The sequence below is a fragment of the Streptomyces sp. NPDC057271 genome, from assembly GCF_042668715.1.
Taxonomy (GTDB): domain Bacteria; phylum Actinomycetota; class Actinomycetes; order Streptomycetales; family Streptomycetaceae; genus Streptomyces.
Genome location: NZ_JBHUYJ010000021.1, coordinates 18520 through 76190, shown reverse-complemented (window position 1 = coordinate 76190; position 57671 = coordinate 18520). Strand labels below are relative to the sequence as shown.

General features: G+C 70.4%; 39 protein-coding genes and 2 pseudogenes (1 of these 41 running past the window's edge). 11 read left to right on the top strand and 30 right to left on the bottom strand.

Features of this window, described 5'->3' with window-relative positions:
- The 3 genes from ACFUJR_RS13135 to ACFUJR_RS13125 all read right to left on the bottom strand — a co-directional run.
- On the bottom strand, positions 1–2827 hold the 5' portion of the coding sequence (locus ACFUJR_RS13135) for a glycosyltransferase (RefSeq protein WP_383176488.1). Its footprint begins 1610 nt before the window's first position; only the first 2827 of its 4437 coding nucleotides appear in the window; its start codon is at positions 2825–2827; its stop codon lies off the left edge, out of view.
- A complete protein-coding gene (locus ACFUJR_RS13130) occupies positions 2824–4047 on the bottom strand; it encodes a CDP-alcohol phosphatidyltransferase family protein (protein WP_383176485.1) in 1224 nt (407 codons plus the stop codon). Before ACFUJR_RS13130 ends, ACFUJR_RS13135 begins: the two co-directional genes overlap by 4 nt.
- A 191-nt stretch (positions 4048–4238) precedes the next feature.
- Positions 4239–5864 carry a hypothetical protein gene (locus ACFUJR_RS13125; protein WP_383176482.1) on the bottom strand — a complete coding sequence of 542 codons (1626 nt, stop codon included), beginning with the start codon at positions 5862–5864 and terminating at the stop codon, positions 4239–4241.
- Positions 5865–6114: 250 nt separating this feature from the next.
- Between ACFUJR_RS13125 and ACFUJR_RS13120 the strand changes: the two genes are divergently transcribed.
- A complete protein-coding gene (locus ACFUJR_RS13120; protein ID WP_383176479.1) occupies positions 6115–7203 on the top strand; it encodes an LCP family protein in 1089 nt (362 codons plus the stop codon).
- A 92-nt stretch (positions 7204–7295) separates the two neighbouring features.
- Here the strand turns inward: ACFUJR_RS13120 and ACFUJR_RS13115 are convergent, their stop codons facing one another.
- The 9 genes from ACFUJR_RS13115 to ngcE form a co-directional block, all read right to left on the bottom strand.
- Entirely contained in the window at positions 7296–8774 is a 1479-nt protein-coding gene (locus ACFUJR_RS13115; RefSeq protein WP_383172063.1) for an amino acid permease, read from the bottom strand.
- A gap of 188 nt (positions 8775–8962) precedes the next feature.
- Positions 8963–10882, bottom strand: coding sequence for a 1-deoxy-D-xylulose-5-phosphate synthase (gene dxs / locus ACFUJR_RS13110; protein WP_383172065.1), 1920 nt, complete (start codon positions 10880–10882; stop codon positions 8963–8965).
- Between the two features lie 210 nt (positions 10883–11092).
- On the bottom strand, positions 11093–12388 hold the full coding sequence (locus ACFUJR_RS13105) for a sugar ABC transporter permease (RefSeq protein WP_383172067.1): 1296 nt from the start codon (positions 12386–12388) through the stop codon (positions 11093–11095).
- Positions 12385–13179: an ATP-binding cassette domain-containing protein gene (locus ACFUJR_RS13100; protein ID WP_383172069.1), complete on the bottom strand. Its 795-nt coding sequence runs from the start codon at positions 13177–13179 to the stop codon at positions 12385–12387. Before ACFUJR_RS13100 ends, ACFUJR_RS13105 begins: the two co-directional genes overlap by 4 nt.
- A gap of 189 nt (positions 13180–13368) precedes the next feature.
- A complete protein-coding gene (locus ACFUJR_RS13095) occupies positions 13369–14484 on the bottom strand; it encodes a substrate-binding domain-containing protein (RefSeq protein ID WP_383172071.1) in 1116 nt (371 codons plus the stop codon).
- Between the two features lie 122 nt (positions 14485–14606).
- Positions 14607–15818 (bottom strand): ROK family protein, encoded by a 1212-nt coding sequence (locus tag ACFUJR_RS13090; protein ID WP_383172073.1) that lies wholly within the window; start codon positions 15816–15818, stop codon positions 14607–14609.
- 438 nt (positions 15819–16256) lie between these two features.
- Positions 16257–17195 carry a carbohydrate ABC transporter permease gene (locus tag ACFUJR_RS13085; RefSeq protein WP_383172075.1) on the bottom strand — a complete coding sequence of 313 codons (939 nt, stop codon included), beginning with the start codon at positions 17193–17195 and terminating at the stop codon, positions 16257–16259.
- A gap of 91 nt (positions 17196–17286) precedes the next feature.
- Positions 17287–18216, bottom strand: a complete 930-nt coding sequence (locus ACFUJR_RS13080; protein WP_383172077.1) for a carbohydrate ABC transporter permease — start codon at positions 18214–18216, stop codon at positions 17287–17289.
- Between the two features lie 115 nt (positions 18217–18331).
- Entirely contained in the window at positions 18332–19780 is a 1449-nt protein-coding gene (gene ngcE / locus ACFUJR_RS13075; protein ID WP_383172079.1) for an N-acetylglucosamine/diacetylchitobiose ABC transporter substrate-binding protein, read from the bottom strand.
- Positions 19781–20168: 388 nt separating this feature from the next.
- On the opposite strand from ngcE, the gene ACFUJR_RS13070 reads away from it, so the two are divergent.
- Entirely contained in the window at positions 20169–23987 is a 3819-nt protein-coding gene (locus tag ACFUJR_RS13070) for a GH92 family glycosyl hydrolase (RefSeq protein ID WP_383172081.1), read from the top strand.
- Positions 23988–24137: 150 nt separating this feature from the next.
- Positions 24138–25067: an FG-GAP repeat domain-containing protein gene (locus ACFUJR_RS13065; RefSeq protein ID WP_383172083.1), complete on the top strand. Its 930-nt coding sequence runs from the start codon at positions 24138–24140 to the stop codon at positions 25065–25067.
- Positions 25068–25158: 91 nt separating this feature from the next.
- Here ACFUJR_RS13065 and acnA read toward each other — a convergent pair whose 3' ends face one another.
- On the bottom strand, positions 25159–27876 hold the full coding sequence (acnA, locus tag ACFUJR_RS13060; protein WP_383172085.1) for an aconitate hydratase AcnA: 2718 nt from the start codon (positions 27874–27876) through the stop codon (positions 25159–25161).
- Between the two features lie 302 nt (positions 27877–28178).
- Positions 28179–29114, bottom strand: coding sequence for a helix-turn-helix domain-containing protein (locus ACFUJR_RS13055; RefSeq protein ID WP_383172087.1), 936 nt, complete (start codon positions 29112–29114; stop codon positions 28179–28181).
- A gap of 109 nt (positions 29115–29223) precedes the next feature.
- On the opposite strand from ACFUJR_RS13055, the pseudogene ACFUJR_RS13050 reads away from it, so the two are divergent.
- Together ACFUJR_RS13050 and ACFUJR_RS13045 are read left to right on the top strand one after the other, a co-directional pair.
- Positions 29224–29953: pseudogene (locus ACFUJR_RS13050) on the top strand (saccharopine dehydrogenase NADP-binding domain-containing protein); the annotation flags it as partial.
- A 123-nt stretch (positions 29954–30076) separates the two neighbouring features.
- A pseudogene (locus ACFUJR_RS13045) lies at positions 30077–30376 on the top strand (saccharopine dehydrogenase); the annotation flags it as partial.
- A 71-nt stretch (positions 30377–30447) separates the two neighbouring features.
- Here the strand turns inward: ACFUJR_RS13045 and ACFUJR_RS13040 are convergent.
- Positions 30448–31281 (bottom strand): NAD(P)H-binding protein, encoded by an 834-nt coding sequence (locus ACFUJR_RS13040; RefSeq protein WP_383172091.1) that lies wholly within the window; start codon positions 31279–31281, stop codon positions 30448–30450.
- A 174-nt stretch (positions 31282–31455) separates the two neighbouring features.
- Here ACFUJR_RS13040 and ACFUJR_RS13035 point away from each other — a divergent pair, with 174 nt between their 5' ends.
- From ACFUJR_RS13035 to ACFUJR_RS13025, 3 genes are all read left to right on the top strand, one after another.
- Complete coding sequence (locus tag ACFUJR_RS13035; RefSeq protein ID WP_383172093.1) at positions 31456–32412, top strand: cupin domain-containing protein; 957 nt, start codon at positions 31456–31458, stop codon at positions 32410–32412.
- Positions 32413–32480: 68 nt separating this feature from the next.
- Complete coding sequence (locus ACFUJR_RS13030; RefSeq protein ID WP_383172095.1) at positions 32481–32834, top strand: VOC family protein; 354 nt, start codon at positions 32481–32483, stop codon at positions 32832–32834.
- 51 nt (positions 32835–32885) lie between these two features.
- Positions 32886–34415 (top strand): helix-turn-helix domain-containing protein, encoded by a 1530-nt coding sequence (locus ACFUJR_RS13025; protein ID WP_383172097.1) that lies wholly within the window; start codon positions 32886–32888, stop codon positions 34413–34415.
- Positions 34416–34811: 396 nt separating this feature from the next.
- Here the strand turns inward: ACFUJR_RS13025 and ACFUJR_RS13020 are convergent, their stop codons facing one another.
- The 8 genes from ACFUJR_RS13020 to ACFUJR_RS12985 all read right to left on the bottom strand — a co-directional run bounded on the left by ACFUJR_RS13020 (position 34812) and on the right by ACFUJR_RS12985 (position 43064).
- Positions 34812–35348 carry a TetR family transcriptional regulator gene (locus tag ACFUJR_RS13020; RefSeq protein ID WP_383172099.1) on the bottom strand — a complete coding sequence of 179 codons (537 nt, stop codon included), beginning with the start codon at positions 35346–35348 and terminating at the stop codon, positions 34812–34814.
- A 257-nt stretch (positions 35349–35605) separates the two neighbouring features.
- Positions 35606–37219 (bottom strand): right-handed parallel beta-helix repeat-containing protein, encoded by a 1614-nt coding sequence (locus ACFUJR_RS13015; protein ID WP_383172101.1) that lies wholly within the window; start codon positions 37217–37219, stop codon positions 35606–35608.
- Between the two features lie 368 nt (positions 37220–37587).
- Entirely contained in the window at positions 37588–37731 is a 144-nt protein-coding gene (locus tag ACFUJR_RS13010; protein ID WP_383172103.1) for a hypothetical protein, read from the bottom strand.
- A gap of 278 nt (positions 37732–38009) precedes the next feature.
- Positions 38010–38945, bottom strand: coding sequence for a hypothetical protein (locus tag ACFUJR_RS13005; protein ID WP_383172105.1), 936 nt, complete (start codon positions 38943–38945; stop codon positions 38010–38012).
- Positions 38946–39137: 192 nt separating this feature from the next.
- Positions 39138–39638 (bottom strand): thiol peroxidase, encoded by a 501-nt coding sequence (gene tpx / locus ACFUJR_RS13000; protein WP_383170417.1) that lies wholly within the window; start codon positions 39636–39638, stop codon positions 39138–39140.
- A gap of 132 nt (positions 39639–39770) precedes the next feature.
- Positions 39771–41324 (bottom strand): MFS transporter, encoded by a 1554-nt coding sequence (locus ACFUJR_RS12995; RefSeq protein ID WP_383170415.1) that lies wholly within the window; start codon positions 41322–41324, stop codon positions 39771–39773.
- Positions 41325–41427: 103 nt separating this feature from the next.
- Positions 41428–41826, bottom strand: a complete 399-nt coding sequence (locus ACFUJR_RS12990) for a RidA family protein (protein ID WP_383170413.1) — start codon at positions 41824–41826, stop codon at positions 41428–41430.
- A complete protein-coding gene (locus ACFUJR_RS12985; RefSeq protein ID WP_383170411.1) occupies positions 41823–43064 on the bottom strand; it encodes an acyl-CoA dehydrogenase family protein in 1242 nt (413 codons plus the stop codon). Before ACFUJR_RS12985 ends, ACFUJR_RS12990 begins: the two co-directional genes overlap by 4 nt.
- Before the next feature lie 109 nt (positions 43065–43173).
- Between ACFUJR_RS12985 and ACFUJR_RS12980 the strand changes: the two genes are divergently transcribed.
- Positions 43174–44823, top strand: coding sequence for an AMP-binding protein (locus ACFUJR_RS12980; RefSeq protein WP_383170410.1), 1650 nt, complete (start codon positions 43174–43176; stop codon positions 44821–44823).
- Positions 44824–44832: 9 nt separating this feature from the next.
- Positions 44833–45663, top strand: coding sequence for a PaaX family transcriptional regulator C-terminal domain-containing protein (locus ACFUJR_RS12975; protein WP_383170408.1), 831 nt, complete (start codon positions 44833–44835; stop codon positions 45661–45663).
- A gap of 183 nt (positions 45664–45846) precedes the next feature.
- Here the strand turns inward: ACFUJR_RS12975 and ACFUJR_RS12970 are convergent, their stop codons facing one another.
- Together ACFUJR_RS12970 and ACFUJR_RS12965 are read right to left on the bottom strand one after the other, a co-directional pair.
- Entirely contained in the window at positions 45847–48198 is a 2352-nt protein-coding gene (locus tag ACFUJR_RS12970) for a bifunctional salicylyl-CoA 5-hydroxylase/oxidoreductase (protein ID WP_383170406.1), read from the bottom strand.
- 2 nt (positions 48199–48200) lie between these two features.
- The gene (locus ACFUJR_RS12965) at positions 48201–49028 is read right to left on the bottom strand and encodes an enoyl-CoA hydratase family protein (protein ID WP_383170404.1); all 828 of its coding nucleotides are present in this window, start codon (positions 49026–49028) and stop codon (positions 48201–48203) included.
- 276 nt (positions 49029–49304) lie between these two features.
- Between ACFUJR_RS12965 and ACFUJR_RS12960 the strand changes: the two genes are divergently transcribed.
- Positions 49305–49691, top strand: a complete 387-nt coding sequence (locus tag ACFUJR_RS12960; RefSeq protein WP_383170402.1) for an ATP-binding protein — start codon at positions 49305–49307, stop codon at positions 49689–49691.
- A 205-nt stretch (positions 49692–49896) separates the two neighbouring features.
- Here ACFUJR_RS12960 and ACFUJR_RS12955 read toward each other — a convergent pair whose 3' ends face one another.
- The 5 genes from ACFUJR_RS12955 to ACFUJR_RS12935 form a co-directional block, all read right to left on the bottom strand.
- The gene (locus ACFUJR_RS12955; protein ID WP_383170400.1) at positions 49897–51540 is read right to left on the bottom strand and encodes an amino acid permease; all 1644 of its coding nucleotides are present in this window, start codon (positions 51538–51540) and stop codon (positions 49897–49899) included.
- 138 nt (positions 51541–51678) lie between these two features.
- On the bottom strand, positions 51679–52686 hold the full coding sequence (gene argF, locus ACFUJR_RS12950; RefSeq protein WP_383170421.1) for an ornithine carbamoyltransferase: 1008 nt from the start codon (positions 52684–52686) through the stop codon (positions 51679–51681).
- 125 nt (positions 52687–52811) lie between these two features.
- Positions 52812–54044: an arginine deiminase gene (locus ACFUJR_RS12945; protein ID WP_383170398.1), complete on the bottom strand. Its 1233-nt coding sequence runs from the start codon at positions 54042–54044 to the stop codon at positions 52812–52814.
- Between the two features lie 60 nt (positions 54045–54104).
- Positions 54105–56489 (bottom strand): hypothetical protein, encoded by a 2385-nt coding sequence (locus tag ACFUJR_RS12940; protein ID WP_383170396.1) that lies wholly within the window; start codon positions 56487–56489, stop codon positions 54105–54107.
- The coding region (locus ACFUJR_RS12935; protein WP_383450384.1) for an ATP-binding protein at positions 56489–57671 on the bottom strand (1183 nt) is incomplete at its 5' end. The genes ACFUJR_RS12935 and ACFUJR_RS12940, both read right to left, overlap by 1 nt.

Below are 57671 nucleotides of genomic sequence, written 5' to 3'. Positions count from 1 at the left end.
TGGTGAACAGCGCGTCGATGTCCGTCGACGAGAAGACCAGCAGACCCTCGAACTCGATCTCCCCGCCGGACCAGCTGAAGGTCTCGAGCACGACGCCGGTCCTCGGGACACGCAGCAGAGAGGTCTCGACCGAGTCGACCGCGAGCCGTCGGAAGACGCCCTCGTCGTCGATGTGCAGTGTCGGAAGGTACGCCTGCTTGCTCAGCGGCTCCGCGAACAGTTCGACGTTGCCGGTGACGATCGCGTGATGCTGGAGTCGGGCCAGGGGCTGGACGGCGTACTGGAGGATCAGCTCGTCGGGCACCTGCGTGTAGATCGAGTGGAGCATGGGGAAGACCGCGCCGATCTCCGGCTTGCTCATGATCCGGTGCATGTTGCGCACATACGGCTGGAGCGTGCGGACCACGAAACGCTGGGCCAGCCGGACCGTGCGTTCGGACGCGCCGTGCACCGCCTTCAGTACGTGCGCGGCGAGCCGGACCAGTTCCTGGGTCTTGACGGGGTCGTTCCAGGGGCGGTCGAAGAGCGAGTCCTCCTGCTGCTCGTCGCGCGCGTAGAAGCGGGCGCCACGGGCCACCGCGAGGCGGCGACTGCGCAGGATGGCCGGAACGGTGAACCAGTCGTCCTCGAAGCCGGGCCCATGACCGCAGCGGAAGTGGCGGTCGCGTACGTACGAGGTCTTGAAGAGCTTCCCGCCGAGTGCGGTGGAGAAGACGAGGTAGGGCGCGTCGTCGAGACGGTGCACCGGCGCGGTCTCCTCGAAGTACCGGCGCCAGGGCGCGTCGTCGGTGCGTCGCGGGCCGGGGAAGTTGTCCTCCTCTCCGACGACGACGTCGACGCCGCCCGGGACCTTGCGCGCCGCCGCGAGCAGCCGTGCGAGCGCGGACTCGCCGAGGATGTCCCGGGCGCGCGCGAACATCACGTACGGCGCGGTGACGTACCGCAGGCCGTGGTCGAAGGAGGAGCGCAAGCCGAGGACGGCCTGGGTGAGGACGCTCGCGTTGGGGTAGTACGCCGCGAAGGCGGCCAGCCGTCGGGCGGTGGCATCGCTCGATCCGTCGTCGACGAGGACGACCTGGGTCCCGGCGAATCCGGCCTGGGCGGCCAGCGAGGAGAGGAACTCCCCGATGTTGTACTCGTCGTTGCGGCAGTGGACCACGATCGCCGCCGACCAGCTGTTCGGCGGCGCCACGGGCTCGGGCGCGGTGGTGCCCTGCCACCACAGCCAGGAGGTGTCGCGCGGTTCGGCCTTCTTCTGGGCCGCGCTGGTCTCCGGGCGGAGGCCGAGGTTGCCGCTGACGGTCTCGTAGAACTCGTGGACCCCGGCCCCGCCGGTGTACCGCAGCTCGGTCACGTCGATGTGGGGGACGGCGAGGGCGGTCGAGGCGCGCTCGCCGTCGTGACGGAGCTGGACGAAGAAGTTCCAGTGGCCCGCGCGGTCGGCCCGTCCCAGGGTGTCGGCGAGATCGACGGTGGCGTGGTAGCGGATCCACTGGTCGTCGATCTCGACGCCCGAGACGGGGAAGCGGTGGTCGGCCTTGGTGCTCCGACGGCGCAGCACCGCCAGGAGCTCGACCTTGTCCCCAGGGTCGATCCGGCCGAACTGGTTGCGTATCGCGCCGGCGATGTGCAGCCGGTCGCCGTGGATCTCGACCCGGGACGCCTCGTTGTAGAGCCGGGCGTCGGCCAGCTTGGTGCCGGTCAGTTCCAGTTCGGTGACGTCGAGGAACATCTCCGCGCCGGGTCTGCCGAGCAGTGAGCCGGACCAGTACACACGGCCGTCGCGCTCGACGATGTCGGAGCTGATCACGCTGCGGCGGCGCATGAAGTCCGCGGCGGAGATGGCGATGTCGACCCGGTCGTGCATGAGCCCGAAGGCGCGGACGCGCTCCATGGGGCCGCACAGCTCGTAGGCGCGCTCGTCCAGGGCGTGCAGATAGGGGGCGACGGTCCGCACGAAGGCGCTGCGGTACGCCTGGTCGCCGGTACGGAGCTCGGAGGTGTAGAGGCGCAGGTCGTGGGAGAGGAACTTGGCACCCTTGTGGGCGAGCAGGTCCGGGCGGCCGACGGCGGTCAGGAACCGGTCGGTGTACCGGTGGACCAGGACGCGGTCGCTGATGCTGCGCCGCTCGTGGCGCCGGTTCGTGATGGACGGCTGGTCCGTGTCGCGATCCCACATCCACCGGTAGACCGGGGTGGTGAGGAGCGTGAGCGAGCGCGCGTGGAAGTTGGCGACCGTCGAGAAGTAGGTGTCCTCGAAGAAGACGCCTTCGGGGAAGCGGATGCCGAAGTCGTCGAGGAAGGCGCGACTGTAGAGCTTTCCGGCGGCGATCGGGTCGTCGAACAGCTCCGGCACGGCCCCGAGGCCACCGGTGGTCCGGTCGACCGCGTAGAGCTGCGGCTGCCAGACGGTGTTCTCGTCCTTGACCGGATTGATGCGCAGCACACGGCCCGCGGTGACCTCCGATCCGGTGGTGAGGGCGGAGGCGAGCAGTTCCTCGACGGCCTTGAGCGGCAGCTCGTCGTCGGCGTCGAGGAACATCACGTACTGGCCGGAGGCGGCGTCGATGCCGTTGTTGCGGGGCGCTCCGCAGCCCCCGCTGTTCTGCGGTCGCTCGATGACACGGACGCGACGGTCCGCGGCGGCGAACTGACGGGCCACCAGGAGCGAGCCGTCGGCGGAGCAGTCGTCGACGACGAGAACCTCGACCGCGCGGTGGGTCTGGGCGAGTGCGGACTGCAGCGCCCGGGCGAGCGTGGCGCTCGCGTTGTACACCGGGACGACGATGCTGACGAGGTACCGGGGGGCGTTGAGCGGGTGGTTCATCTGCTGTGCCGCTCCTCTTCGGCGCGACCGTACCGGGCAGAGGGCTGCGCCGGGATGTGCGTGATCCGGTGGAGCTGCATGGTGTCGTGAGGGCGGGATCCGCGCAGGTCGTCGTAGGGACGGGGGTACGGCTGGAATCCCGGGTCCTCGTCGGGCTCCGGTGCGGGGAACCGCTGGTCGGCGAGGAGCGCGGTGGCGGCCTGCGCGGTGGAGACGGCGTCGGCGTCGACGGGGTCGTATCCGCGGCGGCGGTGGCGGCCGGCCTGGAGATGCGGGGCGATGGAACCGGCCCGGGTCGGCACGTTCTCGGGGGCGAGGCGCTCCATGGTGCGGGTGAAGTCGCGGGTGGAGAGCCAGAACTTGAACATGATGACGAGCTCGAAGGCGCCCATCAGCACCGCGGAGACAGCGGTGGTCAGGAGTACGTGGCCGATCAGCGGGCCGACGATGAAGATGAACATCTGGAACTCGATGCCGCTGATCAGATGCGGCCGGATCCGGCTGCGCAGCAGGGCGTGACGGACGCGCGCGTACCAGGGGAAGCTCTTGCGGAACCCCTGGTGCAGGTCGATGACCTCGGAGTGTCCCGTCTCCGCGGCCGCCGCCTTGTGGACGTCGGCCTCCATCAGCGGATTCTCGCGCAGCAGGTCCTCCATGAAGACGACCTTCTGGTCCTCCTCCCGGACCCCCGCCTCGGCCTGCCGGGCGAGGGTGACGGCCTCGATCTTGGACCGCATGGACATGCGCATCTTGTAGATCTGGAGGGCGTCGACGTAGCGGAGCATGTCGAGGAAGACGACGACGAGGGCGGCGAGGAGGTAGATGGGCTTGTCCGTGCGGAGGAACTGACCGCCCATCAGGGCCAGGGCGCAGAACAGGACGCGGATGCGGTCGAAGACGTAGTCGAGCCAGCCGCCGAAGACGGAGCCGTTGCCCTTGAGCCGGGCGAGCTTTCCGTCGATGCAGTCGAGGATGAAGCTGATGTGGTAGAGCCCGGCGCCGATGGCGAGTGACGTGTAGTCGCCCTTGAGGAAGAGGGCCGCCGAGCCGAGTCCCACGAACAGCGCGGCCCAGGTGACCCGGTTCGGCGTGATGAAGTTGAACCGGGCGAACCAGCAGACCAGACGCGTCGCGACGGGGTCCACGAGGAGGACCGTCCACCAGGCGTCGCGCTTCTTGCACGTCAGCTTCTGGACGGCTCTGACTGAGAGCTTGTGCATGGTCCCTCGTGCTAGGCGTGGAATGTCTGAAGCGTCAGAACCCCCGTTGGTTCACACGCCTGAGCCCCGTCGAGAGGGCCGGGTACTTCGCATCCACAGAACTTTCACCTGTGGTTCACATAAAGACCCTGGACGACCCTAGCAAACGTGATCGACGATCTCGCGTTCGATTTCTGTTGTCCGGGACACGCTCAGAGCGCCTCCAACGGGCCGAACTCCAGGCCCTGTACGCCCCTGCGCTGCCGGGACACACGCGGGGCCCCGTCCTCTCCGACTATGACGATCACCACACGTCCGAGACCGTCGAGCGCGACGGCGGGCGGGACGAGGGACCTGCCGCCCTGTGGCGACCACCACACACCCAGGTCGGGGCGGCCGTCCGCGTGGGCCCCGACCGCGGTCACACCGTCGTGCCCCGCGCGGACCAGCACCGTACAGCTCCAGGCGTCGACGTCGGCGCCCGCGACGCCCGCGACCGGCCCGCTTCCGTCGGCGCCGCCCAGGCCGATCGGCGCGGGCGCGCCCGGCTGCCAGACGCAGACCTCGTTGGTCGCCGCGTACCGGAAGCGCAGCGACCCCGCTTCGGGCGCCGCCGACAGGCTGCCGGGCACGGCGCTCACCGGGATGTCGTCGAACTCCGCCCACGTCCGGGAGGCGCGATCGTAGTGCCAGTGCACCGCGGCCACGCCCTCGCGCCTGCGGGCCACCAGCTCGACACCGCCGTCCCAGCCGGGGAACACGGCCAGCTCGTCCGCCACCCGGCAGCCCCTGAGGTGCTGCCAGGCGGACCAGTGACCGTTCGCGTCCTGCCGTCGGGTGCTGATGCTCGCCCCGACGTTGCGCACGAAGACATGGAGCGTGCCGTCACCGTCGAACGCGGCCACCGGGAACCCGACCCGGCGCGCCTTGTGCCACTCACGCGCGTTGGGGTTGCCCAGCTCCGCCCACGGGCCGAGCGCGCGCCCGCTCTGGTACTGGACGGCCGTCACCACCTCCAGCGCGCCCTCGTCCTCCTCCGCGCCCTCGGTACGGCGCAGCCCGAAGAGCCGTACATAGCCGTCGGCACCCTGCAGCACGGTGAGTCCCGGCATGAGTTCGGGCGTCTCCAGCAGCACGGGGCCGGTCCACCGCGGGCCGCCCGAGGCGACCTCGGTCCAGCGCAGCACACCCGCGGCGGAGAGCAGATGGAGGGAGAGCCGGCCGTCCGCGCCCCTGGTGAGCCAGTGGGCCGGGCGGGGGTAACGGGACGCGAGGTCGAGCGGGGTCCCCGGGTCGGCGGCCGCCCGACGGCACTCCACGAACACCGGTCTTCCGGTGCGGTGCTGATACCAGCGCGCCGCGCGTACCGCCGCCCGGGCGGCACGGCCGCGCGCGGGCGGCTCGACGACGGCGAACTTCCGGCCCCCGCGAGGACCGTCCTCGTCCACGGCCGTACTCGCGGGATCGGGGTCCAGCGTGGCCACTCGCGTCGGCCCGAGTTCGAGGAAGACCTCGCGGAGCGAGGCGTCGACGTCCTTGTCCCGGACGCGCAGGACGCGGGGCTCACCCGCGATCCGGTGCCCCCGCTGCCGCGCCTCGGCCAGGGCGCGCCCGAGCGCTTCGGACTCCCCGTCCGCTCCGGCCTGGAGACAGACCACGGCGATCGGGGCACCGGGAGGTTCCGTGCCGACCAGCGCGATCGCGTCGGCAGGCGTGGCGACGACGACGGCGAGGAATCCCGCGGATCGGGACGGATGGGGGCCGTCGGGCCGTTCGGTGACGGACGGGGAATCACCGGCCGGACGACTCGTCCGCGTACGGCGCCCGGCTCTTCGCACCACGCCCTCCCCCTCTCCCCGGAACCGTGGTTCGACCGTGGTTCACACCAGGTTCATCAACGCTCGATCGAGTAGACGATAAACGTTTCTCTGTTCGAGTGGAAAATCCGGGATGACCCGAAGTCATACACCAGTACGAGGTCGGCCTATAATTCACGCTTCACAGGAGCTTGAGCTGATCCTGATGCCCCGGGGGGGTGCCGGGTCGCCGTAACCCGCAGCGGGTTCAGAATTCGAGGATGCACGCGCGATGAGTCAGGACATACGTACGCCGGACGCCGGAACCGACGGGACCTCCGGCGGCCGCTCCCGCAAGGCACCCCGGCGCAAGCGCAGGACCGGGCGGATCGTCCTGCTGGTGCTGCTCGTTCTCGTGCTGGCCGCGGGCGGAACCGCGTACTGGATGTACAGCAGCCTCGACGGCAACATCAAGGCCGTCGACGTCGACAAGGCGCTCGGCGACGACCGCCCGCAGAAGCTGCCCACCACCGGACAGAACCTGCTGGTCCTCGGTTCCGACTCGCGCGCCGGGGACAACGCGGACCTGGACGGCGGGAAGGTCAGCGGCGCCCGCTCGGACACCGCCCTGGTGGTCCACATACCGGAGGGCCGCACCCAGGCGGTCGCGGTCAGCATCCCCCGCGACACCCTCGTCACCCGGCCCGAGTGCCAGAAGTCCGGAGGCGGCACGGCGCCCGCCGCGCAGCGCGTGATGTTCAACTCCGTGTTCGCGCAGTACGGACCGGCCTGTGTGATGAAGACCGTCGAGAAGATGAGCGGCGTACGGCTCGACCACTACCTGGAGATCGACTTCGCGGGCTTCAAGGACCTGGTCGACGCCATCGGCGGCGTCACCGTCGACATCGACGAGCCCATCAAGGACGGCGCTGCGGGCCTCGATCTCGCCGCCGGCCCGCAGCGGCTCGACGGCACGCAGTCCCTGGCCTTCGTACGGACGCGGTACGGCGTCGGCGACGGCAGCGACCTCGGCCGCATCGGCAACCAGCAGAAGTTCCTCACCGCGCTCCTCACCGAGGTCCGCAAGCAGGATCTGCTGAGCAGCCCCACCAAGACCTACGAGGTCGCCGACTCGGCGACCAAGGCGCTGACCACCGACTCCGGGCTCGCCTCGCTCACCGCGCTCAGCGAGTTCGCCCGGTCCCTCAACGGCGTCGACCCGAGCAGCATGGAGACCATCATGCTGCCGGTCGCGTACGACAAGAAGGACCCGAACCGGGTCGTCGCGTACGAGCCCAACGCCTCCCGGCTGTGGAAGGCCATCCGCGAGGACACCCGGATCCCCGAGTCGGCGAAGAAGTCACCCGCCACCGGCGGCTGACGCAGCGGCACACACGACGCACGGAAGGGGTGTGAACCGTCCTCCCACCGGTTCGCACCCCTTCCGCCGTCACGGCACGTGGGTACGGCGCGTCAGTACAGCGCGTTCTGCCCCGCCTTGCCCAGGCGGCTGTGGGAGCGGCCGTACAGGAAGTACACGACGATGCCGACGGCCATCCAGACCGCGAAGCGGAACCAGGTCTCGCCCGGCAGGTTGAGCATCAGCCAGACCGAGGCGGCGATGGAGAGGATGGGGAGGAACGGCACCCACGGCGTACGGAAGGCACGGTGCAGGTCGGGGCGCGTGCGGCGGAGCACCATCACACCGATGGCGACGACGACGAAGGCGAAGAGCGTGCCGATGTTCACCAGGGTCGCCAGCTCGTTGATGCTGGTGAAGCCGGCCACGATCGCGATGACGACGCCGAGCAGGATGGTCGGGCGGTACGGGGTCCGGAACCGCGGGTGCGTGACGGAGAAGAAGCGCGGCAGCAGCCCGTCGCGGCTCATCGCGAAGAAGACGCGCGTCTGGCCGAGCAGGAGGATCAGACAGACGGTCGTGAGACCGACGGCGGCGCCGAAGCTGATCACACCCGCGTAGAAGGGGTGTCCGACCGCCTTGAAGGCGTCGGCGAGCGGTGCGCTGACGGAGAGTTCCGTGTAGTGCTGCATGCCGGTCACGACCAGGGCCACGGCGACGTAGAGCACGGTGCAGATGAACAGCGAGCCCAGGATGCCGCGCGGCATGTCGCGCTGCGGAAGCTTCGTCTCCTCGGCGGCGGTGGCGACCACGTCGAAGCCGATGAAGGCGAAGAAGACGACGGAGGCGGCGGTGAAGATGCCCATGACGCCGAAGTTGGTGGGCTCGTACCCGAAGATCGTCTGGACCAGCGGGGCGTCCCAGGCGGAGCCTCCGCCGGGCGGGGTGACCGCGTCGGGGATGAAGGGGTCGTAGTTGTCGCCCACGATGAAGAAGAGACCCGCGATGATCACGATCATGACGACCGTGACCTTGATGGCCACGACGATCGCGGTGATGCGGGCGGAGAGCTTCATGCCGAGGACGAGGACCACGGTCAGCACCAGGACCAGCAGGAAGGCCAGGATGTCGAAGGTACCGCCCGCCGCGTCGGGCCCTTCCAGCGCGGCCGGCAGATGCCAGTCCACGTTGTCCATCAGGGACCGTACGTAGCCGGACCAGCCCACCGCGACGACGGCCGTGCCGAGCGCGAACTCCAGGACGAGGTCCCAGCCGATGATCCAGGCCGGCAGTTCGCCGATCGAGGCGTACGCGAAGGTGTACGCCGATCCGGCGACGGGGACCGTCGAGGCGAACTCGGCGTAGCACAGGGCAGCGAGCGCGCAGACGATGCCGGCGGCGACGAAGGCCAGGGCCGTGGCGGGACCGGCGTTCTCCTTGGCCACCTTGCCGGTGAGCACGAAGATGCCGGTGCCGATGATGACGCCGACGCCGAACACCATCAGGTCCCAGGCGGAGAGCGACTTCCTGAGCGCGTGCTCGGGCTCTTCGGTGTCCCGGATCGACTGCTCGACCGTCTTCGTCCGGAACATCCCGGAACTGGCTCGTGGTGGTTGCTGGTCCGTACTCACCGTCGTACCTCCGTACCGTCGGTCCCGACACCCATGATCGAGACCCCGAAGGGGTAGCGCCTGTCGAGGCAACAGGTTTCACACGAACGGGCCGGTCGGCAACCCCGCGGGGTGGTCCGACCGGCCCAATGTCGACGGTGTGACGGAGGTCAGTCGCGGACGGGCTCCACGGCTCGGCCGCTGTCCTCGTACCTGCCGTCCAGACGCGAGACGAGGCCGGTGACCTGACGGGCGATGTCCGGGGCCGTCAGACCGATCTCCGCCATCACCTCGGCGCGGGAGGCGTGGTCGAGGAAGCGCGGCGGGATGCCGAAGTCGCGCAGCGGCACGTCCACGCCGGCGTCGCGCAGGGCCTGCGAGACGGCCGAGCCGACACCGCCCACCCGGCTGTTGTCCTCGACGGTGACGACGACCCGGTGCTGCTCGGCGAGCGGGGCGAGCGCCTCGTCGACCGGCTTGACCCAGCGGGGGTCGACGACGGTCGTGGAGATGCCCTGCTTGTCGAGCAGGTCGGCGATCTCCAGGCACATCGGCGCGAGCGCGCCGACGGAGACCAGGAGGACGTCGGGCGTGTCGGTACCCGGCTCGCGGAGCACGTCCATGCCGCCGACGCGGCGCAGGGCCGGTACGGCGGGGCCGACGGCGCCCTTGGAGAAGCGGACGACGGTCGGCGCGTCGGTGACGTCGACGGCCTCGCGCAGCTGGGCGCGGACCTGGTCGGCGTCGCGCGGCGCGGCGAGCCGCAGACCGGGGACGACCTGGAGGATCGACATGTCCCACATGCCGTTGTGGGAGGCGCCGTCGGTGCCGGTGACGCCGGCCCGGTCCAGGACGAACGTGACACCGCACTTGTGCAGGGCCACGTCCATCAGGACCTGGTCGAAGGCGCGGTTGAGGAACGTCGCGTAGACCGCGAAGACGGGGTGGAGGCCGCCGGTGGCGAGGCCGGCCGCGGAGACCGCGCCGTGCTGCTCGGCGATGCCGACGTCGTACACCCGCTCGGGGAAGGCCTTGGCGAACTTGTCGAGGCCGACGGGCTGGAGCATGGCCGCGGTGATGGCGACGATGTCCTGGCGCTCCTTGCCGAGCTCGACCATCTCCTGGGCGAAGACGCCGGTCCAGTCGGCGCCGGAGGAGGCGATCGGCAGACCGGTGTCGGGGTGGATCTTGCCGACGGCGTGGAAGCGGTCGGCCTCGTCCTGGAGCGCGGGCTGGTAGCCGCGGCCCTTCTCGGTGAGGCAGTGGACGATGACCGGGCCGCCGAAGCGCTTGGCGCGCGTCAGGGCGGACTCCAGCGCCTCGATGTCGTGGCCGTCGATGGGACCGACGTACTTCAGGCCGAGGTCCTCGAACATGCCCTGCGGGGCGATGAAGTCCTTCAGGCCCTTCTTCGCGCCGTGCAGCGTCTCGTAGAGCGGCTTCCCGACGACGGGGGTGCGCTCCAGGATGTCCTTGCCGCGGGCGAGGAAGCGCTCGTAGCCGTCGGTCGTACGGAGCGTGGCCAGGTGGTTGGCGAGGCCGCCGATCGTGGGCGCGTACGAGCGCTCGTTGTCGTTCACGACGATGACGAGCGGGCGGTCCTTGGCGGCGGCGATGTTGTTCAGCGCCTCCCAGGCCATGCCGCCGGTGAGGGCTCCGTCCCCGATGACGGCGACGACGTGGTCGTCCTTCTTCAGCACCTCGTTGGCCTTGGCCAGGCCGTCGGCCCAGCCGAGGACCGTGGAGGCGTGCGAGTTCTCGATCACGTCGTGCTCGGACTCCGCCTGCGAGGGGTAGCCGGACAGACCGCCCTTCATCTTCAGTTTCGAGAAGTCCTGACGGCCGGTGAGCAGCTTGTGGACGTAGCTCTGGTGGCCGGTGTCGAAGAGGACCTTGTCCTTCGGGGAGTCGAAGACACGGTGCAGGGCGATGGTCAGCTCGACCACGCCGAGGTTCGGGCCGAGGTGGCCCCCGGTCTTGGAGACGGCGTCCACGAGAAACGTCCGGATCTCCTCGGCCAGCTGGTCCAGCTGTTCCGGGGAGAGCCGGTCCAGATCGCGCGGTCCCCTGATACGGGTCAGCAATGCCACCCGTGCCTCCTTGCCATTGAGCTGGTCGAGCTTGCCGATTTGTCGAGTCTAATGTTCCGCCCCCGGCCTTGGTCATCGGGCGGCAGGTTGTGCGTCACGCTGATGGCCGACACACCGCTGAGCCTACGGGCGGTGTACAGGGCCAGACGCAGCAGTGCCCGGCACCGGTTCTCCGGTGCCGGACACTGTGGGCTTGGTAACGCCGAAACGTTACGCGCGGCCTGCGGTCTTCTGCGTACGACGCGAGACCGAGTCGATCACGACGGCGGCGAGGAGCACCGCGCCGGTGATCATGTTCTGGATGGAGTTGGACATACCGATCATGTTCAGCCCCTGCTGGATCGACTGGATCACGATCATCCCCAGGAGTGCCGACCAGACCTTGCCCCGGCCGCCGAAGAGGCTGGTGCCACCGATGACAGCGGCCGCGATGACCAGCATCAGCGTGTTGCCGCCACCCAGGCTCTTGGTAGCGCCGCCGGAGAGGCTCGCGATGAAGAGCCCGCCGAAGGCAGCGAGAGTGCCGGAGATCGCGAAGACTGCGATACGAACACCATCGACGTTGATACCCGCTCGGCGGGCGGCCTCGGCGTTGCCGCCGACCGCGAAGACCTTGCGGCCGAAGAGGGTGCGACGGGCGACAAAGTCCGCGAGCACCAGCACCGCCAGGAAGAGGACCAGGGCGAGCGGCAGGCCGCGGGCGCCCTCGGGCTCGTTCATGACGAAGGCGACGACGAAGACGAGGACCGCGACGACGGCCGTGCGCAGCACGATCTCGCTGACCGGCCGGGAGGGCAGGAGCGCTGCCTTGCGGCGGCTGCTGTCCCGCAGAAGCGAACCGAGGTAGACGAGGACCGCGACCATTGCGAGGCCGTAGGCGGCGGCCTTGTCGGCGAAGAAGTAGTTGGTGAGGTTCTCCACCACACTGCCCGAGGGCGTGTTGATGGAGCCCTCGCCGCCCATCAGCCACTCCTGGAAGCCCATCCAGCCGAGGAAGCCGGCGAGGGTGACCACGAAGGCCGGGACGCCGATCTTGGCGAAGAAGAAGCCGTGCAGCGCACCGATGAGCGTGCCCGTGAGTACGGCCAGCACGATGGCGAGCCACTCGTTCATGCCGTTGCTGACCTGGAAGCCGGCCCAGACCGCCGCGCCGACACCGGCCACCGAGCCCAACGACAGGTCGATCTCGCCCAGGAGGAGGACGAAGACGATGCCGACGGCCATGATGCCGAGGCCGGACGAGTAGACCGCGATGTTGGCGACGGAGCTCGCGGAGAGGAAGTTGCTGTTCTGGACCTGGAAGACGATCGCGATGACGATCAGGCCCAGGACGACGGGCAGGGAGCCCAGCTCGCCGCCGCGGATCTTGCGGCTGAACTCGGTCCAGTAACCCTTCATGCCCTCTTCGCGGACCAGCAGGCGCGGGTCGACGGCGGGGATCGGGGCGGCGGAGGCCGCCGGGGCCTCCGGGGAGCGGGGCTGGGGGGTCTTGGCGAGGTCGCTCACTTCGCGTCCTCCTTCGTGGCCTGGCGCGCCTGGCGACGGGTCACGGCGTTGTCCGTGGCACCCGTGATGGCCGCGATGATCGTCTCGTGGCTGGTCTCGGCGACGGGGAAGTCGCCGTTGTTGCGGCCCAGGCGCAGGACCGCGACGCGGTCCGCGACGGCGCGGACGTCGGCCATGTTGTGGCTGATGAGGATGACTCCGTGGCCGCGCTCGCGCAGCCGCTCCACGAGGTCGAGCACCTGTGCGGTCTGCTCGACGCCCAGGGCGGCGGTGGGCTCGTCCAGGATGACGATCTTCGGGTCGCCGATCAGGGCGCGGGCGATGGCCACGACCTGACGCTGACCGCCGGAGAGCGCCGCGACCGGGATGCGCACGCTCGGGATCCGGATGGACAGGGTGTCGAGGAGTTCCTTGGCGCGCTTCTCCATGGCGATCTCGTCGAGGACGGAGCCGGAGCTCAGCTCGCTGCCGAGGAAGAGGTTGGCGACGACGTCGAGGTTGTCGCAGAGCGCCAGGTCCTGGTAGACGGTGGCGACCCCGAGGTTCTGGGCGTCGTGCGGCCTGGTGATCTGGACGGGGCGGCCGTCCCACTCGATGACGCCCTCGTCGATCGGGTGAACACCCGAGATCGTCTTGACGAGGGTCGACTTGCCGGCGCCGTTGTCGCCGACCAGGGCGACGACCTCACCGGCGTGGATCTCCAGTTCTACGTCGGTGAGCACCTGGACGGCGCCGAACCGCTTGGAGATTCCGCGCAACGCCAGCACGGGCGTAGCGGACACGTGAATCATCTCCTTCGCCGCCTGACCGGCGGGGATGGTGGTGCGAGAGAGCACAGAGGGGGGCTGTGAGGGGCTGTGAGAGGAGTCCGGCGCCCCCCCCCCCGCTTGCGGGGCGTTGAACGGGGCGGGGGCGCCGGACCGGACCGGGGGCCGTTCGGAGGAGGTCAGTGGGTCCGAAGGGCGTTCCGGCAGCGGGTGTTACTTGATGCCCGCCGCGTCGCAGGCCGCCTTGTACTCGCCGGCGCAGAGGGCCGCGGCCTCGTAGACGCCGTCGGCGATGATCGTGGAGCCGATGTTCTCCTTGGTCACGACCTGCGCGTCGTACAGCTTCGCCGGGATGTCCTTGAACTCACCGGTGAGGCTGGTGACCTTGGTGGGGACCAGGTCGTCGATCTTCTCGCCCTTGAGCAGGCGGACGGCGATCTCGGCGGTGGTCTCGGCCTCGGGCTTGATCTGCTTGTAGATCGTGAAGGCCTGGTCGCCCTTCAGGATGCGCTGCAGACCGGCGAGCTCGGCGTCCTGGCCGCCGACCGGGACCTTGATGCCCTGCTTGGAGAGGGCGGTGATGATGCCGCCGGCCATGCCGTCGTTGGCCGAGTAGACGCCCTGGAAGCCGTCCTTGCCCAGCGAGTCGATGGCGGCACCCATCTTCTTGTTGGCCTCGTCGGGGGACCAGTCCGGGATGTCCTGCTCGTAGACGACCTTCTTGACGGCCGAGTCGAGGACGCTGTGGGCGCCCTTCTTGAACAGCGGGGCGTTCGGGTCGGTCGGCGAGCCGTTGATCATGACAACGTTGGCGTCCTTCGCACCGTCGCCGAGCGCCTTGACCAGGCCCTCGCCCTGCAGACGGCCGATCTTCTCGTTGTCGTAGCTGACGTACGCGGAGATCGGGCCCTCGGCCAGGCGGTCGTACGCGACGACGGAGACGCCCTGCTCCTTGGCGTGCTGGACCCAGGACTTGGTGGCCTTGTAATCGACCGAGTCCAGGATGATGACCTTCACACCCTGGGTGACCAGCGCGTCGAACTGCTTCTTCTGCGTCTCGGTGTCCTGCGCGGCGTTGTTGTACTTGACCTCGCAGTCCGAGCAGAGGGCCTTGATCTTCGCCTCGATGATCGGGCGGTCGAAGGTCTCGTAACGCGTGGTCTTGTTCTCCGGCAGCAGCAGACCGATGGTCTTGCCGTCGCCGCCCTGCCCACCGGTGCTGCCGTCCGAGCCCGAGCCACTGTCGCCCGCCTTGCCACAGGCGGCGAGCGAGAGGGCCATGGAAACCGCGGCCGTACCTATGACGACGCGTCGCGTCACTGCGTTCATGTGGGTGTGCCTCCCTGACGAGGCCGCGACTTTGCGGCCGAGGTGGCTGGAAGTCAACTCGGCCGCCGGGTCGTCGTCAAGGAGTAAATCCTTAACGAGATGACAACGGTGCCATCCGTTATCTAAGTGAAGGCAGGCGTGGAGACCTGCGCGGCACCGGGCGGCGCACTCTCAAGAAGGGTCGAATCGCCCATCTCGCTCAGGGCGAGAGCCAGCGCGCCAAGCACCTCGGCGCGTCCGCCGAGCGCCCCTGGGGCAAGCGAGAGCTGGCGGGCGGCGCTCGGGATGGCGTACCGCGAGACGGAGTCGCGGATGGGGGCGAGCACCAGCTCGCCGGCCTCGGCCAGGTCGCCGCCGAGGACCACCCGGCTGGGGTTGAGCAGATTGCAGAGGTTGGCGACACCGCTGCCGATATGACGGCCGACGTCGGCGATGACCCGGCGGCAGCCGGGGTCGCCCTCGCGGGCGAGCTGGACGACCCGCTCCATGGTCAGATCGGGGCCGTGGCCGGGCTGGAGCAGCGGCAGGACGTACCGGGCGGCCGTGAAGGTCTCCAGGCAGCCGCGGTTGCCGCAGCGGCAGACCGGACCGGACTCGTCGAGCGTGATGTGTCCGATCTCGCCGGCGGTGCCGCCGGGCCCGCGGTAGACCCGTCCGTCTATGACCAGACCCGCGCCGACGCCGCTGGCGACCTTGATGTAGGCGAGGTCCTTCACCCCGCGGCCGCTGCCCCAGACGAGCTCGCCGAGCGCGCCGAGGTTGGCGTCGTTGTCGACGTACACGGGGACGCCCAGACGGCCCGAGAGCTCGTCGGCCGGGTTGATACCGCTCCAGCCCGGGAGGATCGAGGTGGAGCCCAGCGTGCCCGAGGAGACGTCGATCGGCCCCGGGACGCCGAGGCCGACGCCGACGACCTTGTCGCGGCCGATGCCGGTGGCCGCGATCAGCCGCCTGACCAGGCGTTCCGCCCGGTCGAAGCCCTCGGCGGAGGAGGCGTCGACGTCCAGCGGCTCGGACTCCTCGGCGAGCACCTGATGGGCGAGGTTGCCCACGGCGACCCGTAGGTGGGTATGGCCGAAGTCGACACCGATGACGATCCCGGCGTCGCCGGAGAGCGAGACGCTGCGGGCCCTGCGGCCTCCCGCGGAGGTGGGCGTGACCTCGACGGTTCCGCCGTCTTTCAGCTCCCGCACGATGTTGGAGACCGTGGCGGCGGACAGCCCGGTGGACCGGGCGATCTCCGCCTGGGTGAGCGAGCCCGCCATGCGTACCGCACGGACGACCCGTTCCAGATTGGCCTTGTGCAGAGATGTCTGCGACCCCGGAGTCTCCATCGACTCATCCACTCCCGCCTGCGCCGGACGGTGCGATCACCGCCCCCGGGCCGGGGTCGCGCCTGTTGAGACCCCGGCTTGTTCTCCAACTTGTGAACTCTAAGCTGAGCCTTTGGGGTTGCCCCCCGTCAAGACCTTGAGCCACAGGATGCTCGAATGAGCCCGCTGGCTGCACGGGCCCCGGCCTCGCCGGGAACGGGCCCGGACCGACGCGCCCGGGAGCACCGTGGATCACCTGACGTCACGGGTGAACCCGCAGGTCAGCGCGGGGTACGGAGGTCGTGGGCGGGACCTGCGGCGGGGCGCACGGGCCGGGCGGGCGGGCGCGGTCCGCGTGAGGTTCGAGATGTCACCGTGACCCGGCTTGTCCGTCTTGTCACACACCGCGCAGGAGGGCGGCCCCTTGACGTGGGGCCGCCCTCCTGGATGTCGAGGCTGCTACTTCACCGCACCGGCCGTCAGTCCGGCGACCACCTGGCGCTGGAAGACGATGTACGCGGCGAGGACGGGGAGCATCGCCATGACCAGGCCGGCGAAGAGGCCCGACCAGTCACCCTTGTAGCCCTGGCTGACGGCGAGCTGCACCAGGCCCTGAGAGAGCACCTTCTGGTCCTGCTCGGTGTTGAGCACGGTGGGCAGCAGGTACTGGTTCCACTGGCCGAGGAAGTTGAAGATGCCCACGCTGATCAGGCCGGGCTTGGCCATCGGCAGCATCACCTGGAAGAACGTCCGGGTGTGCGAGGCGCCGTCCATGAACGCCGCCTCCGCCACCGAGGTCGGCAGCGTGCGGAAGAAGGCGGTGAGGAAGAAGACCGTGAACGGCAGCGAGTACGCGATGTAGACCAGGACGAGGCCGTGCAGCGTGTTGAGCAGGGCCATGTTCTGCAACACGTAGAACAGCGGCACGAGCGCCAGGATGATCGGGAAGCTCATCCCGCCGATGAAGAGGAAGTAGATGAAGCGGTTGCCCGGGAAATCGAAGCGGGCCAGCACGTAGGCCGCCATCGAACCGAAGAGCAGCGTGCCGATCAGCGACCCGCCCACCACCAGGATGGTGTTCAGGAAGTAGTCGCTCATGTGCGCCTCGGTCCAGGCGCGCGACCAGTTCTCGAAGTGCAGCCTGTCCGGCAGCGACCAGGGGGAGGTGAAGATCGCCCGGTCGGTCTTGAAGGAGGTCATGACCGCCCACAGCAGCGGCATGACCACCATGATCGCCCAGATGATCAGGATGCCGTGGGAGAAGACGTTGAGGGTCGCTCCCTCCGTCTTGCCGGACCTGCCGGGACCGGGGGGCGTGCTCTTCGTCTCCTTCGTGACGCCGGTCTCGGGCGGCTCGGGCAGGGCCGCGCCGGCGGGAGGGGTGTCGATGGCTTTCACCGGAGGTCACCTCGTGCTGTCGTGCCGGCCACCGCGACCGAGCTGCTTTCCTGCTGGGGGTCCGGGGGCTGTCCCCCGGGAAGACACCGCATCAGTACTCCAGCCGCTCGCGCCGGCCGAGCCGCATCACGACCGCGGCGAAGAGCAGCGTGACGACGAGCAGCGCGACACCGATCGTGGTCGCGTAGGCGGCCTGACCGTCACGGAAGGCCTTCTGGTACACGTACAGCGGCAGCACGATGGTGGAGTAGTCCGGTCCGCCGCCGTTGGGTCCGACCGTCATGATCTGGACGACGGCGAAGGACTCGGCGCCGAGCGCCAGGATGCCCATGTAGATCCAGCCGGACTGCACGGTGTCCCAGAGCAACGGCAGGGTGATCTTGAAGAAGGTGGTGAAACGGTTCGCGCCGTCGAGCAGCGCCGCCTCGTAGAAGTCCTTGGGGATCGAGGCCATGCCCGCCGAGAAGAGGACCACGAAGAAGCCGACCGTGGACCAGACGAGGACGACCATCACACAGATGAGGGCCAGGTTCGGGTCACCCAGCCAGTCGGGCTGGATGCTGCCGAGCCCGACTCCCTTGAGGACCGAGTTGATCGCTCCGCTGTTGGGGTTGTACGCGAACTGGAACAGGAGCGCCACGATCGCGATGGACAGCACCTGCGGGAAGAAGTACACGATCTTGTAGAAGGACGAACCGCGCACACCGGCGACGGCCGCCCCTCGGCGGCGCCGACCGCCGACATTGAGCATGAACGCGAAGAACAGCGCCAGGCCGACGGTGACCAGAGGCAGCACGACCGCGAAGGTCAGGCTGTGCTGGAGCGATTTCCAGAACACCTCGTCGTCGAGCATGCGGCTGTAGTTGTCGAACCCGACCATCCGGAACTCGGGGCTGAGACCGCTCCAGTCCGTGAACGAGTAGTAGATGGACTGGACGAAGGGCCAGATGACGAACAACGCGTACATGGCCAGGGGAACCGCCAGGAACCCCACGATGAAACGGTACTTGCCGTGCTGCATTCCTACCGACCCCGATCTTCCCGCGGAGTAGCCGCTGGTGCCGTGCGTGGCGCGCGTGCCGTACGCAAGGAGCCGGGGCCCGCTCCCGGTCGGCGGGAAGGGGCCCCGGCACAGCTCACTGGTGCTTGTAGTGCTTGATGGAGGAGTCCTTGGCCGCCTCGTCGGCGAACTTCTGGATCTTCTTGATCGTCTCGGCCGGGGTCGCCCGGCCCGCCATCATCTCGCCGATGCCGGCGACACCGATCTTCTCCTTCTGCAGCGCCACGTACCAGTCCTGCAGACGCGGGTTGACGACATTCTGTCCGGCCTTGTCCAGGGCGGCGACGCCGGACTTCAGACCCGGGGTCAGCTCGATTCCGTCGGTGCCGCCGTTGAACGCGGTCAGCGACTTCACGGACTTGGTGAAGTTCTTCGAGGAGGCCTCGCTGAGCATGATGCGCAGCTGTTCCATGCCGCCCTCGATGTTCTTCGCCTTGGCCGGGACGATGAAGGGCTCACCTCCGGAGGCCCAGATCGTGCCGAACGGCATCTTGTCGGAGGAGTCGATGCCGGTCGGGGCGGAGACGGCGAGGTCGAAGTCCGCCGGCATGGTCTTCGCCGCCTCGTTCTCCACCCATGAGCCGTTCGGGATGAAGAGCGCCTTGCCCTCGGTCCAGGCCGTCTGCGACTGGATGTGGTCGAGGCCCGGGGTGCCCTGGAGGATGTAGCCCTTCCGCTGAAGCTCGTAGTACGCCTCGAAACAGGCCTTGACGGCCGGGTGCTCCCAGGCCTTCGGCTCCAGGTTGTCGATCGCGTCGAGGACCTCGCGGCCGCCGACCTTGCCGATCATCGGGTAGAGCGAGAACGGGACGTAGTAGGGGTGCTTGCCGGCGTACGTCCAGCCCGCGATGCCCTTCTTCTTGGCCTTCTCGCAGACGGCGAGCATCTCGTCCCAGGTCTCGGGATACTTCGCGTCGAGCGAGTCCAGCAGCTTCTGGGAGTACCAGACGCCGTAGATCGTGTAGGCGTAGTAGAGGACCCAGACCGGGGCGCCGTCGAACTGGCCCATCTCCACGATTCCCGGGCGCAGGGTGTCGCGGACCTTCTTGCCGGGATCGTCGATCGAGGCGGCGTCGAGCAGCGCGGTGAGGTCCGCCAGCTGCTTCTGGCCGACGAGGACACCCATGTCCATCTGCTCGGCGCCGGAGTTGTCGATGAGGTCCGGCGGGTTGCCGCCGTTGAACCGCGGCTGAAGCTCGGTGGTGATCTTCTGGGTGGCGGTGAACTTGACCTTGGCCTGCGGATAGGTGCTCTCGTAGATCTTCACCGCGTCCCTGGCGTACTGCTGGCCGAAGCCTCCGTCGAAGAGGACGAAGTCGAGCGGTGCCGACCCGTTGACGGCGAGCGGGTTCTTCTCGGTCTTGGTGCCCTTCTCGACCTTGTCTGCGCCGTCGGCGGTGCCGCCGCTGGCGCAGGCGGAAAGGAAACTCATCGTCGGCACCGAGATCAGACCGAGAGCGGCGGAGCGCTTGATCAGATCGCGGCGGCCGAGGCCCTCTTCGTTGTGCGCGGAGGTGGATCCCATGCTCAAGTCCTCGCCTTCATTCAGGACTCAGGCGGTGTACCGGTCGCCCGTTATCTGCTCGCCACAGGCGAAGGGCCCCGCCACCGCATTCGAATGCAGCTTGGGTCGTACACGTGCAGGCGTCGTGCCGTCGATCGAGTGGTACGACGGTCCGGACGCCGACAGGTATAGTCCACTTCCCTTCTCCTGAGCAAGATCGAAAGCAGGTTTCCGCGGCAGTCTTTCCCGAGTTGAGACCTCGCGGATTATCCAGGCGTATCTATGCCGTTTCATCCCCCGACTTGCCGTCAACACCCTTGACACCACCCCTCACTTGACTCCCTACTGGAGCCTGCGTCCTCGGTTTGACAACGTTGTCCAAATCCAGTGGCAGGAGCGGCGACACGGCATGGAGCCCAGAATTCGCACCCGATCACGGTCCCGGAACCCTCGCCTCCGAGCCGCCGCGCTCGTCGCGTCGACGGCCTTGGTACTGGGCTCGGCGCCCTCGGCGGCACAGGCACTTCCCGGCCAAAGCGACATACCCTCCGGGACATTCACCACCTCCTTCGAATCGGACGAAACTCAGCCCACCTGGCGTAATACGGTGGACGTCGGCCCGGACGGCGCCCAGCGTGCGTCGGGGGTCGACGGCGGCTTCACCAGTGGAATACCGGGCAATGTCACCGACAAGGTGGTGGCGCTGCGCGCCAGCGGCGAGAACGCGGGAGCGGGAGAGACCAAGGAAAACCTGGTCGACCTTCAGCCCTCCACGAAATGGCTGGTCTTCGAGCCCACCGCCTGGATCGAGTTCGACCTGGACGAGCCGGTCAAGGTGGCCACGTACGCGCTGACGTCGGCGAACGACGCGGTCGAGCGCGACCCGCGCGACTGGACGCTGAAGGGCTCGGCCGACGGCAAGGAGTGGAAGGTCCTCGACACCCGCGAGGGCCAGAGCTTCGCCAAGCGCTTCGAGACGAGGACGTTCGATGTCGCCGCCGGCACGGCGTACGCCCACTACCGGCTCGACTTCACGAAGAACGCCGGCGCGGGCCTCACCCAGCTGGCCGACGTTCAGTTCTCGAACGGGGACACCTCCACCCCCGTACCCGAGGAGATGCGCAGCCATGTGGACCGCGGCCCCGGCGGCTCGCCGACCGCCAAGGCGAACGCCGGCTTCACCGGCACCCGGGCCCTGCGCTACGCCGGCACGCACAAGCCGGACGGCCGGGCGTACTCGTACAACAAGATCTTCGACGTCGACGCCCGGGTGGCCCGGGACACCGAGCTGTCGTACCGGATCTTCCCGTCCCTCCCCGAGACGGACCTCGACTACCCCGCCACGAACGTGTCGGTGGACCTGGCCTTCACCGACGGCACCTATCTGAGTGACCTCGGGGCGACCGACTCCCACGGCGGGCTCCTCTCCCCCCGGGGCCAGGGCGCGGCCAAGCGTCTCTACGTCAACCAGTGGAACCAGGTGACCTCGCGGATCGGCGCGGTCGCGGCCGGCAGGACCGTCGACCGGATCCTGGTGGCGTACGACTCCGCCAAGGGTCCGGCGAAGTTCCAGGGCTGGATCGACGACATCGCGCTCCGGGCCAAGCCCCCGGAGAAGCGGCTCGACCGGCTCTCCGACTACGCCTCCACCACCCGGGGCACGAACTCCAGCGGCTCGTTCTCGCGCGGCAACACCTTCCCGGCGACCGCCGTCCCGCACGGCTTCAACTTCTGGACGCCGGTGACCAACGCGGCGTCCAAGAGCTGGCTGTACGAGTACGCGCGCGGCAACAACGCGGACAACCTGCCCACGGTGCAGGCGTTCGCCGCGAGCCATGAGCCCAGCCCCTGGATGGGTGACCGGCAGACCTTCCAGGTGATGCCGTCGGCCGCGACCGGGACCCCCGCGACGGACCGGGTCGGACGGGCGCTCGCGTTCCGGCACGAGGAGGAGACGGCCCGGCCGCACTACTACGGCGTCACCTTCGAGAACGGCCTGAAGGCCGAGATCACCCCGACCGACCACGCGGCGCTGATGCGCTTCACCTATCCGGGCGACGACGCGAGCGTCGTCCTCGACAACGTCACGGCGGAGGGCGGTCTGACCCTCGACCCGGCGAGCAGCTCCTTCACCGGCTTCTCGGACGTCAGGAGCGGTCTGTCGACGGGGGCCACCCGGATGTTCGTGTACGGCGTCTTCGACGCGCCGGTCACCTCCTCCACGGCCGAGGGCGTCAGGGGTCTGCTCCGCTTCGACGCGGGCGCGGACCGCACGGTCGGCCTGCGCATCGCGACCTCGCTCATCTCCGTGGACCAGGCCAAGGCCAACCTCGCGGACGAGCTTCCTGCGGGCAGCCGCTTCGAGAGCGTGCGGGAGCGGGCGCAGGACGCCTGGGACGAGATCCTGGGCCGGGTCGAGGTCGAGGGGGCCACCCACGACCAGCTGGTGACCCTGTACTCCAGCCTCTACCGGCTCTACCTCTACCCGAACTCCGGATTCGAGAAGGTCGGTTCGAAGCACCGGTACGCCAGCCCGTTCTCCCCGATGACCGGTCCGGACACTCCCACCCACACCGGGGCGAAGGTCGTGGACGGAAAGGTGTACGTCAACAACGGCTTCTGGGACACCTATCGCACGACCTGGCCGGCCTACTCCTTCCTCACGCCGGACAAGGCGGGCGAGCTGGTCGACGGTTTCGTGCAGCAGTACAAGGACGGGGGCTGGATATCCCGATGGTCCTCCCCCGGCTACGCCGATCTGATGACCGGCACCTCCTCGGACGTGGCGTTCGCCGACGCGTTCGTCAAGGGCGTGGACTTCGACGCGGAGGCGGCGTACGAGGCGGCGCTGAAGAACGCCACCGTCGTGGCGCCGAGCCGGGGCGTGGGCCGCAAGGGGATGGAGACCTCTCCCTTCCTCGGCTACGCGTCGACCGAGACCCACGAGGGTCTCTCCTGGTCCCTGGAGGGCTGTCTGAACGACTACGGCATCGCGAAGATGGCGCAGGCCCTGCACAAGAAGACCGGGAAGAAGCGGTACCGGGAGGAGGCGACGTACTTCCTCTCCCGCGCGCAGAGCTACGTCTCCCTCTTCGACAAGAAGGCCGGCTTCTTCCAGGGCCGTGACCTGAAGGGCGAGTGGCGGGTGCCCTCGGAGAGTTACGACCCGAGGATCTGGGGCTTCGACTACACCGAGACCAACGGCTGGGGCTACGCCTTCACGGCGCCGCAGGACTCGCGGGGTCTCGCCGCGCTGTACGGCGGTCGCAGCGGTCTGGGCGAGAAGCTGGACACCTACTTCTCCACGCCGGAGACGGCGAGCCCGGAGTTCGTGGGCTCGTACGGCAGCGTCATCCACGAGATGACCGAGGCGCGTGATGTCCGGATGGGCATGTACGGCCACTCCAACCAGGTCGCCCACCACGTCCCGTACATGTACAACGCGGCCGGGCAGCCCTGGAAGACGCAGGAGAAGGTCCGCGAGGTGCTCTCCCGGCTCTACACGGGCAGCGAGATCGGGCAGGGGTACCACGGCGACGAGGACAACGGCGAGCAGTCGGCCTGGTACCTCTTCTCCGCGCTGGGCTTCTATCCGCTGGTGATGGGCAGCGGGGAGTACGCGATCGGCTCGCCGCTCTTCACCAAGGCGACGGTCCGGATGGACAACGGCCGCAAGCTCGTCGTGGAGGCCCCGCGCAACAGCGCGCGGAACATCTACGTCCAGGGCGTGAAGCTGAACGGCAAGCGCTGGAACTCCACCGCGCTGCCGCACGACCTGCTGGCACGTGGCGGCACGCTGTCGTTCGAGATGGGCTCGAGGCCCTCGGCCTGGGGCACGGGCGCGAAGGCGGGCCCGGTCTCGATCACCCCGGCCGGCAAGGCTCCGTCGCCCCGCACCGACGCCACCACCGGCACCGGCCCGCTCGTCGACAACACCTCGGCCACGTCGGCGGCCCTGACCTCGGTCGAGCTGCCGGTCACGGAGAGGACGCGGGCGGTGCAGTACACGCTGACCTCGTCGGCGGCGGAATCGGCGCCGACGGGCTGGGTGTTGCAGGGCTCGAAGGACGGACGGAGGTGGAAGGACCTGGACAGGAGGTCGGGAGAGAGCTTCACCTGGGACCGGCAGACCCGCGCCTTCACGATCCGGACACCGGGGTCGTACACGACCTACCGTCTGGTGCTGGGCGCGGAGGCGCAGTTGGCAGAAGTGGAGCTGCTCCACTAACTCCCGGCAAACAGTAGCTCCTTACCGAAACAGTTCTGTCACAAACGAATTGACCCGTGAAGATCCTGTGCGAGGATCCCTGGGAGTGAGTGGTCCGCCGCGCCCCTCGGGGTGCGGCGGACCCATTTCCACCAAAAACGGGAGTAATACGTGGCCAAGACCTCTGGCCTGAACACCACGGGCATCCTGTCCCGTGTCACGGTCGCGGCGATAACCGCGGCCCTGGTCGCCACGACCACGGCGGCCGTCGCGGCGGACGCCCCGAAGTCCGCGGAGAAGGCCGCCGCGGCGGCCGTCAAGCCCGCGCAGGCACCGAAGGCGGGTATCGCCTCCACGACCGCCGAGGCCGACTACCGCTGGCTGGGTGCCGTTTCCGGCAACACCCTGTACTGGTACTCGCCCAACGGCACGGGCGGCTACGAGGCTCGCCAGTGGCAGACCGACACCTGGAGCGCCGTCAAGAACGCCCAGCAGGCCGACAACGACGGTGACGGCGTCGCCGACGACCTCTGGGTGTGGACCACCGACGGCACCCTCGGCTACGCCGACGGTGACACGGCGGACGACGGCATCACCGTCGGCGGCGGCTGGAACATCTACAACAAGGTTCTGGTCCCGGGCAACCTCGGTGGCGCGGCTGCTCCGGACATGCTCGGCCGCGACACGTCCGGCAGGCTGTACATCTACCTCGGTTACGGCAACGGCAAGCTGACCGGCCGTACCCTCGTCGGCTCCGGCTGGGGCCAGTACAACCAGATCACCGGCGTCGGTGACCTGAGCGGTGACGGCAAGGCCGACATCGTCGCGCGCGACGGCTCGGGCACGCTGTGGCTGTACAAGGGCACCGGCAACTACAAGGCCCCGTTCGCGGCCCGTACCAAGGTCGGTACCGGCTGGAACATGTTCAACAACCTCACGGCCGTGAGCGACCTGGACTTCGACGGGATCGCCGACATGATCGCCCGCGACACGAACGGCAAGCTCTACCGTTACTCGGGCACCGGCAACGCCGCCGCCCCGTTCAAGCCCCGTGTGCTCATCGGCAACGGCGGCTGGAACACGTACCGCTTCATGTTCTGATCGACGCCCTCGGCGTCTGACGGACACCAGACGAACGGGCCCCGCTCCTCTTCCGAGGAGCGGGGCCCGCTTCGTTCTGTCACCCGACGCGTCAGCCGCGGATCAGGTTGCGCAGCACGTACTGCATGATGCCGCCGTTGCGGTAGTAGTCCGCCTCACCGGGGGTGTCGATGCGGACGACCGCGTCGAACTCGACACCGGTGTCGGTGGTGACCTTGACCGTGCGCGGCGTGACGCCGTTGTTGAGCTCCGCGACGCCGGTGAAGGAGAAGGTCTCCTCGCCGGTCAGGCCGAGGGTCTCCGCCGAGGCGCCCTCCGGGAACTGGAGCGGGAGCACGCCCATGCCGATGAGGTTCGAGCGGTGGATGCGCTCGTACGACTCGGCGATGACGGCCTTGACGCCGAGGAGCGCGGTGCCCTTGGCGGCCCAGTCGCGGGACGAGCCGGAGCCGTACTCCTTGCCCGCCAGGATGGCGAGCGGGGTGCCCTGCTCGATGTAGTTGCGGGAGGCGTCGTAGATGAAGGAGACGGGGGCGCCGTCCTTCGTGAAGTCGCGGGTGTAGCCGCCCTCGGTGCCCGGCGCGATCTGGTTGCGCAGGCGGATGTTGGCGAACGTGCCGCGGATCATGACCTCGTGGTTACCACGGCGCGAGCCGTAGGAGTTGAAGTCACGACGCTCCACACCGTGCTCGGTGAGGTACTTGCCGGCCGGGGTGTCGGCCTTGATGGCGCCGGCCGGGGAGATGTGGTCGGTGGTGACCGAGTCGCCCAGCTTGGCCAGGACGCGCGCGCCGACGATGTCGGTGACCGGGGTGGTCTCCATCGTCATGCCCTCGAAGTACGGGGGCTTGCGGACGTAGGTGGACTCGGTGTCCCACTCGAAGGTGTTGCCGGTCGGGATCGGCAGCGCCTGCCACTGGGCGTCGCCCGCGAAGACGTCCTGGTAGGACTTGTTGAACATGTCCTCGCCGATCGCGTTGGCGACGACGTCGTTGACCTCGGCCTCCGACGGCCAGATGTCCGCGAGGTAGACCGGCTTGCCCTCGGTGTCGATGCCGAGCGCGTCCTTGGTGATGTCCACCTTCATGGAACCCGCGATGGCGTACGCGACGACCAGCGGCGGGGAGGCCAGGTAGTTCATCTTGACGTCGGGGTTGATACGGCCCTCGAAGTTCCGGTTGCCGGAGAGGACCGAGGTGACCGCGAGGTCATGCTCGTTGACGGCCTTGGAGACCTCCTCCGGCAGCGGGCCGGAGTTGCCGATGCAGGTGGTGCAGCCGTAACCGACGAGGTTGAAGCCGACCTTGTCGAGGTACGGGGTGAGGCCCGCCTTGTCGAAGTAGTCGGTGACGACCTTCGAGCCCGGGGCGAGGGTGGTCTTGACCCACGGCTTGCGGGTCAGGCCCTTCTCCACGGCCTTCTTCGCGACGAGCGCGGCGGCGACCATGACGTACGGGTTCGAGGTGTTGGTGCAGGAGGTGATCGCGGCGACGGTGACGGCGCCGTGGTCGATCTCGTACGTCGAGCCGTCGGGGGCCGTGACGGTGACCGGCTTCGACGGCGCACCGTTGGGGTGGTTCGCCGGGGCGTCGGAGGCCGGGAAGGACTCCTTGCCCGCCTCGTCGACCTCGTCCACGTAGTTGCGGACGTCCAGCGCGAACTGCTCGGCGGCGTTCGCCAGGATGATGCGGTCCTGCGGGCGCTTCGGGCCGGCGATGGAGGGGACGACCGTGGAGAGGTCGAGCTCCAGCTTCTCGGAGAAGTCGGGCTCGGCGGACGGGTCCAGCCAGAGGCCCTGCTCCTTGGCGTACGCCTCGACGAGCGCGACCTGCTGCTCGGAGCGGCCGGTGAGCTTGAGGTAGTTCAGGGTCTCGCCGTCGATCGGGAAGATCGCGGCGGTGGAGCCGAACTCGGGCGACATGTTGCCGATGGTGGCGCGGTTGGCGAGGGAGGTGGCGGCCACGCCCTCACCGTAGAACTCGACGAACTTGCCGACGACGCCGTGCTTGCGCAGCATCTCGGTGATCGTGAGGACGAGGTCGGTGGCGGTGGTTCCGGCCGGGAGCTCGCCGGTCAGCTTGAAGCCGACGACGCGCGGGATCAGCATGGAGACCGGCTGGCCGAGCATGGCGGCCTCTGCCTCGATGCCGCCGACGCCCCAGCCCAGCACACCGAGGCCGTTGACCATGGTGGTGTGCGAGTCGGTGCCGACGAGGGTGTCGGGGTACGCCTGGCCGCCCCGGACCATGACCGTACGGGCCAGGTGCTCGATGTTCACCTGGTGGACGATGCCGGTGCCGGGCGGGACGACCTTGAACTCGTCGAAGGCGGTCTGGCCCCAGCGCAGGAACTGGTAGCGCTCCTTGTTGCGACCGTACTCCAGCTCGACGTTCTGGCCGAAGGCGTCCTTCGTGCCGAACTTGTCGGCGATGACGGAGTGGTCGATGACCAGCTCGGCCGGGGCCAGCGGGTTGATCTTCGCCGGGTCGCCGCCGAGCTCCTTGACGGCCTCACGCATGGTGGCGAGGTCGACGACACAGGGCACACCGGTGAAGTCCTGCATGATCACGCGGGCCGGCGTGAACTGGATCTCCTGGCTCGGCTGGGCCTGCGAGTCCCAGTTGCCCAGGGCCCGGATGTGGTCGGCGGTGATGTTCGCGCCGTCCTCGGTGCGGAGGAGGTTCTCCAGAAGGACCTTCAGGCTGTAGGGAAGGCGCGCGGAGCCCTCGACCTTGTCCAGCTTGAAGATCTCGTACGACTCGTCGCCCACGCGCAGCGTGCTGCGGGCGTCGAAGCTGTTCGCCGACACGACAGTCTCCTTCATCAATGTGCGCGTATTACCGCCATGCTGCCGCCACGACTCCTCGCCGATCCGCTAAGGTAAGGCTTAGTAAGGTAACCCTTACCTGGCGGGCGGCCGCGGTGCGCCGTAAGCAGTTATCTCGATGTCGAGATAACTCTAGTGCATCCCCGCCGCTCGGTCATGCCCGGCATGCGTGTGACGGCCCGCTCAATCACGTCGGAGCCCGGCGGACGACGCCGATCGGCCGAACAGCCGGTGGGCCGCGCAGTCGACCGGCCGAGCAGCCGGTGGGCCGAGAGCGCGGGGGGTCAGGCCGCGCGGGAGGCTCGGGCGCTGCGGAACGTACGGCGGTAGGCGTCCGGGGGGACACCGAGCGTGCGGTTGAAGTGGCGGCGCAGCGTCGTGGCCGTGCCCATGCCGGTGGCCGCGGCGATGGCGTCGACGCTGTCACCGGTGGATTCCAGGAGTTCCTGCGCGCGCCTGATCCGCTGGGTCAGCAGCCACTGCAGCGGAGTCGTACCGGTCACCGCCCGGAAGTGGCGGCCGAGGTGGCGCGAGCTCATGTTCGCCCGGCGGGCCAGGTCCTCCACCGTCAGCGCCTCGTCGAGCCGCTCGATCACCCAGGGGAACAGACCGGCCAGGGGGTGGTCGTCCTGGGCCGGGACCGGGGCGGTGACGAACTGGGCCTGACCGCCCGCCCGGTGCGGGGGCACGACCAGGCGGCGCGCGACCGTGTTGGCGAACGCCGAACCGTGGTCGAGGCGGACCAGGTGGAGGCAGAGATCCATCGCGGCGGCCTTGCCCGCGGAGGTCAGCACGCTGCCGTCGTCGACGTAGAGCACGTCCGGGTCGACCTCCACCAGGGGGTGACGGGCGGCCAGGACATCGGTGTGCGCCCAGTGCGTGGTCGCCCGGCGGCCGTCCAGCAGACCCGCCGCCGCCAGCACGAACGCGCCCGTGCACAACGAGGCCACCCGGACGCCCGCCTCGTGTGCCGCGCGTACCGCGTCGACCAGCTCGGCCGGCGGGGGCACGTCCACGTCCGCCCACCCCGGGACGATCACGGTGTCGGCGTACGGGAGCCGGTCGAGCCCCGCGTCCGGCTCCAGCAGGAACCTGCCGACCCTGACCGGTCCCGGCCCGCAGACGGAGAGGCGGTAGGCGGGGTCTCCGAACACCTCGTGCGCCACCGAGAGTTCGAAGTGCAGCATGCCGTGGGTGACGGCGAGCGCGACAGTTCCCATGTCCGGAAGTGTACGGGTCATGTCGTTCCGGACACTCGTACCGTGCGGCCCTCACCGACAGACTCTCCGTATCGCAACGGTCGAGGTCACAGGACGACGGAGGAAGAACATGGGAGCGGGACAGACGGTCGCGGTCTTCGGTGCCTACGGGCACACCGGGCGCTTCGTGGTGGCGGAGCTGCTGGAGCGCGGGTTCGTCCCGGTTCTCGCCGGACGCGACGCCGACGCGCTGCGGGAGTTCGCGGCGTCGAGTCCGGGACTCCGGACACGGACCGCCACGGTCGACGACCCGGCCTCGCTCGACCGCGCGCTGGCCGGCGCGGCCGCCGTGATCAACTGCGCCGGACCCTTCGCCACGACCGCCGCCCCGGTGATCGAGGCGGCCCTGCGCGCCGGGATACCGTACGTGGACGTGGCGGCCGAGATCGAGGCCAATCTCGACACCTTCGCCCGGTTCGCGGAGCCCGCCCGCGCCGCGGGCGTCGCCGTCGTCCCCGCGATGGCCTTCTTCGGCGGCCTCGGCGACCTGCTCGTCACCGCGGCGATGGGTGACCGGACGTCGGCCGACGAGGCGCACGTCGCGTACGGGCTGAGCAGTTGGCACCCCACCGCCGGAACCCGTACGGCGGGTGCCGTCTCCCGGCAGCGCAGGGACGGCCGCCATGTCCGCTTCCGCGACGGGCGCCTCGAGTACCGCGACGACGCCCCGCCGACCCTGGAGTGGACCTTCCCCGAGCCGCTGGGGGCCAGGTCCGTGATCGGCGACTTCACCATGGCCGACGTCGTCACCGTCCCCAGCCACCTGGCCGTCCCCGAGGTCCGTACGTACATGGCCGTCGAGGGGGGGAGGGGAACGGGCGACCCCGGAAACCCAGCGCCCTCCCCAGGTGGAGAGGGGGGGAGGGCCTCGCCGAACCTTTTCTCTTACGTTGTCTTTTGTCCCTGTGAAGTACATGGCCGTCGAGGCGGCCAGGGACCTGGCCGCCTCGGACACCCCGTCGCCTGCCGCGGTCGACGAGCGTGGCCGGTCCGCGCAGACCTTCCTCGTCGACGTCGTCGTGCGCTCCGGCGACGTGGAGCGGCGCGCCGTGGCGAGCGGCCGGGACATATACGCCGTCAGCGCGCCCCTCGCGGTGGAAGCCGTCGACCGGGTCCTCACGGGGAGGACCAGGACGGTCGGGGTCGCGTCGGCCGGCGCGATGTTCGACGCTCCGGACTTCCTCCGCGCCCTCTCCGCGCACCTCTCGGTCACTCTGCCGTAGATCCATGGCCATGGATCCGGGAATCCGGTGGCGAGGGAGCCCGGGGACGGGTGGACCCGGCACGAGGGCGGTCAGCCGTGCCAGACGCCTGTCACCGCTGCCGTACGGACGTAGTCGGCGAAGTCGCGCGGCTCACGGCCGAGGGCGCGCTGGACGCCGTCGGCGAGTCTGGCGAAGCGCTCCTCCCTGATCCAGCCGTAGAGCATGTTCAGCAGGGCGACGTGCTCCTGCGACACGCCACGGCGCGCACCGTAGGCCGCGAACTCCTCCGGCGCGACGGCGCGGTGGGTGATGTCCCGGCCGGTGGCGCGGGCGATCTCGTCGGCCACGGCCTCCATCGTGAGCAGGCGCGGCCCGGACAGGGAGTACGTCTGCCCGGCGTGACCGTCCTCGGTGAGGGCGGCCACGGCGACGTCGGCGATGTCCTCGGCGTCGACCCACGGCTCGGCCCCGGCGCCCGTCGAGGTCACCACCTCACCGTCGAGGATCTGCCCCCGGAAGAGCGGGTCCTCACTGAAGTTCTGTGCGAACCACGCCGGCTTCAGGATCGTCCACGCCGTGCCGGACTCCCGCACCGCACCCTCGCAGGGCAGCTTCTCCTCGCCTTCCGGGACGACCCAGTCGCTGTGGGAGAGCAGCACGAGGCGCTCGGCCCCGCCGTCGGCGGCGAGTCTCGCGAAGGCGCGCATCGCGATCGCGGCGTCCTCGCGCTGGGAGTCGACCAGATAGACCGCGCCGACGCCCGCGAGGGCGGGCCCCCAGGTGTTCTCGTCGGTCCAGTCGAAGCGGGTCGGCCCCTTCCGGGAGGCCGCGCGGACGGCGTGGCCACGCCGACGGAGACGGGAGAGGACGCGGCGCCCGGTCTTGCCGGTGCCGCCGAGGACGAGGACCGGCCTGGTGGTCATGTGAGAGGTCGTCGGGAGAGAAGTGGTCGTGACAGGGATGGTCGTACGAGAAGTCGTCATGAGAGCCATCGAACGCCGAGCGCGTGAGGCAAGGAATGGCATGAGCACTCATATCGATGTCTCAGCGTCTCAGACGGCGACGGCACTGCCAGGCCCGGCGACTAGCCTTGCCCCATGGACGCGTTGGGAAGTCTGCTGTACGAGGTGAGATCCGACGGCGCGCTGTTCAGCCGGAACGTTCTGGCGCCGCCGTGGTCGATCCGCTTCGCCGACCGCACGAAGCTCACCCTGGTCACGATGGTGCGTGGCGCGGGCTGGCTGCTCCCCGGCGGCAGCGAGCCGGCCGTGGCGCTCGGCCGGGGGGACGTGGCGGTCGTGGTCGGCGGGGAACCGTTCTCCGTCACCGACGATCCCGACGCCGGAACACCGCCGCTGTACGTGCTGGAAGGCCCCGACCGGTGCACGACGGCCGACGGCCGGGAGGTCTGCGAGGACATCGTGCTGGGGCTGCGCACCTGCGGGAACGCCCTGGACGGTCCGACGGTGCTGCTCACCGGCAGCTACCACGTGGGCGGGCGCGTCTCGGAGCGGCTGCTGAGCGCGCTCCCCCGGGTGGTCACGGTCCGCCCCGACGGCGGGCCGGGCCCGATCCTGGACCTCACCGTCGCGGAGATCGGCCGGGACGACCCGGGGCAACAGGCCGTACTGGACCGACTCCTGGACCTGTTGCTGCTGTCCACGCTGCGCGAGTGGTTCGCCCGTCCGGAGGCCGATCCGCCCGGCTGGTACCGCGCGCTCGGCGACCCGGTGGCGGGCCGGGCGCTCCGGTTGATGCACGACCGTCCGGCGCGGCCGTGGACCGTGGCGGCGCTCGCCGAGGAGACGGGGGTGTCGCGGGCGACGCTCGCCCGCCGCTTCACCGATCTGGTCGGCGAACCTCCCATGGCCTATCTGACCGGTTGGCGGCTGGCCCTGGCGGCCGACCTGCTGGCGCGGACCGACGCCACGGTGGAGTCGATCGCCCGACAGGTCGGCTATCGCAGCGCCTTCGGACTGAGCGTCGCCTTCCACCGTGTGTACGGCACCCGCCCGAGCCACCATCGCGCGGCGGTCGCGGCCACCGCGGCCTGAGCCCGCTCCTCTCCCCGTACGGGCGCGGAGCGATTGCCGGGGCCGTACGGCGGGTCGAGGATCGGAACATGTTCAGCGGCGCGCATGTGATTCTCCACAGCCCCGACGCGGACGCGGACCGGGCGTTCCTGAAGGACGTGCTGGGCTTCGAGCACGTGGACGCGGGTCATGGCTGGCTCATCTTCAAGCTGCCGCCGGCGGAGGTCGCCGTCCATCCCACGCAGGGCGCGCCGAAGCACGAGTTCTCTCTGATGTGCGACGACATCTCCCGGACGCTCGCCACGTTGCGGGACCGCGGGGTCGAGACGTCGGAGCCCAGCGACCAGGGGTGGGGACTGCTGGCCACCGTGCGCATGCCGAGTGGGTCCGAACTGTCCCTGTATGAACCACGACACCCTACTGCTCACGGTTCGTCACCCTGATGACCCACCCTGACACAGGCCCCATCTCATATCTGAGATAACGTGACCCGCATGGCAGACGACTACCTCGTGCGCATCGGCAAGCTCATCCGTGACGCCCGTCAGCACCGTGGCTGGACACAGACGCAGCTCGCCGAAGCCCTGGCCACCAGCCAGAGCGCCGTGAACCGGATCGAACGCGGCAACCAGAACATCAGCCTTGAGATGATCGCACGCATCGGCGAAGCACTCGACAGCGAGATCGTGTCCCTGGGTTACGCCGGCCCGATGCATCTGCGGGTCGTCGGCCGCCGTCGGCTCTCCGGGTCCATCGACGTCAAGACGAGCAAGAACGCCTGTGTCGCGCTGCTCTGCGCCTCGCTCCTCAACAAGGGCCGCACGGTCCTGCGCCGCGTCGCGCGCATCGAGGAGGTCTTCCGGCTGCTGGAGGTCCTCAACTCCATCGGGGTGCGCACCCGTTGGATCAACGACGGGGTCGACCTGGAGATCGTGCCGCCGGCCGAGCTCGACATGGACTCGATCGACGCCGAGGCGGCGATCCGCACGCGCTCGATCATCATGTTCCTCGGTCCGCTGCTGCACCGCCTCGACCGCTTCAAGCTGCCGTACGCGGGCGGCTGCGACCTCGGTACGCGGACCATCGAGCCGCACATGATCGCGCTGCGCCGCTTCGGCCTGGACATCACGGCCACCGAGGGCCTGTACCACGCACAGGTCGAGTCCTCCGTCGTCCCGGACCGCCCGATCGTACTGACCGAGCGCGGCGACACCGTGACGGAGAACGCGCTGCTCGCCGCTGCCCGCCACGACGGCGTGACCGTCATCCGCAACGCCTCGTCCAACTACATGGTCCAGGACCTCTGCTTCTTCCTGGAGGCGCTGGGCGTACGGGTGGAGGGCGTCGGCACGACGACGCTGACCGTGCACGGCGTCCCGCAGATCGACGTGGACGTGGACTACTCCCCCTCGGAGGACCCGGTCGAGGCGATGAGCCTGCTGGCCGCGGCCGTCGTCACCGAGTCGGAGCTGACGATCCGCCGGGTCCCGATCGAGTTCATGGAGATCGAGCTCGCGGTCCTGGAGGAGATGGGCCTGGACCACGACCGCTCACCGGAGTACGCCGCGGACAACGGCCGTACCCGCCTGGTCGACCTGACGGTCCGCCCCTCGAAGCTGGAGGCGCCGATCGACAAGATCCACCCGATGCCGTTCCCGGGCCTGAACATCGACAACGTGCCGTTCTTCGCGGCTATCGCGGCGACGGCACAGGGCAAGACGCTGATCCACGACTGGGTCTACGACAACCGGGCGATCTACCTCACGGACCTCAACCGCCTGGGCGGCCGCCTCCAGCTCCTGGACCCCCACCGCGTCCTGGTCGAGGGCCCGACCCGCTGGCGGGCGGCCGAGATGATGTGCCCCCCGGCCCTGCGCCCGGCGGTGGTGGTCCTCCTGGCGATGATGGCGGCCGAGGGCACGTCGGTCCTCCGGAACGTCTACGTCATCAACCGCGGCTACGAGGAACTGGCGGAACGCCTGAACTCGGTGGGCGCGCAGATCGAGATCTTCCGGGACATCTGAAGGTTCTGAGAAGGGCGGCGTGAAATCCCTCCTGACCCGCACAGATGCGAGCCAGGAGAGAACCCGTAGGCGCCTCTGGTTCTGGCCGTCCGGTGCTGCGCACACTCGTCGGCCGAACCGTGCGCGCCGTATGGGAAGACACCTTCCCCCGGCTCGGCGGATGTGATCGCGCTCGGTTCCCCATATCCACCGGTTCTCACCGGTGGAGACGCCGTGCGGGCGCACCGCCTGGTGAACCGGCCCGGCCAGGAAGGGACTTGACCCCGAATGCTGGACACGGGTCATGCGGCTGGTACCAGCGTAGGTGATGTCATTCTGGACGCCGTCTCGTAGTCGATCGGGCTGCGGCGCCCGAGGCACCTTCGTCTGATCCGCACCCCGATCCAACGAAACCGCCTAGTGCAGCACCTTCAGCACGGACAGCGAGATCCTCGCCGCGGTGGGGCGGGGGTCCCCGCCGGGAAGGAGGAGGTGGCTGATGGTCATGCGAACCGTGATGTCCGCCGCCAAGTCGATGAGGTCCTTGTCCCGCCCTGGGAAGCGTTCGGCGAGCCACGCGCGCAGCATGCTCTGAGCCGCGTCGAAGATCGGGTCCGCACGTGCAGTGAGGTAGGGCAACAGGCTGTCGGAGCCCCGCCTGGCAGCCATGACCACAGCCCGGATCAGCGGGTTCTGGTGGGCTTCGGTGAGTACGAAGAAGACGGCCGCCTCCAGCGAGGCTCCGGCGTCCGGGAGCCCGGGATAGAGGGTTCGAGCCACCCCTTCCAGGAACTCGCGTGTCTCCCTGAGCACCAGGGCACGCCCCAGGCCCGCTCGGTTGCCGAACTCCTTGTACACCGAAGGGCGGGAGACCTCGGCCGCCGCGGCGACGGCGGACAGGCTCACCTGGTCCCAGCCCGAGGCGCACGTCAAGTCGCGTGCGGCGTCAAGCACACGCCTCCTCATGTGCTTGCGCCATGCGACGCGTGGCGGATCGGGTCTCGCTCCATCGGCGTCAAGGGAGTCCGTCCTGTTCGTGTGTGCCGCCATGCCGTGAGTGTGCCAGGACCGCGTGAGACGCGGTCACGCCGGTGAGCGTGACCACGGCCGGGCGGCGCGGGGGGCCGCTACCCGGGCGAAGGGGGGCTGGGGGGTGCCCGGGTGGCGGGGATCGAGGTGCTTCAGCGCCGTATGCGGGGGACTCGGCGCCGTCAGGTGCGCTTTCGGCGGAGCAGGAAGACGAATCCTCCGCCGAGCGCCAGCGCCGCTGCGGCCAGCCCGAAGGGCAGTGCCACGCCGGCTCCGGTCGCGGCCAGCGGCTCGCTGTCACCGTCGGCCCGGACGTCGTTGGCCGTGCCGGCGCCCGCCTCGTCCGAAGGGCTCCCGTTCAGTGCTTCGGACGGTTCAGTGGCCTCGGTGCCGGAATCCTGCGGGGAGACGCCGCCCTGGGGCGTCGTCGTGGCATCGGACCCGCTCGCCGCGGTGGGGCCGGCGCCGGGCGCCGCACCGCTCGTGGCGAAGGCGTACGCCCCGCGGTCGGGGGCGTCGGCCTTGCGGCGGGCGCCGGTGATGTCCGTGGTGACCTCGGGCAGTGGCTTGGCCGAGCCGATGGCGGGGGAGCCCTTGCGCAGCCGGAAGGCGGTCCCGGCGTCAGAACCGGGCTTGACGATCTTCGGGTCGGCGACGATGTCGTGCGGGCCCTTCACCTCGGGCGCCTTCCCGCCGTAGTAGACGTTGTAGTCGTAGGCGACGTCCACGTTACGGGACTTGGAGTTCGTCGCCTGTCCGGGACGGCCGTGGGCGACGTTGTTGAGGAGCCTGACGTCCCTGCTGTCGTGGGCGAAGATGTTGGCGTAGCTCTCCATGCGGGTGCTGCGGCCGTTCTGGTACGCCGTGTTGTGCAGGATGTCCACGTGCTGGCTCTTGTAGGAGTGGATGCCCGAGCCTCCGTTGTTGTAGGACACGTTGTTGGCGACCAGGACCCGGCCCCGGTAGTCGGGACCGCTCTCCCCCGCCTTCGCCTTGTCCTTCAGGGTGTCGATGATGATGCCGTTCCCGTCCGAGTAGCACTTGCAGCGCTCCCACCTCACCCTGGTCTCGTTGTCGTGGACGGTGTTGTTGGTGACACGGATCTTGTACTTCTTGGGGTCGCCCCGGTCGATGTCGCGCGCCGCCAGGATGGAGATGCCGCTGGTGGCGAAGACCGTGTACCACGAGTTCGAGTGGACGTGGTTGCGGTCGATCGTCATGTAGTCCGCGTCGCGCGAGCCTATGCCCAGGCCGGGGCAGTGGTGGACCGTGTTGCCGACGATCTCGATGTGGTGCGGTACGGCGCCCGACTGCTTGTTCTTCTCGGCCCACACACAGTTGGTGTTGTACTTGCCCTTCCTGGTGCTGGCGCCGCGCTCGGCCTCGGCCAAGGAGATGTTGGCGCTGTTGCCCTTGATCTCCAGCCCTCGGACGACGATGTGCGAGGCCCCGCTGATGCGAATGCCGTTCCACGCGGCGACGGGGTTGATGACGGGGTGGTGTCCCGGGTGCGCCTGGAAGGTGATGGGCGCTTCGGGACGGCCGGAGCGGGAGATCACCATGACGTCCGATCCGCCCGCCCTCTCCCGGTAGGTGCCGTTCATGATGGAGACGGTGTCTCCGGGCGCCGTGCTGTCAGCGGCCTTCTGGAGCGAGCGGAACGGCTTGGCCGGCGAGGTTCCCGGATTGCCGTCGGAGCCGATGGGGCTGACGTAATAGGTGCGGGAAGCGGCCTGAGCCGTCTGGGAACCGGCGAGGCCCAGGGGTATCGCCGATCCGATCAGTACTGCTGACACTACGTGTACGCCGGTGCGATTCATTGCTGCCTTTTCTCTGAAGTGCTCGCGTGGACTGCCGCGCCTGAGCCGCGGGGCGCCGGGTCCGTTCCACGCAAGACCTCACGAGCGACCGAGGGCGGGGACACCGTTTCGCGCTCCACGCAGCCTGAGGAGCAGCCCGGACAGGCCTTCACTCGGCACCGGACCGGCGGTCGCCTTCATGCACCTGCTCCGCCCGTGCACTGCGTGATCACGGGAGGCACAGCGTCTGACGATCGCCGGAAACCGGCGGGAACCAGCTCGCGGATTGCGAAGAGCCGGCAGCTCCATGCGTCTGCGGGGCTGCCCACTCGCGGCGTCGCCCACCAACTTCGCTACGTGGGGGGCTAGTTGCGTGAGTGACGGTGGCAGACTCCGGACGCGGACACAAGGCCGGACGAGTTGTCAACGTTCTGACTGATCGTCAGCTGAAGACGGAATTTCGCGATGATGACGCCCGGGGGGGCGTGGTCCGGGTTGCTGCACGTCACAGCACCGGCTGGTCTCTCCCGAGAAATCTGACGGTCCGTCAGGGAACTGCTGCCGCACCCTCCGAACTGCTTGCCTGCCGGCTCGGAGGGGTACCTGTCGGCGGCCGTGGGACCCTTGTCGGGCAGCTACGACCAAGCCCGGAACCGTCGGCCGGGAACAGCGGCTCCGCGAAGCACCTGAAATCCTGCGGCGCGGACGCGTAGCCCGATGACATTCCCGCTGCGAGCCGCGGCTTCGAGGGATGTCGCCTGCCGGAGCTGTGACCGCTCGCGTGGGCCTAGCTCGGGGTGGGTGGGTGGCTCCGGAGCCTCTTGCGGAGCGTGCGGGTTTCGGGGTGGTTGGGTCCCAGGGCCGCGTCCAGGATCGCGAAGCTGTCGTCGTACCACTGGCGGGCTCCGTCGGGGCCATCCGTGAGGAGGGCTACGTCGCCGAGGCGTTCGCAGAGGACGCTCAGGGCCCGTTGGGCCGACAGGTCCCTGGGGTCGTCGCCGAGCAGGGCGCGCCGGTTGGTCAGCGCCTCCTCGTAGTGGGCGCGGGCGGTCTCCAGGTCGCGGCGGAGCAGGGCCAGGTCGCCAAGGCGCTCGTGCTGGACGCCCAGGTCACGGCGGGTGCGGGAATCGTTGGGCGTCTCCAGGGCCAGGTTCCGGCGGACGGTCAGGGCGCCCGCGTACCACTCGGCCGCCTCGTCGTGCTCCCCGCGGTCCGCCGCCAGGAGCCCGAGCCGCTCCTGGATCACGCCCAGCTCACGCCGGTCGGCGCGGTGGCGCGGGTCCGCGGCCACCAGGCGCTCGGCGTACGACAGCGCCGTCGTGTAGCGGTCGCGGGCCGCGTTCCCGGCCGCGGCACCCGCGATCTCGCCGAGCTTGAACTCGCCGTGCCTCAGGTTCCGGAGCGCCCCGAGGTCGTCGGGGTGCTCCCGGTGCAGTCGCGAGGCGACCGCCAGGGCCTCCTCGTACGCCTCCGCGGCATGGTCGAGGCGGTGCGCGTCGGCCCAGAAGTCGCCGTACTTGCCGAAGGACGCGCTCAGATCCCGCCGCGTGGAGACGTCGGGGAACTGCTCGGCCAGGCGGATCGCGTCCGCCAGCATGCGCTCGTAGTGGCGCCGGGCCTCGCGGTGTCTGCCCCGCCGTACGGCCTGATCACCGGCCTGCTCCGCGGCGGTACGGCTCTCGACGATCCCCTGCCGAACCCGGACCGCGTCCCATCTCGTCATCGAACCCCCACACGTGCACGGCCCCGACCGCTCACGGCGGGAAACCAGCTGACCAGATCACTATCCCCGGCCGGACACCTCGGGAGGCGCCGGGCGACGAAGCTTCCGCCAGAGTTCACCCAACGGTCGGCGAGCGCGTCACGTGCGGGTCCGGACGGGCGCCCTGCGGGCTGCCCGTCCGGACCGGCTCGGTCACTTCAGGGCGGCGAGGGCGGCCTCGTAGTCGGGCTCGGTGGCGATCTCGCCCACGAGCTCCGAGTGGAGCACCTCGTCGTTCTCGTCCAGCACGACGACGGCGCGGGCGGTCAGGCCGGCCAGCGGGCCGTCCATGATCTCGACACCGTAGTTGGTGTGGAACTCACGGCCGCGCAGGGTCGAGAGCGTCTTCACGTTCTCCAGTCCCTCGGCACCGCAGAAACGGGCCTGCGCGAAGGGCAGGTCCGCGGAGATGCACAGCACGACGGTGTTCTCCAGGCCGGCCGCCTTCTCGTTGAACGTACGGACGGAGGCGGCGCAGACGCCGGTGTCGACGCTCGGGAAGATGTTCAGCACCTTGCGCTGTCCGGCGAACTGCTTCAGGGAGCTGTCCGTCAGCTCCTTGGCGACGAGCGAGAAGGCCGGAGCGACACTGCCGGGGGTGGGCAGCACGCCGTTGACCTGCACCGGGTTGCCCTTGAACGCGATCTGGGCCATGGGGTTTCTCCCTGGGTAGTGATACCGACAACGTGATCGATCGTACGTTGCGCGGCCACTCGCCCGGGGCATGTGGAGCGATCGGGACACGTGGAGCGATCGGGGCACGCCTCGTGCAGCCGTCGGCCGGTGTCAGCCGGCGCCGGGCGGTGGCATCCCGCCCTTGAGGCGGTCGATGTCCGACTGGCGGACCTGGATCACGAAGAGCGCGACGAAGAACGCCACAATGGCGAACGCCGCCGCCGTGATGAAGCCGGAGGACACGCCGGAGGTCAGGACCTGGTCGGCGTACGGCGGGGGCAGCTGCCCGGTCTTGGCGAACTCGGCCTTCTCCAAGGGGCCTGCCTGGGAGAGGAAGACGGGTACCTGTTCCTTCGCCTCGTTCCGGCTGGCCGTGCCGAAGACGGTCACCAGGATCGAGAGGCCGAGCGAACCACCCACCTGCTGCGTGGCGTTGAGCAGTCCGGACGCAGCTCCCGCCTCCCGCGGCACGACGTTGGACAGCGCCATGATGGTCAGCGAGACGAACATCAGGCCCATGCCCAGGCCGAAGACCAGGATCGGCCCCAGGATGCTGCCCAGATAGGTGGAGTCGACGTCGGTCAGGGTCAGCCAGGACAGGCCTGCCGCCGACAGCAGCGAGCCGACGACCATGAAGGGTTTCGGTCCGAACCTGGGCAGCAGTTGGGAGGCGAGGCCCGCGCCGACCGCGATGATCGCGCTGACGGGCAGGAAGGAGAGACCGGTCTTCAACGGGCTGAAGTGCAGCACGCCCTGCACCCAGAGCGTCAGGAAGAAGAACATCCCGAAGATCGCCGCGGCCAGACAGAGCATGATCGCGTACGTGCCCGCCCGGTTGCGGTCGGCGAACATGTGCAGCGGGGTGATCGGCTGCCGGGAGCGCCGCTCCACCAGGATGAACAGGATCAGCAGAACGACAGCCGCGCCGAAGGAGGCGAGCGTCCACGGGTCTCGCCAGCCTTCCTGGGACGCGCGGATGAACCCGTACACGAGCGCCACCATGCCGAGGGTGGAGGTGAACGCTCCGGTGAAGTCGAAGTGTCCGGGGTGCCGCTCGGATTCTTTGATGTGGCGGGGCGTGAGGAACACGATGAGCAGCGCGATGGGCACGTTGACGAAGAAGATCCAGCGCCAGTCGAGCCATTCGACGAGCAGTCCGCCGGCGACGAGGCCGATCGCGCCACCGCCCGCCGAGACGGCGGCGAACACGCCGAAGGCCCGGTTGCGTTCCGGACCTTCGTCGAAGTTCGTGGTGATCAGGGAGAGCGAGGTCGGGGAGGCGATGGCTCCGCCGACGCCCTGGAGGGCGCGGGCGGCGAGGAGTTGCCAGTCGTTCTGGGCCAGTCCACAGAGCAGTGAGGCGAATCCGAAGAGCAGGATGCCGAACATGAAGACGCGGCGGCGGCCGAGGATGTCACCGGCACGCCCGCCGAGGAGCAGCAGTCCGCCGAAGGTCAGCGTGTAGGCGTTGACGACCCAGGACAGGCTGGTCGTCGAGAAGTCCAGCGAACTCTGGATGTGTGGCAGCGCGATGTTGACGATCGTGATGTCGAGAACGACCATCAGCTGACACGAGGCGATGACGAAGAGGGCGATGCCCTTGCCGTCGCCCTTGTGCTTCTCAGCCGTGGTCCCCGCCGGGGTCGTCGGCTCGGGTGTACTCATGGCGCGTCGCGTCCTCGCTCTCTGAGGAGGCGTGGGCCGGTCAGTCCACCTTTCGACACTAAGCCCGGGTTGGGCGACTCTCCAGTTGATCAAGCGGGGCCCGTCACTCCAGGACGGCGAGTCCGTCCAGCTCGACGTGTGCCTGCTCGTCCCAGAGTCGTACGACTCCGATGACGGCCATCGCCGGGTAGTCCCGCCCGGCCAACCGCCGCCAGATACGGCCCAGTTCGTGGGCATGACGGCGGTAGTCGGCGATGTCGGTGGCGTAGACGGTGACGCGCGCGAGGTCGGCCGGGGAACCGCCCGCGTGCCGGAGGGCGGTGAGGAGGTTGGCGAGGGCCGTCTCGAACTGCTCGGGCAGCGAATCCCCCACGACCTTGCCGTCACGGTCGAGGCTGGTCTGCCCGGCGAGGAGGACGAGCCGCGAGCCGGTGGCGGTCACGGCGTGGGAGAAGCCGGTGGGCGGTGAGAGTTCGGCGGGGTTGTGCCGGTGCAGGCTCATGGCGTGGCCTCCTGGGACGGCGCGGAAGGCGTCTCGGCAAGCTTCTCGTACGGCAGGGTCGACGCCTGCCCCGGAGGCCGGTCCGGAGCCCGCGACGGCGTCCGGTCCGGGGTCCGTCGTGCTTCCGCCTTGTACAGCTCCTTCGCGATGATCGTGCGCTGGACCTCGGTGGCCCCTTCGTAGATGCGGGGGGCACGCACCTCCCGGTAGAGGTGTTCCAGGAGGTGGCCGCGTTGCAGCGCGCGGGCGCCGTGGAGTTGGACCGCGGCGTCGACGACGTACTGCGCGGTCTCGGTGGCGAGCAGCTTCGCCATCGCCGCCCGGCGCGGCACATCCTCCGCTCCCGCGTCGTACGCCGCCGCCGCGGCGTAGACGAGGAGGCGGGCGGCCTCGGTGCGGGTGGCCATCTCGGCGACCTGGTGGGAGACGGCCTGGAGGTCGCCGAGGACACCGCCGAAGGCGGGGCGGGCGGCGGTGTGCGTGAGCGTGGCGTCGAGTGCGGCCTGGGCCATGCCGACGGCGAAGGCTCCGACGCTGGGGCGGAAGCGGTTGAGGGTGGTCATGGCGACGCGGAAGCCGCGGTCCCGTTCGCCGAGGACGTCCGCGGGGCCGACGGGGACCCCGTCGAAGACGAGGGTGCCGATGGCGTGCGGGGCGAGCATGTCGAGGGGGCTGCCGGAGAGACCCGGGCGGCCGGCGGGGACGAGGAAGGCGGTGACGCCGCGGGCGCCCGCGCCCGGGATCGTACGGGCGAAGACGGTGGCGAAGTCGGCCTCGGGCGCGTTGGAGATCCAGCGCTTCTCGCCGTGCAGGCGCCAGCCGCCGGCGCCGTCCGGGCGGGCTTCGAGGGCGAGCGCGGCGGCGTCGGAGCCGGCGTCGGGCTCGCTGAGCGCGAAGGCGGCGACGGCACGGCCCGCGACGATCTCGGGGAGCCAGCGGGCGCGCTGTTCGGGGGTGCCGAACGCGGCGACCGGGTGCCCGCCGAGGCCCTGGAGGGCGAGGGCGGTCTCGGCCTCCGTACACGCGTGGGCGAGGGACTCGCGGAGCAGGCAGAGGTCGAGGGCGCCCGCGTCGAAGAGCCCGGCCAGCAGGCCGAACTCGCCGAGGGCGGCGACGAGGGGGCGGTTGACGCGGCCCGGTTCGCCCTTCTCGGCGAGCGGCCGCAGCCGGTCGGCCGCGAGGGCGCGGAGTTCCGCGCAGCGGGCGGCCTGCTGTGGATCGAGTGAGAATACGGACATTCGGACCCCTGTCCCGTTCGCCGACATCACTTCTATCGCGCACCGTTGACTGTCGTCACCATCACGATACGCTCGATGGGCGACCCCACGACGACAAGGGGACGAACTCATGGAGCTGACCCCCTCGGCCCACCACGACACCTTCGCGCGCGACCAGCTGCCGCCGCCGGACCAGTGGCCGCTGCTCCTCTTCGATCTGCCGGGGCTCGACTACCCGGAGCGGCTCAACTGCGGAGCGGAACTGCTCGACCGCACGGTGGAGCGGTTCGGTACGGAACGCCCGGCCTTCCGGGACAGCGACGGTCATGTCTGGACATACGGACAGCTGAGTGAACGGGTGAACCGGATCGCCCACGTCCTCACCTCCGACCTCGGCGTCCTGCCCGGCAACCGCGTGCTCCTGCGCGGCCCCACCACCCCCTGGCTGGCCGCCTGCTGGCTCGCGGTGATGAAGGCGGGCGCCGTCGCCGTCACCGTTCTGGCCCAGCAGCGTGCCCGGGAACTGGCGGTCATGTGCGAGATGGCCCGCTGCACGCACGCGCTCTGCGACATCCGTACGGTCGACGACCTGGTCAAGGCCGAGGTGCCGGGGCTGCGGATCACGGCCTTCGGCGGAGACGCCCCGGACGATCTGCTCACCCTCGCCGCCGGCCGGCCGGACACCTACGAGGCCGTGCCGACCGCGGCCGACGACGTGGCACTGATCGCCTTCACCTCGGGCACCACCGGGCGGCCCAAGGGGTGCATGCACTTCCACCGTGACGTGCTCGCCGTCGCGGACACGTTCTCGCGGCACGTCCTCCAGCCGGATCCGGACGACGTCTTCGCCGGCTCTCCTCCCCTCGGTTTCACCTTCGGGCTCGGCGGGCTCGTCCTCTTCCCCCTGCGCACCGGAGCCAGCGCGCTGCTGCTCGAACAGGCGGGGCCCAAGCATCTCCTGGAGGCGATCCCGGAACACGGGGTGTCGGTGCTCTTCACCGCGCCGACGGCGTACCGGGTGATGCTGGAGGAGCTGGACCGGCCGGGCGGCCCCGACGTCGGCGCGCTGCGCTCCCTGCGGCGCTGTGTGTCCGCGGGCGAGAACCTGCCGGCGGCGACCTGGAACGCCTGGTACGAGCGCACCGGCCTGAAGCTCATCAACGGCATCGGCGCGACGGAGCTGCTCCATATCTTCATCTCGGCCGCCGACGGCGACATCCGCCCCGGCACGACCGGACGGCCGGTCCCCGGCTGGCAGGCGCGGGTGGTGGACCGGGCCGGAGCCGAGGTGGCAGACGGCGAGGAGGGGCTGCTCGCGGTGCGCGGGCCGGTGGGCTGCCGGTATCTCGCCGATCCGCGCCAGAGCGAGTACGTCCACCAGGGCTGGAACGTCACGGGTGACACGTACGTCCGGGAGGCCGACGGGTACTTCCGCTATGTCGCCCGCGCCGACGACATGATCATCTCGGCGGGCTTCAACATCGCCGGACCCCAGGTCGAGGAGGCGCTCCTCGCCCACCCGGACGTGGTGGAGGCCGCGGTGGTGGGGCACGAGGACGCGATGCGCGGCCAGATCGTGGTGGCGTACGCGGTGGTACGGGACGGGGTGGCGCGGAACGCGGAGACCGCCGCGGCGCTGCGGGCGTTCGTACGGGCCCGGCTGGTGCCGTACAAGAGCCCCCGGAAGATCGTCTTCCTGGACGCGCTGCCCAGGACGGCCACGGGCAAGCTGCAGCGGTTCCGGCTGCGCGCGGACCCCGACGAGGCGACCACCCCCTAGAGTGATCACGTGGTCGAGCAGCACACCCCCCGTTCCCTGATCGTCTCGCTGTACGGCGCGTACGGCCGCGGCCTCACGCCGGGCGAGGACCCGTTGCCGGTGGCCGAGCTCATCCGCCTCCTCGCGGTGCTGGGCGTGGACGCGCCGTCCGTGCGCTCGTCGGTGTCCCGGCTGAAGCGGCGGGGCCTGCTGCTGCCCCGCCGGACGGCGGACGGGGCGGCCGGGTACACCCTGTCGGACGACGCCCGCCAGCTTCTGGAGGACGGGGACCGCCGGATCTACGCCCGTACCCGTCCGGCGCTCTCCGACGGGTGGGTCCTCGCCGTCTTCACCGTGCCCGAGGCCGAGCGCCACAAGCGGCACCTGCTGCGCTCGCGGCTCGCCCGGCTGGGCTTCGGCACGGCGTCCCCCGGGGTCTGGATCGCCCCGGCACGGCTGTACGAGGAGACCCGTCACACCCTGGAGCGCCTGGAGCTCTCCGCGTACGTGGACCTCTTCCGCGGCGAGCACCTGGGGTACGCGCCGACCGCGGAGGCGGCGGCCCGCTGGTGGGACCTGCCGTCGATCGCCAAGCTCCACGAGGAGTTCCTCGCCGCCCACGAGCCGGTCCTGCGTGCCTGGAAGGCCTCCCCCGGATCGGCGGAGGACGCCTACCGCGACTATCTGTTCGCCCTGGACTCCTGGCGCCGCCTCCCCTACGAGGACCCGGTCCTCCCGGCCGAGCTGCTGCCGCAGGACTGGCCGGGCGCCCGCTCGGCGGCGGTCTTCGCGGAACTCCACGAGCGGCTGCGGGACCGGGGGGCGGAGTTCGCGCGTCCGCCGGCCGCCGGGCCGGCGTGAGCGGGGAGGCGGACGGGGCGGTGGAGCCCGCGTGGCTGGTCGCGGCGAACGTGGTGGCGTGGCGGCGGTGGGGGGACCTCGGGCAGGAGCGGATCGCGCGGGAGCAGCGGCTCACCTACCCCGGCGGGCCCCACCTGGAGCCGTGTCTGTGCCACGCGTGTCTCTGCCACGAACGTCGCGGCGTCAGTTCAGGGTGAGCCGGGGCCTGGGCGCGTCCGTGCGGCCCGTCGGGGGTGTGCGGCTGCCTGCCCGGTACGGGTCCGGCCAGGGTGCCGCTCGGCCCTGGTAGCCCTGCTCGGCCGCCGCGTGCAGGGTCCAGTGCGGGTCGTAGAGGTGCGGGCGGGCCAGAGCGCAGAGGTCGGCCCGGCCGGCCAGGAGGAGGGAGTTGACGTCGTCCCAGGAGGAGATCGCGCCGACCGCGATCACGGGGACGGAGAGCGCGTTGCGGATCCGGTCGGCGTACGGGACCTGGTAGGAGCGGCCGTACTCGGGGCGTTCGTCGGCGACGACCTGGCCGGTGGAGACGTCGAGGGCGTCCGCGCCGTGGGCGGCGAAGGCGCGGGCGATCGTGATCGCGTCCTCGACCGTGGTCCCGCCCTCCGCCCAGTCGGTGGCGGAGAGGCGCACGGTCATCGGCCGGTCGTCGGGCCACACCTCCCTTACGGCGTCGAAGACTTCGAGCGGGAAACGCAGCCGGTTCTCCAGCGGGCCGCCGTAGGCGTCGTCCCGGTGGTTGGTCAGCGGGGAGAGGAATCCCGACAGCAGATAGCCGTGGGCGCAGTGCAGTTCGAGGAGATCGAAGTCGCAGCGGGCGGCGCGCCGGGCCGCGGCGGCGAACTCCTCCCGTACGGCCGCCATGCCCGCCCGGTCCAGGGCGCGCGGGACCTGGTTGACGCCCGGCCGGTAGGGCAGCGGTGAGGCGGCCGTCAGCGGCCAGTTGCCGTCGGGGAGCGGCTGGTCGATGCCCTCCCACATACGTCGGGTGGAGCCCTTGCGGCCGGAGTGGCCGAGCTGGACGCCGATCGCCGTGCCGGGCGCCTGGACGTGCGTGAAGGCGGTGATCCGGCTCCATGCCTCGGCCTGCTCGTCCGTCCAGAGGCCGGTGCAGCCAGGGGTGATACGGCCCTCGGGGCTCACGCAGACCATCTCGGTCATGACGAGACCGGCACCGCCGAGCGCCCGCGCGCCGAGGTGGACGAGGTGGTAGTCGCCGGGGAGGCCGTCCTCGGCGACGTACAGGTCCATCGGCGAGACCACGACCCGGTTGCGCAGGGTGAGTCCGCGCAACCGGAAGGGCGTGAACATCGGGGGCGTGTCGGGCGGGCAGCCGAAGTCCCGTTCCACGGAGTCGGTGAACCTCGGATCGCGCAGCCGGAGGTTGTCGTGGGTGACGCGGCGGCTGCGGGTGAGGAGGTTGAAGGCGAACTGCCGTGGCGGCTGGTGCAGGTAGCCGTCCAGCTCCTCGAACCAGCGCAGGCTGGCCGCCGCCGCGCGCTGCGTGGACTCGACGACGGGCCTGCGCTCGGTCTCGTACGCGGCCAGCGCCCCCGCCAGCGTGGGCTGCTCCTCCACGCAGGCGGCGAGCGCGAGTGCGTCCTCGACGGCGAGCTTGGTACCGGAGCCGATGGAGAAGTGCGCGGTATGGGCGGCGTCGCCGAGGAGGACGACGGTGCCGTGGGACCAGCGCTCGTTGACCACCGTACGGAATGCGGTCCAGGTGGAGCGGTTGGAGCGCAGGGTCCGGCCGCCGAGCACGTCGGCGAAGATCTTGGCGCAGCGGGCGGTGGACTCGTCCTCGTCCGTCTCGTCGAATCCGGCGGCCTGCCAGACCTCTTCGCGCATCTCGACGATGACGGTGGAGGCGTCGGAGGAGAAGGGGTAGCCGTGGAGCTGCATGACGCCGTACTCGGTCTCGGCGATCTCGAAGCGGAAAGCGTCGAGAGCGAAGTCGGCGGCGAGCCAGATGTAACGGCAGCGGTGGGTGGTGATGCGGGGGCGGAAGACGTCGGCGTGCGCCTCGCGGGTGGCGCTGTGGACGCCGTCGGCGGCGATGACGAGGTCGTGTGTGGCGGCCAGCTCGGCGGCGGGCGGGGCCTCGGTACGGAAGCGGAGCCGTACGCCGAGTTCCGCGCAGCGCGCGTGCAGGATCTCCAGGAGCCGGCGGCGGCCGAGCGCGGCGAAGCCGTGGCCGGAGGAGGTGAGGAGGTGTCCCCGGTGGCCGATGTGGATGTCGTCCCACCGGACGAACTCGCCCTGGAGGGCGCGGTGGACGGTGGGGTCGGCGTGCTCGATGCCGCCGAGGGTCTCGTCGGAGAGGACGACGCCGAAGCCGAAGGTGTCGTCGGGGGCGTTGCGCTCCCAGACGGTGACCTCGCGGGCAGGGTCGAGCCGCTTGAGCAGGGCGGCGGCGTAGAGCCCGCCGGGCCCGCCGCCGACGACTGCGACACGGAGGCTTCCCGCCGCACCGGCGCGCCGCCCCGGGCGGACCGGACCCGGCACCGCGGGCGCCTCGGACGCCGGCCTCTGCTCGGGCATGGTCAGTGCCCCGTCCACTTCGGAGGGCGCTTCTCCGTGAACGCGGCGTGGAACTCCGCGTAGTCCTCGCCGTTCATGAGCAGCGCCTGGGTGGCGGCGTCCAGCTCGACGGAGGCCGCGAGCGGCATGTCCAGCTCGGCGGTGAGCAGGGCCTTGGTCTGGGCGTGGGCGAGGGCCGGTCCGTCGGCCAGGCGGCGGGCGAGCTCGGCGGCGCGGGCGGGGGCACCGCCTTCGTCGGTGAGTTCGCTGAGCAGGCCGATACGTTCCGCTTCCGTGGCGCGTACCGGTTCGCCGAGCATGAGGAGCCGGGTGGCGTGGCCGAGGCCGACGACCCGGGGCAGCAGGTAGGCCGCGCCCATGTCGCCGCCGGAGAGGCCGACGCGGGTGAAGAGGAAGGCGAACCGGGCGCTCGGGTCGGCGATCCGGAAGTCGGCGGCGAGTGCCAGGACCGCGCCCGCGCCCGCCGCGACGCCGTGGACGGCGGCGATCACGGGAAAGGGGCACTCGCGGATCGCGCGGACCACCTGTCCGGTCATCCGGTTGAAGTCGAGCAGCTGGGCGGTGTCCATGGCGAGGGTGGCGCCGATGATCTCGTCGACATCGCCGCCGGAGCAGAAGCCACGCCCCTCGCCTCCGAGGACGAGGGCGCGGACGGCACGCTCGCGAGAGAGCTCGGCGAGCAGGTCGCGCAGGTCGGCGTAGGCGCCGAAGGTGAGCGCGTTGAGTTTCTCGGGTCGGTCGAGGGTGACGGTGGCGACGCCGTCGTCGACGGTCAGTCGCAGATGCCGCCAGCGCTCGGTGCGGGGTACGGAGCCGGTAAAGGGGCTCATACGGGACGCCCTCCCTTCCTCCTCCCTGGAGCGTATCACCGTGTTGTGACTGTCGTCACGAGTGCGCGATATGGCGAGGGGGGGCGGGTTCCGCGGCCGAAGGTCCCGCCGGGCTGGTGACCCTGGCCCCGCTCATGTGGTGACCCTGGCCCCGCTCAAGGGGGAGGGGGTGCCCATGGAGTCCGCCCGGCGGCTTCGTAAGGTGGAAAGCGGGTCGTCTCGGGACACGTAACTCCCCACGCCCCTCCCCCAGCCCTCCGCGAACGGACCTCCGCCATGCTCGAAGCCACCGGCCCCAGCTCGTGGCGCATCGAGCTTCCCCACAGCACGGCCGCCGTGCCGATGGCCCGTGCGCTGGTCCGCACGGCGCTCACGGACGTCGACGCGCCGGCCGACGGCGACACCGCCGAGCTGCTGACCGCGGAACTCGTCGCCAACGCCGTGGAGCACACCACGGACGGGGGTCCGATCGAGCTGGTCGTCGAGGTGCTGCCGGGCGGCTGCCAGGTCGAGGTACACGACGGGCTGCCCGCCCACCCCGCGGAGCTGATCGGGCCGGGGCGGGGCGAGGCGCCCGACCCCTGGCAGGAGCACGGCCGCGGTCTGTTCCTCGTCCGCGCCCTCAGCAGCGACTGCGGCCACCAGCGGCGCCCGGGGCGGTAGCGGCACCGCGGGCCGGAGCGGCACCCCGGGCCCCGGGGCCGCGCCGGCCGGGGCCGTATCGGCCGGGACGGGGTCGGTGGGGCCGTGCCCGGCGGGCGCCATCCCGCCGGAACCGTCTGGAGCGGGGGACGGCGGTGGTCGGGACCACGCCGGTCAGAGCCGCGTCGACGGGACCGTGCCCGGCCGTCCGCCCCGCCGCACACGCCTAGGTTCGGACGGCGCCGGTCCGGGCCGTATCGGCCGGGACCTCGCCGGCCGGGACCTCGCCGGCAGAGGGCGCACAGGCCGCGGGCATACCGGTCGGGGGCGTACCGGCCGCGGGCGTACCGGTCGCGGGCGTACCGGTCGCGGGCGTACCGGCCGCGGGCGTACCGGCCGCGGGCATACCGGTCGGGGGCGTACCGGCCGCGGGCGTACCGGTCGGGGGCGTACCGGTCGGGGGCGTACCGGTCGGGGCGAGGCGGGAGTTACGGCGGCTGTAGAACGTGTAGACCAGCGCGCCGACGGCCAGGAAGACCGCGAACTGGATCCACGTCGTCCAGCCCGTGCCCCAGATCAGGTACAGGCAGAAGCCGACGCCGAGCACCGGGCTGAGCGGATAGAGCGGCACCCGGAAGGAGCGGGACAGCTCCGGGTTCCGGCGGCGCAGCGCGATCACCGCGATGTTGACGACGGCCATGACCGCGAGCGTACCGATGGTCGTCAGACCGACCACCACGTCGAGCGTGGAGAACGCGGCCGGGACCGCGAAGACGCCGGCCACGATCCAGGTGTTGGCGACGGGGGTCGCGCTCTTCGGGGAGACCCGCTCGAAGATCCGGGGGACGAGTCCGTCACGGGACATGGACATCAGGACGCGGGTCTGCCCGTACATCACCGCGAGCACGACGGACGCGATCGCGACGACCGCGCCGAATGCGATGATCCCGCCGCCGACCGTCGACCCGGTCACCTGGTCGACGACGAGCGAGAGCGCGGCCGGCCGGCCGGCGACGTCGTCGGCGCCCAGCGCGCCGATCGCCGAGAGCGCCACCGCACCGTAGAGCACCGTGACCACACCGAGGCAGACGAGGATCGCGATCGGGATGTTGCGACGGGGGTTCTTGACCTCCTCGCCGGCGGTGGTGATCGCGTCGAAGCCGATGTACGAGAAGAACGCCAGCGACGCCCCCGCGGTGATCCCGGCGGCGCCGTGCGCCGCGAACGGCGCGAGGTTGCCGTCCTCGAAGGCGGTGAAGCCGATCGCGAGGAAGACGATCAGGATTCCGATCTTGAGGACGGCCATCGCGGCCGTCGCCCGGGCGCTCTCCCGGACGCCGCGCACCAGCAGGACGGCGGCCAGCGCGATGACGACCACCGCGGGCAGGTTGATCACGCCGCCGTCGCCGGGGCCGGCGGAGACCACGTCCGGCAGCCGCAGACCGACGAGGCTGTCGAGCAGCTCGTTCAGGTACTGGCTCCAGCCGACCGCGACCGCGGAGACCGACACGCCGTACTCCAGGAGCAGGCACCAGCCGACGAGGAACGCCACCCGCTCGCCGAGGCTCGCGTAGGCGAAGGAGTAGGAGGAGCCGGAGACGGGGATCGCGCCGCCCAGCTCGGCGAAGGAGAAGGCGGTGAACACGCAGGTGATCGCGGCCAGGACGAAGGACACGACGACGGCCGGGCCCGCCTCCGCGACGCTGTCGGAGAGGCCGACGAAGATGCCGGTGCCGACGATGGCGCCGATGCCGAAGCACACGAGCTGGAAGAGGCCCATGGTGCGCTTGAGGCCATGGCCTTCGAGGTCCGCGCCGGATTCGGCGATGAGCTGCTGGGGGGACTTGATCCGCGGCGCGGACGGGGACATGCGGGGGTTCTCATCTCTGGTCGGGCAGGGCGCACCGGGTGCGGACGCGCGAGTGGGGTCCGAGCGTGCGAGCTCGAACCCCACCATTCGATCCGATGGTAACCACGGGAGCGCATATACCCCCGATCGGACGTATCGCTATTCGGCGCCCGCCATGGTGGCGACGAGGACCGCCTTGATGGTGTGCATACGGTTCTCGGCCTCGTCGAAGACGACGGAGTGCTCGGACTCGAAGACCTCGTCGGAGACCTCCAGCTCGGTCAGACCGTGCCGGGCGTGGATGTCCCGGCCGACGGCCGTGCCGAGGTCGTGGAAGGCCGGCAGGCAGTGCAGGAACTTCACACCCGGGTTGTCCGTCGCGCGCAGGACGTCCATGGTCACGGCGTACGGCGCGAGGTCGGCGATCCGCTCGTCCCAGACCTCCTTGGGCTCACCCATGGAGACCCAGACGTCGGTGGCGACGAAGTCCGCGCCCCGGACGCCTTCGGCGACGTCCTCGGTGAGGGTGATCGTCGCACCGCTCTTCTCCGCGAGCGCGCGAGCCGAGGCGATGATCCCCTCGCTCGGCCAGTACGCCTCGGGCGCCACGATCCGCACGTCCATGCCGAGCAGGGCGCCGGTGACCAGGTAGGAGTTGCCCATGTTGAAGCGGGCGTCGCCGAGGTAGGCGAACGCGACCGCGTCGAGAGGCTTGTCCGTGTGCTCGGTCATGGTGAGGACGTCGGCGAGCATCTGGGTGGGGTGCCAGTCGTCCGTCAGACCGTTGAACACGGGCACGCCCGCGTGGGTGGCGAAGTCCTCGACCTTCGAGTGGCTGTCACCGCGGTACTCGATGGCGTCGAACATCCGACCGAGGACGCGGGCCGTGTCCTTGACCGACTCCTTGTGGCCGATCTGCGAGCCGGAGGGGTCGAGGTAGGTGGTGGAGGCGCCCTGGTCGGCGGCGGCGACCTCGAAGGCGCAGCGCGTCCGGGTCGACGTCTTCTCGAAGATCAGGGCGATGTTCCTGCCCCGCAGCCGCTGGACCTCGGCGCCCGCCTTCTTGGCCGCCTTCAGCTCGGCGGCCAGGTCGATCAGACCGCGGAACTCGTCGGCGGTGAAGTCCAGCTCCTTGAGGAAGTGGCGGCCGATGAGGTCGGTGGCCATGGGGCGCTCCTGGATACGGTCGGGGACGGCGAACATGTCAGCGACTGGAAGTCTATACGTATATCAGTATGGCTATACAGTGACGCCGCACACTCGTCGTCCTCCGTCCCCTCCCCGTCCGTTCCTCACACGGCGTCGCGCTCCACCGGGCAGCTCATACAGCGTGGGCCGCCCCTCCCCCGTCCCAGCTCGCTGCCCGGGATCTCGATCACCTCGATGCCCTGCTTGCGCAGATGGGTGTTGGTGGTCGCGTTCCGCTCGTACGCCACGACGACCCCGGGCTCGACGGCGAGGACGTTGCAGCCGTCGTCCCACTGCTCGCGCTCCGCCGCGTGGACGTCCTGCGTGGCGGTGAGGACACGGATGTCCTGGAGGCCGAGCGCGGCGGCGATCGCGCTGTGCATGTGCTCGGGCGGATGGTCGGTGACCCGCAGCGACTGGCCCTCGTCGCCCGGTTCGATCGTGTACGAGCGGAGCATGCCGAGCCCCGCGTACTGGGTGAAGGTGTCGTGGTCGACCATCGTCATCACCGTGTCGAGGTGCATGAACGCGCGCCGCTTCGGCATGTCGAGGGCGATGATCGTCCGGGCCGAGCCGGCCGCGAACATCCCTCGGGCCAGCATCTCCACCGCCTGCGGGGTGGTCCGCTCGCTCATCCCGATCAGGACGGCCCCGTTGCCGATCACGAGGACGTCGCCGCCCTCGATCGTGGACGGGTAGTCGGCCTGGCCCTCGGACCAGAGATGGAAGTCGCCCGCCTCGGAGCCGGTGAAGAGCGGGTGGTGCTTGTAGATCGCCTCGAAGTGGACCGTCTCGCGCTGGCGGGCGGGCCAGCGCATCGCGTTGATGGAGACGCCGTCGTAGATCCAGGCGGAGGTGTCCCGGGTGAAGATGTGGTTCGGCAGCGGCCTGACGACGAAGTCGTCCAGGTCCATGACATGGAACCGCACCGAGGTCGGCTCGCGGTGCTCGGCCAGGAACTCCCGCTTCGTCATCCCGCCGACCAGCGCCTCGACGAGCGCGGTGGCGTCCAGGGAGTCGAAGGCCGCCCGCAGGTGGTCGGCGGCGAGCGGACCGTACTCCTTCTCGTCGAAGACCCGGTCGAGGACGAGCTTGCGGGCGGCGGGCAGTTCGAGGGTCTCGCCCAGGAGGTCCCCGAAGAGATGGACCTCGACGCCCCGGTCCCGCAGGACGTCCGCGAAGCCGTCGTGCTCCTGGCGGGCGCGGCGGACCCAGAGCACGTCGTCGAAGAGGAGAGCGTCCTTGTTGGAGGGTGTCAGCCGCTTCAGCTCCAGATCGGGCCGGTGCAGTATGACGCGGCGGAGCCGCCCGGTCTCGGAATCGACATGGAATCCCATGCGCCCATCCTGACGGAGCCGGGCGGCTCGCGCGGGGTTCTCCCCTCACGTCACGTCAGGTCACGTCACCGAGTACGCGACGATGACGGCGAGGAGGGTGACGATCACGGCGACGAGGGTCAGGGCGACGAGCCGGGCGTCACCGCCGGAGGGTTCGTGCGGGGGCGCCGGAGCGGGGGGTACGGGAGCGGGGTGCGGCGGCGGGGGTACGGGAGGCGAGGCCGTGGGGGCCGTCGCGGTCGCCGGGGTCGCGAGGGGTGACGTCGGGGGCGGGACCGGGGCCGGGGCCGGGGCCGGGGCCGTGGCCGTGTCGGCCTCGTGGAGGAGCGCCTGCCAGACCTCCTCGGGAAGCCCCGGGCGCTCGCCCTCCACGATCTGGCGGTACGCGCCCCGTGCGGCCGGCACGTCACTCGTCCGCAGCCGCGACAGCAGCGCGACGAGAACGCCGACCGCGGGCGGGTCGCCCTCGTCGAGGAGGGGACGCACGGCCCAGCGGTGGAGGGCGGCCGCGTTGGCCGCGCGCTCGGACTCGGCGGGTTCGCCGGGCAGGGCGGAGCCAGGGGCCGTCACGAACAGCTCGGCGGCGAGGACGAGATCGCGGAACTCGCGACGCAGGGGCGGGGGCCAGGCCGGGAGACGGCGCGCGACCTCGTGCATGAGGAGGGTGGTGATCGGGTAGGGGCGACGACCCCGGAGCGCGGCAAGCAGCTCGGCGTCACCGGCGGCCCCGATGCGTGCCGCGTCCGCCGTCCCGTCGGCGACCCACCGGACGAGCCCGGTCTCGACGGCCTTCCCGCGCCGCCGCCACGACCTGACCGCCCGCCACCGGCCCTGCCCGCCCTCGGGCCCCCGCCACAGGGGCGGCACGACGGCCACGGGCACGGGCGCGGGGCCCGGACGACCGACGGGCGCGGGGGCCTGGCGGGGCGGGGTGGACGGCCTGTCGGGGGCCTCGCGGGGCGGGGCGGGGGAAGGCGCGTCGCGGTACGGGCTCGGGGCCTCCCGGGGTGGTGCGGAGACGGGCGCATCGCGGTACGGGCTCGGGGCCTCCCGGGGTGGTGCGGAGACGGGCGCGTCGCGGTACGGGCTCGGGGCCTCCCGGGGTGGTGCGGAGACGGGCCCATCGCGGTACGGGCTCGGAGCCTCCCGGGGCGGATCCTCCGGCGGCGCCGGCGGCCCTACCGGGGCTTCGCGGTACGGGCTCGGGGTCTCCCGGGGCGTCGGGGTGTCGCGGTACCGGCCACCGGTCACCCCGGTCGGGCGGTACGGGTCGGCGAGGTCTTGGGGGTCTCGGGGGTCCCTGGGGTCCCTGGGGTCTCGGGGGTCTCGGGGGTCTCGGGGGTCTTGGGGGTCCCCGGGGTCCCTGGGGTCTCGCTCCGGGGGCCTGTGCGCTTCGGGGACCGTGCGTGCGGCGACCGGGGTCTCGGGGGGGTCCCGGTACGGGTCGGGGGCACGGCGGTCCTCGTGGGCGGCGGGGCGCGGATCCCAGGTGCCACCGTCAGCCGGAGCCTCCGCGTCGGTCTCCGGCTCCCCCGTGCCCGTACGGCGGGCGCGGGTGGGCGTCGCCGTGCCGTCGAGGCGCTTCAGGGCGCGTTCGGCCCGCTCCATGAGCGGGAGGTCGCCCGCGCCCGGGACCTCGCGGAGTGCCGTCGCCACCCGGCTCTCCGGGCCGCCGCGCACATGGTGGTGGACCAGCCGCGCCGCCAGCTCCTCCGCACGGTCGCCGAGCCGCTCCAGCGGGTCCACGCGGCGCCGTTCCGTGTTCCGGCTCGCCGCCCCCGACCACTGTCCGACGAACACGAAGCGCAGCGAGGTCAGTTCCGCCGTGTCGTGACTCGCGAAGGTCCAGCGGCGCGGGCGCGGGACGGTGCCGAACATCCCGTGCAGCCCCCGCAGCACCGCGCAGGCGGTGTCGCCCCGCTCGTCCAGGAGCGTGAACCGGGCCTGGGGATGTCGCAGCAACTCCGCGACCGCTCCCGTGAGTTCCCGCTCCACTCCCGGCAGGGCCAGGTCGAGTACCCGCTGCCCGGTCCCGGCCGAGGCGGCGAGCACCTCCCTCGGCACCACGGGCAGCGCGCCGCGTACCAACCCCGACGGCAGCTCCGCCCCGTCCCAGTCCCACGCGTGCAGCCCGAGGCAGAACGCCGGGTCGAGCAGCTCCGCCGACCCCACGAGCGCGTGGCAGACCACCGACTCGCGCCTGCCGGCCTCCCGCAACGGCGTGCGGCGGATCAGCACGACGCCCGCGAGCTGCTCCACACGGAGGAGCGCGGGCCGCGTCTCCTCACCGTTCGCCCGCAGCAGCGTCCCGTAGATCCGGAAGAGCGCCTCCACCTCGTCCCGCGGCCCCGACCACGCCACCGGGCCGAAACCGGTGCTGCCGACCTCGTTCTCGCTGTCCCAGCGGAAGACGATCTGGTCCGCCTCGTCCTTCGACCGTGCCATCAGCCTCTCCCCTCGTTCGGATCCGCCTCGGGAAGCAGCCCGCACATGGCGAAGATGGACAGCAGCGGTGCGAGGACCCGGCGGGACCGGGCCCCGTGCGGGAACCGGTCTCCCCTCGCCTGCCCGCCGGTCGCCGCGACGAAGTGCAGCGTGCAGCGGGCGCAGTCGTCGAACGGTTTGAGCCAGGCGCGGCTCGCGTGGTGCGCCAGGAAGGCGTAGGCGTCCCGGCTCTCGGCCCGCAGGGCCTCCCGGTCGACCCGTGGGGGCATCGCGCGCCCCAGCCAGCGGTCGACGGCGGGTTCGAAGCGGACCAGGTCGGACTTGTTGACGGCGATCGCCGCCGGAGCGCCGACAAGTCCGCTGCTCAGCCGCTCCATCCGGTTGAGCACGGTCGTGAACGCCTCGTCGCCGAGGTCCCGGCGGGGCAGGCCGTCCTGCTCGCGGACGGGGTCGAGCGACGGCATCCGCAGCGCCCGCAGCGGGTCGAGGACGAAGACGAAGGCGTCGACGCCGGTCAGGAAACGTGTCACCTCACCGTCCTGGGCGAGGTCCTCGCCCGCGAGGTCGAAGAAGACGACGGGCCGGGGTGTCGCGCCCCGGGCGGAGACCAGCAGCCCGTCGGCGAACCGGGCGAAGGTCTGCTGGACGGTGCGGCCCAGCTGCCGCCCCTGTTGCAGGCTCTGTACCCGTTCCCGCAGGTACGTGCGGTGGGCGTCGGGGTTGAGCGGCAGGCACTTCAGGCCGTACGGCTCCAGGCCGCCCAGCTCGACCTCGCCGAGTATGGCCGCCAGCAGATGGGTCTTGCCGACGGACGAGCTGCCGACGAAGGCGATGGACAGCGGGTCGCCGCTGGTGAGGTAGGGGACGGGCAGTTCGTGCGCCTCGTCCCCCGGTCCGGCGTGCGGGCACAGGTGGTACGCCTTGCGCAGGATCTCCCGCAGGTGCGCGGGCCGGTGTTCGGCGCCGAGGTCGAGCGGGATCCGGTTGCCCTTGGCGTCGATGGTGACGAGCAGACTCTCGTCGTACTCCACGGGCAGCAGGCAGTGCGGACACATCCGCGCCCGGGACGGCGACGTCACGGGAGGGGCGGGAGGTGCGGGAGCCGGCGCCGGTGCGGGGGGCGGCGGATTCCGGTCGGACCCTTCTGTGCCGCCGAAGCCCGCGCGGAGCCGTGCGCGCAGC

Excerpts from the sequence above, each read along its gene's own strand:
- ACFUJR_RS13130 (WP_383176485.1), bottom strand. The coding sequence starts at position 4,047 with ATGCACAAGCTCTCAGTCAGAGCCGTCCAGAAGCTGACGTGCAAGAAG.
- ACFUJR_RS13120 (WP_383176479.1), top strand. The coding sequence starts at position 6,115 with ATGAGTCAGGACATACGTACGCCGGACGCCGGAACCGACGGGACCTCC.
- ACFUJR_RS13115 (WP_383172063.1), bottom strand. The coding sequence starts at position 8,774 with ATGTTCCGGACGAAGACGGTCGAGCAGTCGATCCGGGACACCGAAGAG.
- ACFUJR_RS13100 (WP_383172069.1), bottom strand. The coding sequence starts at position 13,179 with ATGATTCACGTGTCCGCTACGCCCGTGCTGGCGTTGCGCGGAATCTCC.
- ACFUJR_RS13095 (WP_383172071.1), bottom strand. The coding sequence starts at position 14,484 with ATGAACGCAGTGACGCGACGCGTCGTCATAGGTACGGCCGCGGTTTCC.
- ACFUJR_RS13090 (WP_383172073.1), bottom strand. The coding sequence starts at position 15,818 with ATGGAGACTCCGGGGTCGCAGACATCTCTGCACAAGGCCAATCTGGAA.
- ACFUJR_RS13080 (WP_383172077.1), bottom strand. The coding sequence starts at position 18,216 with ATGCAGCACGGCAAGTACCGTTTCATCGTGGGGTTCCTGGCGGTTCCC.
- ngcE (WP_383172079.1), bottom strand. The coding sequence starts at position 19,780 with ATGGGATCCACCTCCGCGCACAACGAAGAGGGCCTCGGCCGCCGCGAT.
- ACFUJR_RS13070 (WP_383172081.1), top strand. The coding sequence starts at position 20,169 with ATGGAGCCCAGAATTCGCACCCGATCACGGTCCCGGAACCCTCGCCTC.
- ACFUJR_RS13055 (WP_383172087.1), bottom strand. The coding sequence starts at position 29,114 with ATGGGAACTGTCGCGCTCGCCGTCACCCACGGCATGCTGCACTTCGAA.
- ACFUJR_RS13040 (WP_383172091.1), bottom strand. The coding sequence starts at position 31,281 with ATGACCACCAGGCCGGTCCTCGTCCTCGGCGGCACCGGCAAGACCGGG.
- ACFUJR_RS13035 (WP_383172093.1), top strand. The coding sequence starts at position 31,456 with ATGGACGCGTTGGGAAGTCTGCTGTACGAGGTGAGATCCGACGGCGCG.
- ACFUJR_RS13030 (WP_383172095.1), top strand. The coding sequence starts at position 32,481 with ATGTTCAGCGGCGCGCATGTGATTCTCCACAGCCCCGACGCGGACGCG.
- ACFUJR_RS13025 (WP_383172097.1), top strand. The coding sequence starts at position 32,886 with ATGGCAGACGACTACCTCGTGCGCATCGGCAAGCTCATCCGTGACGCC.
- ACFUJR_RS13005 (WP_383172105.1), bottom strand. The coding sequence starts at position 38,945 with ATGACGAGATGGGACGCGGTCCGGGTTCGGCAGGGGATCGTCGAGAGC.
- tpx (WP_383170417.1), bottom strand. The coding sequence starts at position 39,638 with ATGGCCCAGATCGCGTTCAAGGGCAACCCGGTGCAGGTCAACGGCGTG.
- ACFUJR_RS12995 (WP_383170415.1), bottom strand. The coding sequence starts at position 41,324 with ATGAGTACACCCGAGCCGACGACCCCGGCGGGGACCACGGCTGAGAAG.
- ACFUJR_RS12990 (WP_383170413.1), bottom strand. The coding sequence starts at position 41,826 with ATGAGCCTGCACCGGCACAACCCCGCCGAACTCTCACCGCCCACCGGC.
- ACFUJR_RS12985 (WP_383170411.1), bottom strand. The coding sequence starts at position 43,064 with ATGTCCGTATTCTCACTCGATCCACAGCAGGCCGCCCGCTGCGCGGAA.
- ACFUJR_RS12980 (WP_383170410.1), top strand. The coding sequence starts at position 43,174 with ATGGAGCTGACCCCCTCGGCCCACCACGACACCTTCGCGCGCGACCAG.
- ACFUJR_RS12970 (WP_383170406.1), bottom strand. The coding sequence starts at position 48,198 with ATGCCCGAGCAGAGGCCGGCGTCCGAGGCGCCCGCGGTGCCGGGTCCG.
- ACFUJR_RS12965 (WP_383170404.1), bottom strand. The coding sequence starts at position 49,028 with ATGAGCCCCTTTACCGGCTCCGTACCCCGCACCGAGCGCTGGCGGCAT.
- ACFUJR_RS12960 (WP_383170402.1), top strand. The coding sequence starts at position 49,305 with ATGCTCGAAGCCACCGGCCCCAGCTCGTGGCGCATCGAGCTTCCCCAC.
- ACFUJR_RS12955 (WP_383170400.1), bottom strand. The coding sequence starts at position 51,540 with ATGTCCCCGTCCGCGCCGCGGATCAAGTCCCCCCAGCAGCTCATCGCC.
- argF (WP_383170421.1), bottom strand. The coding sequence starts at position 52,686 with ATGGCCACCGACCTCATCGGCCGCCACTTCCTCAAGGAGCTGGACTTC.
- ACFUJR_RS12945 (WP_383170398.1), bottom strand. The coding sequence starts at position 54,044 with ATGGGATTCCATGTCGATTCCGAGACCGGGCGGCTCCGCCGCGTCATA.
- ACFUJR_RS12940 (WP_383170396.1), bottom strand. The coding sequence starts at position 56,489 with ATGGCACGGTCGAAGGACGAGGCGGACCAGATCGTCTTCCGCTGGGAC.